At 63.7% G+C, this 56861-nt stretch carries 52 protein-coding genes and 1 pseudogene (1 of these 53 running past the window's edge); 27 read left to right on the top strand and 26 right to left on the bottom strand.

All coding sequences use genetic code 11. The features are described from left to right. Both D6850_RS17995 and D6850_RS18000 read left to right on the top strand, forming a co-directional pair. Positions 1–240, top strand: a 240-nt coding sequence (locus tag D6850_RS17995) for an ATP-binding protein (protein WP_166434015.1), incomplete at its 5' end; no start/stop codon positions are given. 168 nt (positions 241–408) lie between these two features. Continuing rightward, positions 409–1068 (top strand): annotated as a pseudogene (locus D6850_RS18000) (integrase core domain-containing protein); the annotation flags it as partial. 1556 nt (positions 1069–2624) lie between these two features. On the opposite strand, the gene D6850_RS18005 reads toward D6850_RS18000, so the two are convergent. Genes D6850_RS18005 through D6850_RS18040 form a run of 8 tightly spaced genes read right to left on the bottom strand, consistent with a single transcriptional unit; the run spans position 2625 to position 10423 of the window. After that, a complete protein-coding gene (locus D6850_RS18005) occupies positions 2625–3575 on the bottom strand; it encodes a glycosyltransferase family 2 protein (protein ID WP_121169011.1) in 951 nt (316 codons plus the stop codon). Beyond that, positions 3575–4606 carry a glycosyltransferase gene (locus D6850_RS18010; protein WP_121169012.1) on the bottom strand — a complete coding sequence of 344 codons (1032 nt, stop codon included), beginning with the start codon at positions 4604–4606 and terminating at the stop codon, positions 3575–3577. The genes D6850_RS18005 and D6850_RS18010 overlap by 1 nt, the downstream gene beginning before the upstream one ends. Further along, positions 4603–6099: an O-antigen translocase gene (locus D6850_RS18015; protein ID WP_166434124.1), complete on the bottom strand. Its 1497-nt coding sequence runs from the start codon at positions 6097–6099 to the stop codon at positions 4603–4605. Before D6850_RS18015 ends, D6850_RS18010 begins: the two co-directional genes overlap by 4 nt. A gap of 4 nt (positions 6100–6103) precedes the next feature. Further along, entirely contained in the window at positions 6104–6835 is a 732-nt protein-coding gene (locus tag D6850_RS18020) for a class I SAM-dependent methyltransferase (RefSeq protein ID WP_121169013.1), read from the bottom strand. A 28-nt stretch (positions 6836–6863) separates the two neighbouring features. Then, positions 6864–7934, bottom strand: coding sequence for a hypothetical protein (locus tag D6850_RS18025; protein ID WP_121169014.1), 1071 nt, complete (start codon positions 7932–7934; stop codon positions 6864–6866). 1 nt (position 7935) lies between these two features. Next, positions 7936–9030, bottom strand: coding sequence for a DegT/DnrJ/EryC1/StrS family aminotransferase (locus D6850_RS18030; RefSeq protein WP_121169015.1), 1095 nt, complete (start codon positions 9028–9030; stop codon positions 7936–7938). Further along, entirely contained in the window at positions 9027–9794 is a 768-nt protein-coding gene (locus tag D6850_RS18035; RefSeq protein ID WP_121169016.1) for a WxcM-like domain-containing protein, read from the bottom strand. The genes D6850_RS18030 and D6850_RS18035 overlap by 4 nt, the downstream gene beginning before the upstream one ends. Then, positions 9791–10423, bottom strand: a complete 633-nt coding sequence (locus tag D6850_RS18040; protein WP_245964254.1) for a GNAT family N-acetyltransferase — start codon at positions 10421–10423, stop codon at positions 9791–9793. The genes D6850_RS18035 and D6850_RS18040 overlap by 4 nt, the downstream gene beginning before the upstream one ends. A gap of 117 nt (positions 10424–10540) precedes the next feature. Between D6850_RS18040 and D6850_RS18045 the strand changes: the two genes are divergently transcribed. The 5 genes from D6850_RS18045 (at position 10541) to D6850_RS18065 (ending at position 15117) form a co-directional block, all read left to right on the top strand. Then, the gene (locus D6850_RS18045) at positions 10541–11494 is read left to right on the top strand and encodes a glycosyltransferase family 2 protein (protein WP_121169017.1); all 954 of its coding nucleotides are present in this window, start codon (positions 10541–10543) and stop codon (positions 11492–11494) included. Between the two features lie 130 nt (positions 11495–11624). Next, positions 11625–12758, top strand: coding sequence for a Coenzyme F420 hydrogenase/dehydrogenase, beta subunit C-terminal domain (locus D6850_RS18050; protein WP_245964255.1), 1134 nt, complete (start codon positions 11625–11627; stop codon positions 12756–12758). 118 nt (positions 12759–12876) lie between these two features. Beyond that, entirely contained in the window at positions 12877–14025 is a 1149-nt protein-coding gene (locus D6850_RS18055; protein WP_121169086.1) for a polysaccharide pyruvyl transferase family protein, read from the top strand. 106 nt (positions 14026–14131) lie between these two features. Then, positions 14132–14614, top strand: a complete 483-nt coding sequence (locus D6850_RS18060; protein ID WP_121169019.1) for a glycosyltransferase family protein — start codon at positions 14132–14134, stop codon at positions 14612–14614. Next, the gene (locus tag D6850_RS18065; protein WP_166434125.1) at positions 14611–15117 is read left to right on the top strand and encodes a glycosyltransferase; all 507 of its coding nucleotides are present in this window, start codon (positions 14611–14613) and stop codon (positions 15115–15117) included. The genes D6850_RS18060 and D6850_RS18065 overlap by 4 nt, the downstream gene beginning before the upstream one ends. A gap of 8 nt (positions 15118–15125) precedes the next feature. Here D6850_RS18065 and D6850_RS18070 read toward each other — a convergent pair whose 3' ends face one another. The 8 genes from D6850_RS18070 to D6850_RS18105 all read right to left on the bottom strand — a co-directional run bounded on the left by D6850_RS18070 (position 15126) and on the right by D6850_RS18105 (position 25254). After that, positions 15126–15776 carry a rhomboid family intramembrane serine protease gene (locus D6850_RS18070; protein WP_121169021.1) on the bottom strand — a complete coding sequence of 217 codons (651 nt, stop codon included), beginning with the start codon at positions 15774–15776 and terminating at the stop codon, positions 15126–15128. Positions 15777–15885: 109 nt separating this feature from the next. Continuing rightward, positions 15886–16839: a hypothetical protein gene (locus D6850_RS18075; RefSeq protein ID WP_121169022.1), complete on the bottom strand. Its 954-nt coding sequence runs from the start codon at positions 16837–16839 to the stop codon at positions 15886–15888. 288 nt (positions 16840–17127) lie between these two features. Continuing rightward, complete coding sequence (locus D6850_RS18080; protein WP_121169023.1) at positions 17128–17976, bottom strand: class I SAM-dependent methyltransferase; 849 nt, start codon at positions 17974–17976, stop codon at positions 17128–17130. A 121-nt stretch (positions 17977–18097) separates the two neighbouring features. Next, complete coding sequence (xrtD, locus tag D6850_RS18085) at positions 18098–19693, bottom strand: VPLPA-CTERM-specific exosortase XrtD (protein WP_121169024.1); 1596 nt, start codon at positions 19691–19693, stop codon at positions 18098–18100. Between the two features lie 164 nt (positions 19694–19857). Next, entirely contained in the window at positions 19858–21267 is a 1410-nt protein-coding gene (locus D6850_RS18090) for a hypothetical protein (RefSeq protein WP_147438930.1), read from the bottom strand. A gap of 10 nt (positions 21268–21277) precedes the next feature. Beyond that, complete coding sequence (locus D6850_RS18095) at positions 21278–21853, bottom strand: polysaccharide biosynthesis/export family protein (RefSeq protein ID WP_245964256.1); 576 nt, start codon at positions 21851–21853, stop codon at positions 21278–21280. Between the two features lie 150 nt (positions 21854–22003). Then, positions 22004–24451: a tetratricopeptide repeat protein gene (locus D6850_RS18100; RefSeq protein ID WP_121169027.1), complete on the bottom strand. Its 2448-nt coding sequence runs from the start codon at positions 24449–24451 to the stop codon at positions 22004–22006. Positions 24452–24573: 122 nt separating this feature from the next. Next, on the bottom strand, positions 24574–25254 hold the full coding sequence (locus D6850_RS18105) for a sugar transferase (RefSeq protein ID WP_121169028.1): 681 nt from the start codon (positions 25252–25254) through the stop codon (positions 24574–24576). 519 nt (positions 25255–25773) lie between these two features. Between D6850_RS18105 and D6850_RS18110 the strand changes: the two genes are divergently transcribed. The 4 genes from D6850_RS18110 to D6850_RS18125 are packed head-to-tail and all read left to right on the top strand — an operon-like array spanning position 25774 to position 29903. Further along, positions 25774–26631: an ExeA family protein gene (locus D6850_RS18110; protein WP_245964257.1), complete on the top strand. Its 858-nt coding sequence runs from the start codon at positions 25774–25776 to the stop codon at positions 26629–26631. After that, a complete protein-coding gene (locus D6850_RS18115) occupies positions 26628–28187 on the top strand; it encodes a GumC family protein (RefSeq protein ID WP_121169030.1) in 1560 nt (519 codons plus the stop codon). Before D6850_RS18110 ends, D6850_RS18115 begins: the two co-directional genes overlap by 4 nt. Positions 28188–28217: 30 nt before the next feature. After that, positions 28218–29030: a tyrosine-protein kinase family protein gene (locus tag D6850_RS18120; RefSeq protein ID WP_121169031.1), complete on the top strand. Its 813-nt coding sequence runs from the start codon at positions 28218–28220 to the stop codon at positions 29028–29030. A 12-nt stretch (positions 29031–29042) separates the two neighbouring features. Continuing rightward, entirely contained in the window at positions 29043–29903 is an 861-nt protein-coding gene (locus tag D6850_RS18125; protein WP_121169032.1) for a glycosyltransferase family 2 protein, read from the top strand. Between the two features lie 60 nt (positions 29904–29963). On the opposite strand, the gene D6850_RS18130 is transcribed toward D6850_RS18125, so the two are convergent. From D6850_RS18130 to D6850_RS18145, 4 genes are all read right to left on the bottom strand, one after another. Further along, complete coding sequence (locus D6850_RS18130; RefSeq protein ID WP_121169033.1) at positions 29964–30548, bottom strand: VPLPA-CTERM sorting domain-containing protein; 585 nt, start codon at positions 30546–30548, stop codon at positions 29964–29966. A gap of 310 nt (positions 30549–30858) precedes the next feature. Then, positions 30859–31572, bottom strand: coding sequence for a VPLPA-CTERM sorting domain-containing protein (locus D6850_RS18135; protein ID WP_121169034.1), 714 nt, complete (start codon positions 31570–31572; stop codon positions 30859–30861). A 280-nt stretch (positions 31573–31852) separates the two neighbouring features. Then, entirely contained in the window at positions 31853–32551 is a 699-nt protein-coding gene (locus D6850_RS18140) for a VPLPA-CTERM sorting domain-containing protein (protein WP_245964258.1), read from the bottom strand. Positions 32552–32787: 236 nt separating this feature from the next. Beyond that, positions 32788–34428, bottom strand: coding sequence for a hypothetical protein (locus D6850_RS18145; protein ID WP_147438931.1), 1641 nt, complete (start codon positions 34426–34428; stop codon positions 32788–32790). A gap of 384 nt (positions 34429–34812) precedes the next feature. Between D6850_RS18145 and D6850_RS18150 the strand changes: the two genes are divergently transcribed. After that, on the top strand, positions 34813–35481 hold the full coding sequence (locus D6850_RS18150; RefSeq protein ID WP_166434127.1) for a VPLPA-CTERM sorting domain-containing protein: 669 nt from the start codon (positions 34813–34815) through the stop codon (positions 35479–35481). Between the two features lie 221 nt (positions 35482–35702). On the opposite strand, the gene D6850_RS18155 is transcribed toward D6850_RS18150, so the two are convergent. Continuing rightward, on the bottom strand, positions 35703–36083 hold the full coding sequence (locus D6850_RS18155) for a hypothetical protein (RefSeq protein ID WP_121169037.1): 381 nt from the start codon (positions 36081–36083) through the stop codon (positions 35703–35705). Positions 36084–36494: 411 nt separating this feature from the next. On the opposite strand from D6850_RS18155, the gene D6850_RS19345 reads away from it, so the two are divergent. From D6850_RS19345 to D6850_RS18190, 8 genes are all read left to right on the top strand, one after another. After that, on the top strand, positions 36495–36689 hold the full coding sequence (locus tag D6850_RS19345; protein WP_147438932.1) for a hypothetical protein: 195 nt from the start codon (positions 36495–36497) through the stop codon (positions 36687–36689). A gap of 165 nt (positions 36690–36854) precedes the next feature. After that, entirely contained in the window at positions 36855–37400 is a 546-nt protein-coding gene (locus tag D6850_RS18160) for a hypothetical protein (RefSeq protein ID WP_121169038.1), read from the top strand. Between the two features lie 53 nt (positions 37401–37453). After that, the gene (locus tag D6850_RS18165; protein ID WP_121169039.1) at positions 37454–38128 is read left to right on the top strand and encodes a hypothetical protein; all 675 of its coding nucleotides are present in this window, start codon (positions 37454–37456) and stop codon (positions 38126–38128) included. 472 nt (positions 38129–38600) lie between these two features. Next, complete coding sequence (locus tag D6850_RS18170; RefSeq protein ID WP_121169040.1) at positions 38601–39176, top strand: hypothetical protein; 576 nt, start codon at positions 38601–38603, stop codon at positions 39174–39176. Positions 39177–39247: 71 nt separating this feature from the next. Beyond that, positions 39248–39736, top strand: a complete 489-nt coding sequence (locus tag D6850_RS18175; RefSeq protein WP_121169041.1) for a hypothetical protein — start codon at positions 39248–39250, stop codon at positions 39734–39736. A 546-nt stretch (positions 39737–40282) separates the two neighbouring features. Then, a complete protein-coding gene (locus D6850_RS18180) occupies positions 40283–40711 on the top strand; it encodes a helix-turn-helix domain-containing protein (protein ID WP_121169042.1) in 429 nt (142 codons plus the stop codon). Positions 40712–40816: 105 nt separating this feature from the next. Further along, positions 40817–42691, top strand: coding sequence for a site-specific integrase (locus tag D6850_RS18185; RefSeq protein ID WP_147438933.1), 1875 nt, complete (start codon positions 40817–40819; stop codon positions 42689–42691). A 47-nt stretch (positions 42692–42738) separates the two neighbouring features. Beyond that, positions 42739–44106, top strand: a complete 1368-nt coding sequence (locus D6850_RS18190) for a site-specific integrase (protein WP_166434128.1) — start codon at positions 42739–42741, stop codon at positions 44104–44106. A gap of 200 nt (positions 44107–44306) precedes the next feature. Here the strand turns inward: D6850_RS18190 and D6850_RS18200 are convergent, their stop codons facing one another. After that, positions 44307–44522: a hypothetical protein gene (locus tag D6850_RS18200; protein ID WP_121169046.1), complete on the bottom strand. Its 216-nt coding sequence runs from the start codon at positions 44520–44522 to the stop codon at positions 44307–44309. A 113-nt stretch (positions 44523–44635) separates the two neighbouring features. On the opposite strand from D6850_RS18200, the gene D6850_RS19590 reads away from it, so the two are divergent. Further along, positions 44636–44779: a hypothetical protein gene (locus D6850_RS19590; protein ID WP_166434129.1), complete on the top strand. Its 144-nt coding sequence runs from the start codon at positions 44636–44638 to the stop codon at positions 44777–44779. Positions 44780–45050: 271 nt separating this feature from the next. On the opposite strand, the gene scpB is transcribed toward D6850_RS19590, so the two are convergent. Next, complete coding sequence (gene scpB, locus D6850_RS18205; protein ID WP_121169088.1) at positions 45051–45668, bottom strand: SMC-Scp complex subunit ScpB; 618 nt, start codon at positions 45666–45668, stop codon at positions 45051–45053. Positions 45669–45670: 2 nt separating this feature from the next. After that, positions 45671–46558, bottom strand: a complete 888-nt coding sequence (locus D6850_RS18210; RefSeq protein WP_121169047.1) for a DUF1403 family protein — start codon at positions 46556–46558, stop codon at positions 45671–45673. A 156-nt stretch (positions 46559–46714) separates the two neighbouring features. On the opposite strand from D6850_RS18210, the gene D6850_RS18215 reads away from it, so the two are divergent. Continuing rightward, positions 46715–47839: a tyrosine-type recombinase/integrase gene (locus D6850_RS18215; RefSeq protein ID WP_121169048.1), complete on the top strand. Its 1125-nt coding sequence runs from the start codon at positions 46715–46717 to the stop codon at positions 47837–47839. 19 nt (positions 47840–47858) lie between these two features. On the opposite strand, the gene D6850_RS18220 is transcribed toward D6850_RS18215, so the two are convergent. Next, positions 47859–49976: a GumC family protein gene (locus D6850_RS18220; RefSeq protein ID WP_245964259.1), complete on the bottom strand. Its 2118-nt coding sequence runs from the start codon at positions 49974–49976 to the stop codon at positions 47859–47861. 189 nt (positions 49977–50165) lie between these two features. Here D6850_RS18220 and D6850_RS18225 point away from each other — a divergent pair, with 189 nt between their 5' ends. Then, the gene (locus tag D6850_RS18225) at positions 50166–50951 is read left to right on the top strand and encodes a metallophosphoesterase (protein ID WP_121169049.1); all 786 of its coding nucleotides are present in this window, start codon (positions 50166–50168) and stop codon (positions 50949–50951) included. Here the strand turns inward: D6850_RS18225 and D6850_RS18230 are convergent. Then, positions 50948–51943: a replication initiator protein A gene (locus D6850_RS18230; RefSeq protein ID WP_121169050.1), complete on the bottom strand. Its 996-nt coding sequence runs from the start codon at positions 51941–51943 to the stop codon at positions 50948–50950. The two genes, D6850_RS18225 and D6850_RS18230, sit on opposite strands and share 4 nt — an antisense overlap. A 440-nt stretch (positions 51944–52383) precedes the next feature. Here D6850_RS18230 and D6850_RS18235 point away from each other — a divergent pair, with 440 nt between their 5' ends. From D6850_RS18235 to D6850_RS18245, 4 genes are all read left to right on the top strand, one after another. Further along, on the top strand, positions 52384–53757 hold the full coding sequence (locus tag D6850_RS18235) for an AAA family ATPase (RefSeq protein ID WP_121169051.1): 1374 nt from the start codon (positions 52384–52386) through the stop codon (positions 53755–53757). A 19-nt stretch (positions 53758–53776) separates the two neighbouring features. Continuing rightward, entirely contained in the window at positions 53777–54814 is a 1038-nt protein-coding gene (locus D6850_RS18240) for a ParB/RepB/Spo0J family partition protein (protein ID WP_121169052.1), read from the top strand. 325 nt (positions 54815–55139) lie between these two features. Then, entirely contained in the window at positions 55140–55352 is a 213-nt protein-coding gene (locus D6850_RS19350; RefSeq protein ID WP_147438935.1) for a hypothetical protein, read from the top strand. Positions 55353–55481: 129 nt separating this feature from the next. Next, positions 55482–56861, top strand: partial view of a YjbH domain-containing protein gene (locus D6850_RS18245; RefSeq protein ID WP_121169053.1) — the 5' portion only. 684 nt of this gene lie beyond the right edge of the window; 1380 of the gene's 2064 nt are visible here — the first part of the coding sequence; it begins with the start codon at positions 55482–55484; its stop codon lies off the right edge, out of view.

Genomic DNA, 56861 nt, shown 5'->3' on the forward strand with positions numbered 1-56861 from the left:
ATCCTCGATGAACTGGGTTATCTGCCCTTCGCCCAGACCGGCGGACAGCTCCTGTTCCACCTGATCAGCAAACTCTACGAACGCACATCCATCATCGTCACAACCAACCTGGCCTTCGGCGAATGGCCCAGCGTCTTCGGCGATGCCAAAATGACAACCGCGTTGCTCGACCGGCTTACGCACCACTGCGAGATCGTCGAAACCGGAAACGAAAGCTGGCGCTTCAAGAACCGCGCATAGCGCCAACCCGAAACACCGCAGGCCCGCCGCCGCTGCGCTATGTGAGGGCTACGCAGCGCCGAGCCTGCTCAGCACAAGGGGGTCAATATTGGACGCCGATAGGGGGTCAAACTTCAATGCCGATCGCGCTGCGCCTTTCGCAGCGAGGTCCGAGGAAATGGACAGGTGTCAGCCGGGACGCGGGCGCCGATCCTGGTCGAGGCGCGGGCCAATGCGCGATGGTCTCTGGATTTCGTCCATGACCAGTTCGCAAATGGTCAGCGCTTCCGGGTCCTCAACATTGTCGACGACGTCACCCGGGAGTGCCTCGCTGCGATCCGTTCGCCATTGGCCTTGAACCGATGGCGGCTCAATGGCTCACCCTCGATCTCGGGCCGCCGGGTCGCGCGTGAACTGACGATCCTGATCGAGCGTCGCGGACGGCCCGGCATGATTGTCAGCGACAACGGCACGGAGCTAACTTCGAACGCCATCCTGAAGTGGTGTTCCGAGCACAAGGTAGAATGGCATTACATCGCGCAAGGCAAACCGATGCAGAACGGTTTCGTAGAAAGCTTCAATGGCCGCATGCGCGATGAACTGCTCAACGAGACCATTTTTCGCAACCTGGCTCACGCGCGAGCCGTGATCGCGGCCTGGGCCACCGACTACAACACCGAACGCCCGCATTCGGCTTTGGACTACCAGACCCCGGCTGCCTATGCACGGACCCTAACGACCGCAATCGCCCGTCCCGCTGCGCGAGATGAAAGCTCCGCGCGCCGGGCGATTGCTAAACCTGTGCCAATCGGCGTAAACACCAACCGGGCTCAAGTCGCGGCTGGATGAAAGTTCAGTGGCAGGTCAACGGCGTCATGACGCCTGGTAGAGGCTGCGGTCGCCAGAACGGATTATGCATAGATGATCAGAAGGACGGCATTTATTCCAATGGCGGATCGTTGTATCAGTCTCACTGATGCGGTTTGCTGGGGCAGAGCGGTGAAGTCGGAAAGGTAATGGCGTGGTAGCGGAACTGGCCGGAGAGGATGAGGGCCCGGTACGGCGCATGAGGCGGGGAGGTATCACTCAAAGCCAAGGCCACCTCTCTATCTGGATCTGGCTCTTCATCATTGGGCTGATCATCCCGCTTTTCGTATATGTCGGTCCCCTGCGTTTGTCCGTCTATCGGCTGGTGCTGCTCATCGCGTTCTTCCCGGCAGTATTCTTCTGGTTGAGCGGTCGGTCGGGGCGTATCCGGCTGCCGGATATCTGTGTGGTGGCTATCTGTCTCTGGTCATCGCTCTCATTCACCGTCGTGCACGGTATGGGCGAGATGTACCAGACGATCGGCATATTCTGGGTCGAGACGCTAGGAGCCTACCTTCTGGGACGTTGTTACATACGCACACCAGAAGCGCTTTATTCAATGGTCCGGTTGTTTTTCATTTTGGGGATCGTGATGGTTCCCTTTGCCATCTACCAGACCATAACTGCCGAGAATATCATTCTTACCTTTTTCTCAAAGATCGGGCCGACATATTGGGATAATCAAATGAGGCCGCGGTTAGGCCTCAATCGGGTTCAGGGGCCGTTCGCACATCAGATCCATTTTGGTGTATTCTTCCTGTGTCTGAGCGGGCTCATCTATTATGTTCTGGGCTACGGGCTACGCTGGGCGGCGCGTATGGGCCGGATGTTGTTGATCGCGCTCTTGGGGGCAACATCCATGTCCTCGGGGCCACTGGTGGCTCTGATGGCGCAGCTCAACATGATCATCTGGGACGGGATGATGACATCCTACAGACAGCGTTGGCACATACTTGCCGGGCTCTCGGCGGCGGGATTCGTTGTGGTAGACATGATCTCGAATCGCACGCCGTTTCACGTCGTGATCGAGTATCTCGCCTTCAGCAAGGATACGGCCTATAATCGTATCCGTATCTGGCAATTCGGCCTCGACAATATTTTCGCCCATCCCTTGTTCGGAAATGGGTTCAACGATTGGACGCGCCCCTACTGGATGTCCGACAGCATGGACATGTTCTGGATTGTCGGCGCAGTCCGGCATGGCATCCCGGTCTGGATTCTATGGCTGGTGCTCTTTTTCCTGATCTTCTTGCCAGTCGCCTATCGACGCGGCCTGAGCGACCGGGTGAGTTGGTATCGCACAGGATATCTCATCACGATGTTCGGCCTGTTCATGGCAGGCTGGACGGTGCACTACTGGGATGCTACTTATGTTCTGTTTATGTTTCTGCTGGCCAGTGGAGTATGGATTCTCGACTGGGATGAGACGACCGAACGTCAAGAAGGTGCGACGGATAACGCCTTCCAAGATGCACGATCTGTCGGGTATACTCGTTTCCCGTCATCGCGAACGGGCGAGAAAGCCGGCAAGGACAAGCTCAGTGCGTTGAGCGAAAGCGCTTCAATCGGTTCAGAAATAGGCGACCCCAGCTTTTTGCGACAAGGGGACGTGCTGCGAGAGATGCCCGGATCAGGGTTTCGCCTCGGCGCGGATATCCAAGCCGTCCCATTGTGATCCCCAAACGGGCCCAACGATCGGCCTGAACCGTCGCGGGTATACCGCTGCGCTTGAGCTTGTTGGAAATGATCAACTGGCTGTAGGGAGCCTTACGCGACAGCGTGGAGATACTATCCTTCTGAATATACGTGTTGACCAGCGGCTCATCGACGAAAGCAAAGCTTCCCAGTGTGGCAAGACGCGACGCGAAATCCCAATCAACGCTGTTATAAAGGCGCTCATCAAAGCCCTTGGCGCGCAGAAACGCATCTTTCCTACAGACGATCGTCTGGGTGCTGACAAAATTCGTCCGCGCCAGCGCAAGTCGCATATCGCCGGAAACCTCCTCGATCTCTGGCCCTGGTACGCATACGATGCGCCGCTTTCCTCGCACGTAATCGGGGTCGCGACCATACACGATCTTTATGCAGTAGACGCAGACACAGTCGTCCGGCGCTGCAGAAAGCTCCTGCATCTGCCGCGAGAGCTTGCCGTGGAGCCATTCGTCATCACTGTCTTGGAAGGCGATGACATCACCTCGCGCCGCGTAGCCGCCAGTGTTGAGAGCGCCCGCAAAACCCTTATTGTGGTCATGCAAAATCACCCGCAAGCGGGGGTCTTCGAAACGTGACAGGACCTCGGCTGTGTCATCGCTGGATGCATCGTCCACAATGATCAACTCAAGATCAGTGTAGTCCTGTGATAACACGCTCTTGATCGCGCGTGGCAATGTTGTGGCACGATTATAGGTCGGGATAACGACAGAAACAGAAGGGACATGGTTTTCTCTCAAATTTATCTCCAGACCTTGGTCACGCTTTTGACGTGTCATTACGTATATGCGCGAATAAAACGCTTGAGTTGTATCTTAATGTTATTTTTCGCATTTACATACGGGATATATAAGAAATCAAATGTATACGACACCCAGTAGACCAAGGCTGCCAAATTTTTGCTCGCCATGCTAATTTTCAGAGCCCTTGGGGCCATTAAAAATCTGGAGATATGGCTTGTTTGCGCCAGCTCGGTTGCAAACTTGAGTACTGGAAGTCTGCGACGACAGATGTCTTCGACTTCACTTTTATCTGGATACTCGAAATCGGAATATGCCTCGAGAATGTGTTCATCGTTTGAAATCGCCCAGTACCTGCCAGTATGGCCAATTCCATACAAAAGGGAAAGCCCAGTCATATTTTCATTTCCTTCAGAAACTCCACCCATTCTGTATTCTACAAGTGGCTCTTCAATGAAGTGAATCTCGCCGAGAAGCGTTGCACGGAATGCCATAATGCGATCTTCGGTCTTGGCCCCTCCCAAAGGGCCAAACTTGTCAAAAATTTCCTTATCGAGACCGACGGTCGCGCCCAAAGCGCAGGTTCTGTATTTCACAAGAGTAAGAGGTGTCGGCGACTCGATGATCCGTGGATTGGGACGCCGCATTCCAAATTTCACACGATCCTTGGTCACACGATAAGCAATGGAGTGGATCAGCTTGATGGAGCGGCTTGACTCAATCCAGACTTTCGCATGCTTTTCAGCACGTTTCGGTAACGAAACATCATCTCCAGCATTGATCAGAACATACCCACCCGTGGCAATCTCCATGACCCGGTCGATATGGGGCACCATGCCGAGATTCGGCTCGTTGCGGTTTAGGACCACCCTGTGCGGCCCGTCATAGGCTGCGGCCATTTCCTGCATGATCTCATATGTGCGATCCGGGGAACAATCATCCGACAGGATGATTTCCAGCGGCTCGTAGGTCTGCGCGAAGGCGCCTTCTATGGCTTCGCGGATGTACCGCTCCTGATTGTAGGCGATCACCGCGAAGGTTACGAGCGGGCGTCCTGTCGTCTCGGTCATGATCCCTCTTTCACCGGCCAGCCAACGAACTCATAGATCCGCGCCATCCTTGAGACAAGCCGCCCGTGCGGTCTGATCTTGGTGAGCAAGATATGTCCGCCGACAAAGGCGGTCACAAGCCCCAGTACCACCCCCGCCGCCGCCCCGGCCAGCGGCAGCGTGAGCGACAGCGCCAGCAACCCCAGCGCCAGCATGGCGTGGGCTCCCGCCAGTTGCAGCGACAGCCCTTCCCAACGGAATCCGTGCAGGCGGCGCACGAGAACGGTCACCACCGCGAAATGGATTACGTAGGCCAGCAGAAAGGCCACGCCTGCCACCTCGAGCCCCAGCACGGGTAGGCCGAACCAGATCATCGATAAAAACAACGCGTTGAACATCAACTGCCGGATCAGAAATATACCCGACCGCGCCGCCGCCACGAAGGCAAAGCCCAGCGCCCATGAGGCCAACTTGAACACATTGCCCACCATCTGCCATTGCAGTAGCATCGCAGCCTGATCAAATTCAGCGGAGTAAAGCAGCCAGATTAGCCAAGGCGCGCAACCGATCATCACCAGCAGAAGCGGCCCGCCAAGCGCCAACGCCAGTTGCATCTGATCGTTCATCAGCGCGTTCGCCGCGTCGCGGTCCCCGATCACCTCGGTCAGGCGCGGAAAATAATCGGCTCCCATCGCCTGTAGCAGGAAGCTCGCATAGATCATAGTCACGCTCCAGGCCGCCGCAAACTGTCCGGCCGCATCAAGACCCAGATCCTGCGTAATGCGCGCGCGCACCAGCAAAAGTGTGACGGTCGTGGCCAGTGCCCCCAGCATGAAGACCACCCCCAGCTTGACCATCGGCCGCCAGGCCTGCCAGATCTTGCGCGGCGTCATCGGCGAGGTGGAAGGGCGCGGCAAGCGGCTTGTGTAGCGCCAGGCGACAAGGGCGCTGGCCGCGGGCGGCAGCAGGACCAGCCAGATCAGCCCGGCCTGCCCGTAGATCCAGACCGCCACCAGCCCACCCGCGCTGCCCACGGCGGTGCTGTAGATCGTCACCCGCCCTAGGTCGGCGATCCGCCGCAGCCCCTGCAAGAGCGCCGTCTGCGACCCCGCCACCAGAAACAGGAAGACGGCCACGCCGACAAGGCCCACTTCCATGCTGTGATCGATACTGCCCAGCAGCCAGCGCGACAGCGCCTCGCGCGCCAGCCAGATCAGGCTCATGGCGGCGGCCCCCTGTAACAGCAGCGCGCCGAACAGCACCCGACGCACCCGCGACAGCACCGCCTCCTCGTCTTTGGCGCTAGAGATTTCACGTACGCCGCTCATCCCCAGCCCCAGTCCCGCACCCATGGACGCCATCTCGCGCAGGTTGTTAAAAACGCTGAGCAGGCCGATCCCCGCGGGCCCCAGCAAAATTGCCACCAGCTTGGCCCTAAGAACGGTGATTACGATCCGCACCGCCTGCGCGCTGCCGATGATCACCATGGATTTCAGGAGGTCGCGCGCGGACATCCGATCACATACCGACGGAGCGTGAGCTCACCACGGTCGGAACCATTCCAACAGCAGAGGGCTCCGAATGTATTATTTCAAACCCACACCGTTTCAGAATATCCTCCATCCCTTCCCGGGACGCATAATAGGCATACTTTCCCAGAGTATCGCCGGTGACGCCCTTCTCCCGCCATCTTGCTTCCCTCAAGGGGCAGCCGATTAGTACCACATTCCTTACCTTGCTATCTGCTATGCTCCGGAAAAGAGGTTCGATATCAGCCCGAAGATGGTAAAGAACACGGCTGATCAGAACAGTGTCAAAACAATCGAGGATTTCAAGACTTTTCATTATATCGACATTCATGAACTCACAATCCTCAACCGTAACTCCCATATCTCGCCAACTTTCTCTCAGCGACAGGGCTTCCTCGAATTGCAGTGACATCAACTCGATGCCACAAACTCGCTTGCCGTCCCGCGCCAAAGTAAGGCTTTGCGTACCATCCGCAGAACCAATCTCAAGAATATTTTTCCCAGGTACGATCTTAGAGATCCTGACATATCGTTCTGGAACAATGCCCTTCCTGATCTCTCCACGGTTTTCCCTGTAATAGCTCTGGAAGCCCGCATTGACGACCTCGTTTCCATTCGGATCGTAGAATACGACACCATCTTGATTATAGGTATCGCCCCTGTTTTTTAGAAGCACTTTCCTGGCGAAATCCTTCAGAAGCTTTCGATATTCCGGCATCATGCCTCTCCATATTAAAGGTTAAGATATTTCACCACCAAGAGAAATTTTTTTCCAAAAGCTTCCAATGAGCATTAGTTCTGTTCCAATCCACCCCTTTCAGAAGTGGATCAGATATGATCCTAGCCTCGCGCATGAAAAAATTGATGAATATAGCCACCTGATAGTCTTTCGGACGGGGTTCCACAATCGCCGCCGAGACCGCCTCTTGAAAGTCGCAACGCAGGTCACCGGAATAGAATTCATCTAAAATGAGAAGATCGCGGCGTTCAAAAATCTCGTTAAGCGCCAAGTTGTTCAGATCGTAAAGGCACGGCAGGCTCAACCCTGCATCGTCTAGATCTACGAGCCACACCTTCTCATCAAAGAGCAGATTTGCGACATTGAAATCCATATGGGACTTGATAAAATGATATCGTTCTGAAACGTCCCTGACGCAATCGTGATAGCTGGCATACTTTTTCTGTATATCAGGCGTTAAGTGGTTTTTTACCTCATCATAACAACGCATGATCAATTCAGGCTGCGGCGGTTCCTTGTGTTCTTTGATATACCTTGTGTATGCTCGGCATATCTTGTGTAACGCCTGCATCTTCCTGTCTTTTGGCAGCAGCCCGAGAGGGGGTGCCGTAACAAAACTTTCTTGACGAAACAGTCCCGCAGGGGTTTCAATAAGCCTTGCCTCCGGCTTCTCGAAGTATCTGTAGAGCGCTATATTCATCTGGGAATTGTGCGAATCCCACTCTTTTCGGGTCGTTGTGGTAAGTACTTTGCTGTTTTCAATATCGAAAAACTTTATATGCCCCGTTCTGGAAATATAAAGCGCAGAAGCCTGCGACATCTTTTTGCCGCCAGACACATACATGTATTGTGCGCCACTTACGTTCTTGATTATTGATTTTACTATTCTTTTAATCCCCTTGGATATTGAGGCGCTCTTCTGGAGATAAACTTCGGCAAAACTGTCGACATGGTCATTTTTGGAATTGACGAGAACCACAAACCTTTCATTGACTTTCCATATGCCATTTTTCATCAAAAACCGGTAAGGGCGCGTGCGAAATTTGATTTTCAGGCGCTTTTTTATGAATTGCAGATCCAAGTCAGCCCCCTGTCGACAGCGCCTGACATATAGATTTCATGTCCACCCCTTCCAGATGCGGTCCGATCGGCAGGCTCAGCACTTCATCCGCCAGTTGCCGCGCCAAAGGCAATGCTTCGGGCGCCAGCTTCAGCCCGGCATAGGCCGCCTGCATATGCGGCGGTATGGGGTAATGGATCAGCGTACCCACCCCTGCCTCGGTCAGCCGGGCCTGCAACGCATCGCGCGACGGGCTGCGCACCACGTAAAGATGCCAGGCCGGTTCCGCCCAGGCTGGCACATGCGGCAGGATCACTTCCGCATCCCCCAGCCCCGCCGCATAGGTTCGTGCTACTGCACGCCTCCGGTCGGTCCAAGCGTCTAGGTGAGCGAGTTTCACCCGCAGCACGGCGGCTTGGATGGGGTCAAGACGCGAATTCACCCCCTGCACTTCGTTGATGTATTTCACCCGACTGCCGTAATTGCGCAGCACCCGTACCCGGTCGGCCAGATCGGCGTGGCGGGTGGTCACCGCGCCGCCATCTCCCAGTGCGCCCAAGTTTTTGCCGGGATAGAAGCTCCAGCATACGATATCGCCATGCGCGCCGATGCGCCGGCCCCTGTAGCGCGCGCCATGGGCCTGTGCGGCATCTTCAACCACGGTCAGACCATGGGCGCTGGCGATCTCCAGGATCGGGTCCATGTCGGCCGGTTGGCCATAGAGATGCACGGGCAAGAGCGCACGGGTGCGCGACGTAATCGCGGCGGCAATGCGGGCGGGGTCGATATTGTGGGTGGCGGGATCGGGTTCCACGGGCACGGGTGTGGCCCCCACGGCCGAAACCGCCAGCCAGGTTGCAATATAGGTGTTCGAAGGCACGATCACCTCGTCCCCCGGTCCGATGTCGAGTGCGCGCAGCGCGAGAATCAGCGCATCCAGCCCATTGGCCAGCCCCACCGCGTGATCCGCGCCGCAATAGGCCGCCCATTCGGCCTCGAATGCTTCCACCTCTGGGCCGAGGATATACCAGCCGCTGTCCAGCACTCGCGCCACGGCGGCGTCGATGTCGGTCTTGAGTTCGCGATAGGCCGCGCCAAGGTCGAGAAAGGGGATCATGAATGCGCCTTATGTCGGGCAGAGGTAAAATCGTCATAGGTCCGCAGGTAATCGGCCGCGTCATAGCCATGCGAGGCAAAGACCAGCAGTACCGCATCGCGCGAATAGCGGTATTGCGTACCCCAGATCATCGGCGGCATGTAAACCCCCAGGTCAGGCCGGTCCAGCGTGACCTCGCAGCGCCGGTCGCCATCGTCAAGCAGCACCCGGCACGATCCATGAACGCAGATCAGGAACTGGTGACATTGCCGATGGGCATGTTCGCCGCGCAATTCGCTCGACGGCACATCAAACACCAGGAAATAGCGTGCGGGTGCGAAGGGCAGTTCCTTGGCCACCTCACCCACCGTCAGCCCGCCACGCGCGTCAACAACCCGGCGCATCAGGTACATTGCGCCGTCACCCACACCCAGATCAATCACCGCCGGTGCGGTCATGCCGGTGAAATCGGAATGATCCTTGTTGGTGATGGTCGGGCGCGATCCGGATTCGGGATCACTGCAATAGCCCACGACCTGCGCGGGATTGCCTTCGACAATCGCATTGGGCGGCACCGAGCGAAGCACCACCGCACCGGCGCGCACCAGCGCGCCCTGCCCGATTTCAACGCCCCCGCCGATGACCGCCGCCGCTTCGATGATGGCGCTGCCGCGCACCAATATGGGCCGGGTGACATCTTCGACGAACACCACCCTCGGGCCAAGGCGTACGCCCGCCTCAATGGTTACGTTCGCCGGGATGATGCAATCTTCGGCTCCCGTCATGCCGCCTGCCCCTGCAATATCCTCATGAACTCGTCCCTGTTCTTGCGGAAATCTTCACGGCTCAGCGTAAAGTATAGGTTCTCGGTGTCCTGCCCAGCCTCGCTCATACCGAAGCGGCGGTAGAAGGCGATGGCGCGGGCATTGGCGCGGCGCACGTCAAGGACCACGCGTTGCAGGCCCAGCCCCTCGAAACCCACGCAAAAGGACAAGAGCGCGCTTTCCAGCGCCGCTCTGGGCGGTTTGTCCGCATTCAGAATCCAGCTGCCCCATGTGAAACAATCGCCCTCTATGTCATAGAGCCGCACAACCCCACAAGGTCGCCCGTTATCGCGACGTTCGATGATATAATAATATTCTTCGCCAGCCGCTTCGCGTGCCTTGTAAGCATGGATCCATGCTCGCTGGTCTTCTATCGTTCCTGTCACTCGGGAAAGATGCTGATTGTAGGCGGGATCGGTGCGCAGCCCATAGATGAACGCGGCATCCTCCGGTGTCACCAGACGGAGCCCGAGACGCTGTCCGAAAAGTTCGGGTTTCACATCCATATCTCTACCCAACGCCCTGTCCATCAGGCGCGCACGGTAAGCTTGAAACCCGGCCAAGACAATCGCTGTTTCTGCCTGCTGCATTCAACGGGTTCACGCAGAGACGGCCCCGCGTGAACAAGCCGGTTGAGAGCAGGAACGGCTCGGTGATAAGAGCGGTTCAGCGTGAGAAGTATTTTATTGTCTGTCTCAGGATGCGTCATGTCATACGAAACTTCGACCCTCCCTGAGTTTTCCATCATCATCATCAGCTATAACACAAGAGACATGACGCTGGCCTGCCTGTCTTCCGTCTACGCGCAGACAAAAGGTGATTTCGAGATCGTGGTGCTGGACAACGCCTCAACCGACGGGTCGGCAGAGGCGATCCGGCAAGATTTTCCCGAGGTGACGCTGGTGGCTGAAAGCGTCAATCACGGGTTCGGCCCGGCCCATCATGTGGCCCTGCCTTACTGCCGGTCCCCGTGGCTATTGCTACTTAACCCCGATACCGTGGTGCTCGACGGGGCGCTGGACAGGCTCATGGCCTTCCGCGATCAACGCCCCGAGGCCGGCATCTGGGGCGGACGGACGCTCTATGCAGACGGGCGTTTGAATCCGTCCTCATGCTGGCATCGTCAAACGCCCTGGTCACTTTTCTGCCGCGCATCTGGCCTGGCTGTAATCTTTCGGAACTCCAGTTTCTTCAATGTGGAAGCTTATGGCGGCTGGCGTCGAGATGATGTGCGCGACGTCGATATCGTCACTGGCTGTTTATTCCTGATTTCTCGCGAGACTTGGGACCGATTGGGCGGTTTCGATCCTGTTTTTACAATGTATGGTGAGGAGGCCGACTTGTGCTTGCGTGCCCGCGATATTGGAGTGCGCCCGGCTATAACGCCGGAGGCAACGATCATCCATTATGGCGGTGCGTCGGAGAAAGCGCGCTCGGACAAGCTGGTGCGTATTTTGCGCGCCAAGGCCGAACTCATAAAGCGACACTTTTCTCCCTCCACGCTCAGGTTGGGTCTGTTTTTGCTCAAACTCTGGCCCTTGTCCCGTCATCTGGCGTTGTCCGTTATCATCTCTCTGCCCCGCATGGACCGTTTCCACGACACGGCTCTGGCATGGCGCAATGTCTGGAAGCGCAGGGCGGAATGGTGCGATGGTTTCTGATCGATCCGCAGAAGGAAGCGCGCCTGTCATGCACATTCCCCGGCCCGGCAAGCCCCTGCGTCGCATTGCACGGGGAGATCTCTGCGCTGGTTGCGGGGCCTGCGCCGGGGTCTTTCCCGACAAGCTGGCAATGGCCGCATCGCCTCCAGGATTTCTGCGCCCAAAAGAGATCGCGCCGCTAAATGCAGTCGAGGAGGAAAAATTCGCCCGCTTTTGCCCTGCACTCAGCCAGGTCGTCGAAGCCGGGGAACGCACCAATCATATCCTCTGGGGGCCTTATCTCGAAATGCATACCGGCTGGTCCACCGATCCCGAACTGCGTTTTGCCGGGGCGTCGGGCGGGGCGCTGTCGGGGCTGCTCGTCCACCTGCTCGAAAGCGGAGAGGTCGACGCCGTGGTGCAGATCGCCGCTGACCCCGAAAACCCGATCGCCAACCGCACGGTGGTTAGCCAGAGTCGCGCGGATATCCTTGCCGCAGCCGGATCGCGCTATGCGCCCTCGGCGCCGCTGGCGCGATTGCACGAATTCGTGGCGTCCGGGCGGCGTCATGCCTTTGTCGGCAAGCCCTGCGATGTGGTGGCGCTGCGGGTGCTGGCCGAGGAGCGACCCGAGATCGCCGCGGCCTTCCCGGTGATGCTTTCTTTCTTCTGCGCAGGAGTGCCCTCGGAGACCGGCGCGCGTGCGATACTGACCGCAATCGGAGCCAAGCCGGAAAAGGTCGCGCAGTTCCGCTATCGGGGTCAGGGATGGCCGGGCCGGGCAACCGCCACGCTTCAGGACGGCAGTGAGCGCTCGATGAGCTATCACGACAGTTGGGGCGGCATTCTCTCGAAACATGTCCAGCACCGTTGCAAGATCTGCGCCGACGGTGCCGGCAAGGCCGCCGACATCGTTTGCGCGGACGCCTGGGAAAGCGACGCCGCCGGCTATCCGGTCTTCGACGAGGCGGAGGGGGTCAGCCTGATCGTCAGCCGGACGGCGCTCGGCGCGCGGCTCCTGGAGGCCACCGTGGCCGCGGGGCGGATCAGGACCGCACCCTTCGACGTGGCGCAGCTTGCCGCGATCCAGCCGGGGCAGCGGGAGCGCCGGCGGGCCCTGCTGGCGCGCCTGGCGGCCCTGCGCCTCGCCGGGCGTCCCATACCGCGGTACCGGGGCCTGCAACTCTGGCGCGCCGCGCGGCAGAACCCCGTCTCCCGCAATCTCAGGAACTTCCTGGGCATGCTGCGCCGGGTGCTCCGGCAGCGGACCTCGGGGCGGGGGTAAGCGCGGCAAAGATCGTCACTCCGCTCTTACCGGCCTTGCGGGATTGTGCTAACCGGTTCAGGAACAATCTTTTCTCCGGTCTTTTCAGGATGTCTTTGTGCTCACGATCGCCTTGATCATGCATTCCGCCAGCAACGACAACATGGGCGTCGGGGCGCTGAGCGTGTCGGAAGTCGCGATCCTGCGGCGGATCGCCAAGGCGCGCGGCATCCCCATCCGCATCAAGGTCATCGACAGCATCTCCGAACGCCCCCCCTACGTCACCGGCGAGGATGTCTCGATCCGGACAACCCGCCCCCTGCGCAAGCCGCTGGATTTCTTCCGCGCCATACGCGACAGCGACATGGTGATCGATATCGGCGGCGGGGACAGTTTCGCCGATATCTATGGCCGGCGCCGCCTCACGCAGATGTTCCTGATGAAATATCTGACGCATCTGGCGCGCCGGCCGCTCGTGCTCGCCCCCCAGACGTTTGGCCCGTTCAGGCGCAGGCTCTCGACCTTCCTCGCCCGTCAGACCATCCGGCTCAGCGCCATCGCCACCACGAGAGACAGCCTGTCCACCGCCTGCCTGCGCGACATGGGCATCAAGGGAGAGATCATCGAGGCCTCCGACGTGGCGCTGCGCCTGCCTTACGAGCCGCCCCCCGCGCGGCCTGAGGGCGGGCCTGTCAGGATCGGCGTCAACGTTTCCGGCCTGCTGATGAGCGGCGGCTATACCCGCAACAACATGTTCGGGCTCAAGATGGATTATCCGCAACTGATGCGCGACATCCTGCAACGTTTCGAGGATCACCCCGAGCCATGCGAGATACATCTCGTGCCACATGTGATCTCATGGACGCACGACAGTCTCGAGGATGACTACGCCGCGAGCGTCAGGCTGAGCGAGGAATTCCCCTCCGTCACGGTCGCTCCGGCCTTCACCTCGCCCTCGGAGGCCAAGAGCTATATTGCGGGCATGGATTTCTTCGTGGGCGCAAGGATGCATGCCTGTGTCGCGGCCTTCTCCTCGGGGACGCCTGTGGTGCCGATGGCCTATAGCCGCAAATTCGCGGGGCTCTTCGGGGCCTTGGGCTATGACGAGACCGTGGACTGCACCACCCAGAGCGCCGAAGATATCCTGGCGCGCATCTTCGACGCCTTTGAGCGCCGCTCGGAGCTGGCGCAGGCGCAGAAGGCGGCGCTTGGGACCGGGCTGGAGAAACTGGCCCGATACGAGGCGGCGCTTGGCGATCTGATGGAGAAGCTGAACAACAAGAGTTGATGTCGGCGTCAAAAATTGCCATGAGTTTGGTTCTTGTCGGGCCGTTCCCGGCAGATTGTAATATATGTCGTTTATTGCGAGTATTGTCATCCGAGGAAGTACCGACATGCGGTCACCCCCGAAACTCATGGTCGTGGCGTCCGCCGGGGGACATTGGGTGCAGTTGATGCGGCTGCGCAAGGCCTGGGACGGGTTGGACGTCGTCTACATGACCACCGAGCCCGGCCTTTGCGACATCGTGAAAACCATGGCCCGGGACGAGGGCGCCCCGTCGCCGAAATTCATATCGGTCACGGATGCGAATCTGACTGAGAAGGCACGCCTCGCCCGTCAGCTTTTCGAAGTGCTTTTCGCCGTGCTCCGGCACCGCCCCGATGTGATCATCACCACGGGCGCCGCGCCCGGTTACTTCGCCCTCCGGTTCGGCAAGCTCATCAAGGCGCGAACCATCTGGGTCGACAGCATGGCCAACGCCGAGAAGCTGTCGAAATCCGGCAAGGAAGTGCGCAAGTATGCCGATCTGTGGCTCACGCAGTGGGAACATCTGGCCCAATCCGACGGGCCGCATTTCATGGGGAGAGTTCTGTGATCTTCCTGACGACCGGCACGCAACTCCCCTTTGACCGGCTGGTCAGGGCCGTGGATGCATGGGCGGAGGCCGCGCAGCCGGGCTGCGAGATTTTCGGACAGGTCCTGTCCCCGCCCGAGGCGCCGTACCGGCCGCGAAACTTCGAGACCAGGACGCGCCTGTCGCCGGCGGAATACGCCGAGATCTTCGAAAAAGCCCGCCTGATCGTTTCGCATGCCGGGATGGGAACGATCCTGACCGCCCTGACGCGGGGCAAACAGATCTGCATCATGCCGCGGCAGGTGAAATACGGGGAGCACAGGAGCGACCACCAGCTTGCAACGGTCGAAAGACTGGGAGCCCATCCAGGCCTTCACAAGGCGCGCGACGAACATGATCTGGCCGGTTGCCTCGACAGGGCCCTGGCGGAAGGCGAGTCCCTGCAGATCGCCACGATCGACCCCTTCGCCGCCGCCGACTTCTCCGACAGGTTGCGCGCGTTCATTCTTTCCACGGAGAAATGACGGCAGGTCTATACGTCGCGCACCCGTATCAGCCACCCCGCGGCCCAGCCGGCCAGGAAGCCCCCCAGGTGGGTCTCCCAGGCGAGGTTGCCGCCCATGGCCCAGTACATGACGATGTTGAGCCCGATGAGCAGGGCGATCACCCGCAGCACCGGCCCCATCCCCTCGCGCATCAGGCGGCGCGCGGTATATTCCCAGCTCGTGAGCACGCCCGCCAGACCGAAGAGCGCGCCGGACGCCCCCACCATCGGCTGCACGGCGTCGGAGAGCGCCGCAAAGCCGGCGGCCCCGCCCAGCAGCGAAAGCGCATAGATCACGGCGAAACGCCACTGCCCCACGCGTTCGATCACCAGCCGCCCCAGTGAGACCAGCGTGATCATGTTGACCAGAAGATGGGTGAAGCCCCCGTGCAGAAAACCGTAGCTGGCGAACATCACCACGGGCTGCGCCGCGTAGTTGGGCCGCCAGTTGTCCAGAAGCCCGCGCCAGAAGCCGCCATACTGATAGGCCAGCCCCCGCCAGCGCGGCGAGCCCCAAAGACCGAAATCGGCCCCCTGCAGCACGGCTTCGACAGTGACACAGATCGCGAGGATGGCGAGCAACACCCAATGACTGGCGAGAAACGCGCGACGCGCAGGCAAGGGGGGGCGGATTTCCATTCTTACTGGATGCGCGAGCGAGGCGGGAATCTCAAGCCAAAGGGGAGGTGGAATGGAAAAAGGCGGCCCCGAAAGGCCGCCTCGCCAGGATCACGGCGCTGACCTGTGGTCAGGCCACGACGTCACGGCGACGACGCCAGCCCATCAGACCCAGAAGCCCAAGCCCGCCGGCCATCAGGGGCAGAGCGGCGGGAAGCGGCACCGGGACGATCGACTTGCTCAGCGTGTAATCGGCGCTGAGCGTGCCGAGGCTGTTGACGGTCACCCCGAACGAGTCCGGGTCAAGCCCGGCCAGCAGGGCGTTGCAGGTTGCCTCGAACACGCCGTAACCACCACAGGGGTCGGTCCCGAGGAACAGATCGAAGGCCAGCCCGGTCAGCTGATCCGTGTTGTCGTTGATCAGGTCGAGCGCAAAGGATTCGATATCCCCCAGGATGCCGGGCCCGGTGATGCCCAGGGCGTACTCGGCCAGGATCACATCGCCCCCGGGCTGCAGCTCGCCGTCGTAATCGAACACGGAATTGAACGGCCCGACCCCGCCCGTGACGCTGACCGTCGCGTCGCCGGTCTCGAACTGGTTCTGCACCAGATCGCCAAAGCTGAGCGGCGCGCCAAGAAGCGGCGTGCCGTAATCGAACGCAAAGACGTCGCCCAGCGGCAGATCGGGGCTGCGCACCGAGCCCTCGAACACCGTGCCAAGCCCGAGGAGAGGAACATCGGGGCTGACATTGATGGTTTGCGACGGCAGCGTCATGGCGGGGGAGCAGAGGGAGCCAAAGCAGATTTCGTCGACTATCACGATCTCGGGCGTCGTGATCGTGACATCCGGCGTCACGTTGAGCGTGCCGAAGCTGAGGCTGGTGCTGAAGATATAGGGCCGCGCTCTCGGCGGCGGCGCGCGATATTCGGCGCGCAGATCGCCCCTGGCCTCGAAGCCGCTTCCACTATTGAGGGATAGAACGCCGCTGGATTCCAAAAGAGCGGTGGGCGGCAATGTGCTGGAGATCGCGGGGCTGGCGGCCAATACCAAGGCGCCGGTGGCGACAAAACGCATGATCGTCATCGTACTACGTATCCTTCCTACAGAACACCGAAACTGGTGGTAACGAAAACGTTACCTCAAAAATGCCGCAATTACAGCACATTTTCGCCATTTCGTGCAACTTCACAAGGCGTAGCCCGAATGCGACAGATCTCCCGCAACGATATATCCTTGGCGCGGGACTGTTTCTTCGAGAGGCCGTTCACTTAGCCAGGCAGTTTGGGCGGACTTTCAGCGTGCAAAGCCAAGCTCGCCAAGCACCGTCAGCAAGAGCGAGAAAGCCGCGAAAAGCCGTCTTGTGTAACAGTGTTATGGAACCATGTTGCTTCGCCGCAGCCAGATACTTCCTGCGTTACGCTCTGGTTTTTCGGGCATCAATTCACCAAGCTGCCTCTGCAATTCATCTCTCATTCGGGTAGCAACGTAGAAAGACGGAAAAAGGACCTCAAAAAAACCTGAAATTATCCAGCCGATCAATGCATTCTGCTCAGAATAATTACGATGCCCCCATTCCAATGGATAATTTTCTGGCAGAAAGATATCGTGCACATGAACAATGGCACCACAAGGAAGACGCGGGAACATGCGATTGAACTGAATATCCACATCCATACCCGGGAGCATTATATGGCTGGAGTCAACGAATAAAATATCGTTTCTGGAAAATTTGTTAATGATGTCAATATCGCCATAGTTTAGAACCCTGGGGATGAAGTTGGCGCCAGTTTCGGCTATCGATCGTCGCGGGACCGGGTCAATACAAGTTAACGTTCCGCTCTTATTCTTCTTCAAAGCTCTCGCTATTACATAGGAAGAGGCTCCGGAGCCAATCTCCAGAACGCGCTGTGGCTGATGCTTCCTAATCATATAATAAGCGACAACAACATCAACAGGGGGGAACATTCCCTCTTCTTCAAACGGAATCGCGCCGTCACCTATTTCTTCTTTCAGATCTCCGATATGGCAAGAAAATTCTGATAATATGTTCGAGAAGTTTTCGACCTTTGATTCGAATAACGCCTCTACCTCGGCATAATCTGGTAAGTTAGCCGGCACAGACGCGACGTGCTTATACTTTGTGAAGAACCCCGACTTTTGAAGCCCAGCACCCGTAAGAAATATCGATCTCTTTTGCGATACCCATTCCTTAAACTTCATCTTCACCACACCTCTAGAGAGTTATAAACCTACCGCCGACTGAAATCAGTTCTTGAGAAGCCGCTTTTGGGTTTCAACTAATTACGCTGTTTACAACAAGATCAATGATTGATGTTCTCACTCACCCCGGCACGAACCTCGGCAGCTTGGGCAGGCTTTCACGCATGAGCCGTTGCAGGCGCTCATCGGCGGCGCCCTCGGGCTCGTCCTGCAGGATCGGGGTGATGTAGCGCACGATAGCGCCGTCGGTGCGGTCGATCATCAGGCTGTCGTAGACCACGCTCATCTTGGCCTTGAAATCGTTGGTCATGCGCTTGCCGCGCTGTTCGAACCAGTAATAGACCAGCTGTTCCGACAGCCCTTGCTGGATTACCGCGCGGTTTACCTCGAACCTGCCGTAGCCGGTGCCCGACATGTCCACCGTCTTGGTCTCGAAACTGTAGATTTCCCAGCCCCCCGAGGGCAGGCAGACCTCCGGAGAGTGGATGCCGTCCCCTTCGGTCTGTTTCTCGTAGAACGCCATGAACAGTTCGACCGGGGCGGATTCAGACGGGTTGCGATAGGAGGCGGCGAGGTAATCGGTCGCCCCCAGAACCCGCTCGATATCCGGATCCAGCATCGAGAAGGTACCGGACCACTCGTCTATTTGTCGCGGATAGAGCGTGAAGGGATCGCGATCGAGCGGGGCCGGTTCGTTGCCCTGCTGCAGCATCCAGCCCACCGAAACCCCAAGGGTCAGGAGCGCGGCAACCGCCAGCCCGCGCGATGCGCGGATGCCGGTGATGCGGGAGAGGATAGCGCCGAAGCCGGTCGTGTCGAGATCGATGGCCTCCGACAGCGGCTTGGGATCGGATGTCAGCTGCTGGAGCGCCACCGCCATGATGAAGAGGATCGCGATACAGGCGCCGAAGATCACCCAGCCTTCAAAATAATGCAGGAAACCTTCCGCCTGTTCGATCCCGTAGCTGTTGACCAGCACGCCGATCATGCCGATGCGGAAGGAATTCATCAGCACGGTAAGCGGGGCCGCGGCGAGCAGGAGCACCGCCTTGTGCCACACCGGCCCGCGATAGAGGATCGCGAAGAGATAGGAAAAGCTCAGGATCGGAAAGAGATAGCGCAGCCCCGAACAGGCCTCGGCGACCTGCAGCTTGTAGACGCCGAGATCGATCACGTTGCCCTCGAGGTAGACCGGCACGCCCATCAGCGCCACGAACCAGACGCCGATCTCCGAAGAGATGGTCTGCAGGAAGATGGTCATCTTGAGATAGATGAATTGGGGCAGGGGCAGCATGAAGATCAGATGCACGACGCCAAGCTGGTGCAGCTTGCCCCGCTCCCATCCGAAGATCGTCAGCACCGCGCCGCCCACCCAGATGATGAAGGCATAGGTGACGATGTCGGGAATCCGCGTCAGGTTGCCGGCGACGGCCAGCAGAAGCCCGAAGGCGAGAATGACAAGGCCGGGACCCCGATCCCGGACCATCGGCGCGGGGGGTGGCAGACGGCGCATCTCGCGCAAAAAGAGATAGAGCGAAATGAGCGGGATGAGCGGCCCGTGGCTGTATTCGGCGGTGGACCAGGCCTGCGCCAGCGAAACGAACCCGATCCAGAAGATCGGGATCGAGCCCGCCAGAAGCAGCGTGAACCACAAGAGACCCGCCGGGTTCAAGGACCGGGCCCAAAACCCCGAACCAGCCTGATCCGTCGCCGACATGTCACCACACTCCGTTCAACCGTTTCACGGCGCCCGCGGGGCAGGCGCAACCTCCCGGACGACTTAACGGAAAACCCGTCCCGAAGCGATTCAAAACATGCCCCGGCGCCGGGTATGAAGCGCCCTGAACACTCTGTTTCGCCCTTGCATATAGTGCGCGCGCCTCACGGGCGCAGGACGAAGTCCCGCTCCAGCGTCAGGAACACCCGGTTCGACGTGGCGCTGCCGACCCCGTCCTCGTCGCGGACGCGATACTCGTACCCCGTGGAGAACTGCCAGTTCCTGGTGAGGTCGCGGTGATAGGCGGCGCGCAGGTCGGCGCGGGTGGTGTCGTTCACCGCCGGACCGCCGGCCCGGGCGAACTCCGCGAAATTCGCCGAGAACTCCAGGTCCGACAGCGAATTGATCTCGTAGGTGTAGCCCAGAGAGGCCTGCGTGATCCGCAATTCGTTCGAGCGCGAGCTGGTCTGCACCTGCCGCTCGAGCGAGGCGGTCAGGGTGCTGCGCTTCATCTGGTGGGTGAATTCGACGCTGCCCACCGGGCGGATCGTGTCCGAGACGTCGCTGGCCGCCCCGAGGCTGACCTCGATCGCGCCGCGCGGCAGGGGCAGGGCGCGGCTGACGAGCCAGGTGGCGGTGGTCCCGTTCACGCTTTCGCTCAGATCGAAGGTCGTGCCGAGCGTGCCGCGCGCAAGCTCCCGCGTGAAGGCGACGCTTCCGGTCAGGCCGGTATCCGTATCGCTCCGGCGCAGGCCCCCGATGGTCTCGTCGGTCTCGATCTTCTGGAACCCGATCAATACGTCGAGCGTGTCCACCTTCGACAGCGCCTGCGTGAGCCCCAGGTTGACGCTGCTGGTCCGCCGGTCGGTCCGCGGCCCGTCGGCGGCGCTGTAATCCTCGTAGCGCAGAACCAGCCGCGTCTGGGTCAGCGGGCTGAGCGTGAAACGGGTCGTGCCCGAAACGCTGAAGGTTTCCGTGTCATAAAGATCGGGATCGGTCGTGCCGGTAAAGCTGCGCTCCTGATAGCGCCCTTCCAGGATGAAGCCGATCGGATCGTTCAGCCCGGTTTCAAAGCCGAAACGGGCCGAGATCCGTTTCTCGTCCCCCCGGTCCCGGCTGAAATCCGTCTCGTCCGGCAGGTCGTCATCGAAGAAGCCGTCATCGAAGGGATCACGCGCAGCCACCGAGGAAAGGCTGTAGTCGGCCCCGAAGCTCAGGGCGCTGTTCACCCCCTGCCGCTCATAGCCGATGCGCGCGCGGCGGTCGTCGAACGTGTTGCTGCCTCCCGGCGGCTCATTGGCGCGCAGCACCCCGCTCAGGTCGAGGCTGAGCGCGTCATTCGCGCGCCGGTTCACATAGCCGAACGACAGGCGGCTGTCGAAGAGCGTCGCGCTTTCGCCGTTGTTCGGGTCGAGGTTGTAATTATCCGTCGCGCTGAGCGTGGAACTGATCCCGAAGGTCAGGACCGGCCCGCCCTCCTCGGGGCCGCCGTCCTGCTGCGCGCGAATCGGCGCCGTGCCCAGAAAGAGCACGGACAGGCATCCGGCGCCGATCAGACATTGTGCGCGTCTCAAGACCCCGGCCTTATTCGAAGAGGCGCCGCTCCGGCACAACGATCACGTCGCCCGGGGCGAGCACGGTCGTGCCGCTGATGCTGCCGCTTCCACCCATGGTGCGAAAGTTGAAGGGATAGACCGTCTCCCGTCCGCTCTTGGGGTCGACCCGGCGCAGCTGGATGCGCTTCTCGGCGGCGAATCGCGACAGCCCTCCCGCCTCGGCGAGGAATTGCAGAAGCGTCGTGCCGGGCAGGACTTCCTTGCGGCCCGGCTCATTGGCCTCGCCGAGAATATAGACATTCATCAGGTTCGGCTCGGCCTTGACGCGCCCCCGCCGCGGTCCCAACGCCGCCACGGAGACGAGCACGGTCGGCTCCACCGCGAAATTGCTGGCCATCTTCGAGGCCAGCGTGCTGGCCACGGCGTCGACCGAACGTCCGCCCGCCTTGACGCTGCCGGCCAGCGGAAAGCTGATCGAGCCGTCCGGCAGGACCAGGACACCGCGATTGAGATTGGAATCTTCCAGAACCTCGATCTGCAGGGTGTCGCCGGGTTGAATACGATAATTGCTCTGCGCTGCGGCCGCTCCGGCCAGCCCCGCCATGAGCAGAAGCGCTGTTAGAAATCTGATCATCTCGTGCCTCTGTTCCGTTTTTCCCGTCGAACTTACAGCATCTGCCGGGCCGGCAGAATACGCCAAAGAAACAAAGCGTAAGGCTGCGGCAGATTTGTAGCGCTTTGAAGGTGTTTTTCGTCAGTTTTCCGCGGCGTCATCCCCGACGGCCGATTCCAGCCGCTCGATCTCGGTCTCGGTCTCGTCCATGAACGCGGGTCGCGGCCCTTCGCCCACCGCCCCGACCACCTTCCGGAACTGCGCCAGGGCCTTGGCCGGCTCGTCTCTCGCGGCGTAGGTCCGCGCGAGGTGATACTGCACCGCGGGATCATTCGGCAGCCCCTCCGCCGCCGGCTCCAGCGCAGAAAGCGCCGAATCGAGGTCGCCCCGGCGGAAGGCGATCCAGCCATAGGTGTCCTGGAAGGCCGGCACGTCGCGGTCGCGCAGGCGGCGCGCGATTTCATACGCCCGGTCCAGGCTCTCGGCGTCGTCGCGGTTATCGGCCAGCAGGCTCGCGAGGTTGTTGGCGATGATGAGATTGTTGCTGTTGGCGGCGTAGAGCCTCTCGTAAATTTCGATCGCCCCGTCCACGTCGCCTTCGCGCTCGAGAACGCCGGCCAGCGCCCAGTTGAGCCGCAGATTGTCCGGCGACGCCGCAAGCCCGTCGCGCAGCGCCTGCCGGGCGGCCTCGGCCTTACCCTGGGCCGCGGTGATGTTGTAGAGCGCCAGCCAGAAACGCTCGTCCTGCGGGGCCTTGTCGGCAAGCTCGCGGAAGGCCGTCTCGGCGGCTTCGTGTTCGCCCGTCACCGCCTGGACCGAGGCCATCAGGAACTGCGCGTTGGCGTCATCGGGGTTGGCCTCGAGCGTTTCGCGGGCGTATTGCCGGGCGCCCTCCACATCCCCCTGCGCGAGACGGGTCCGCACGATCGTCGCCGCCGCGCCCATGCCGCGGGCGCCCTCCCCCGCGAGCTTGTCGAGAAAGCTCATGAACTCATCGTCCTGCTCCCGGGCCGCGAGCTGCCGCGCGGTCAGTTCGTTGGCGGCCCGCTCGGCGTCGGCGCCCTCCTGGTCGCGCAGGGCCTCGATCACCTGCGTGAGGCGGGGCCAGTCCTGCTCGCCCAGGTAGACCGCGCCCAGGGCGTTCAGGAGCCCGACATTGCCGGACGCCAGACGCAGCGCGTTGATCAGGACGGTTTCCGCCGTGCGCAGGTTGTCCTGGCTGATCAGGTAGCGGGCATAGCGCAGGGATTCCCCGGGCGCCTTGCCCGAGGCCTCGACCGCGCGACTCAGCATGTCGGCCATGAGATCGCGGTTGCCCGCGCGTTCATGGGCCTGCGCCATCAGCGTCATCGCATCGGCGTCATTGGGGCTTTCGCCAAGGACCGAGCGCAACGCGACGATCGCCTCGTCGGTGCGGTCGCTCTCGATCAGCCAGCGCGCGCGCATCTTGAGCGCCTCGGGCTGGCCCTCGTCCTCTTGCAGCGTCTCCTCGACGAGGGCGCGCGCGCCGACATTGTTGCCGGTCGTCTCCAGCATCCGGGCCAGCATGACCATGATGCTGCGGCGTTCGTCCGAGGGCTCCATCCCCTCGATCAGCGCCTCCAGTTCCGATATCGCGCCGTCCCGCTCGCCCAGGTCGAAGCGGAAGCCGGCGCGCAGCGCGATCAATCGCTCGGCCGCCGGCGGGTCGGCTTCGAGTATGCGGTTGAGCTCGTCAAGCGCCGTCCGGTTGTCCCGCGCCTCGGCGAGGAACCGGATATAGGTGACGATATCCTCGATCTCGCGCGGCTCCTCGTCGGCGCGCTCCTTCAGGAAGGACTGGGCCGCGTCGACATCGCCCTGGGAGATGTACCACCGAACGAGGGTGGCCGGCATGTTCGGATCGTCCGGGAACCGTTCGATCATCTCCTCGAGCTGGGCGCGGATCTCGGCCGTCTCGCCCAGCTGGTTGAGCACCCCGAGACGGATCATGTAGAGTTCCCGCGCCTCCGGATCCCGCGCCAGGGCGGCGTCTATGGCCGAGAGCGCGGCGGTCCAGTCCTGGTTGCGGATGAGATCGTCGATCACCACCCGGCGCGCGATCATCAGGTCGGGATCCTCCTCAACCAGCGCCTGCGCCTCGGTCACCGCCTCCCGCCGGGCCTGCGCGTCCCCCGTCCCGGTCAGGGCCTCGCGATAGGCGAGGGTGGCGTTCACCGCCCGCACCAGAGGATCCCCCGGGGCCAGCTCCGCCGCGGCCGACGCATGGCGGCGCGCCGACTCCCAGTCGTTGACCTCGAGCGAGAGCTTGGCCAGGGCGCGCTGGCCGGGCAGGCTGTCGGGGTATTGCTCGACCAGGCGCAGATACTGGCCGTAAGCCTCGCGGATATTGCCGCGCGCGGCTTCGGCCTCGGCATAGCGCAACCGCGCCTCGCGATGCGCGCCGTTCAGCTTGAAGACGTTGCGGAACTCGACGAGGGCGCGATCCACGTCTCCCTGCTCCAGCAGGCCCATGCCGGATTGGAAATGGTTTTCGGCGCGCTCCTCGGCGGTGTCGCAGAAGGACAAAAGGCCAGCAAGGGCCAGGGCCAGAAAGGTCGGTTTGATCATGTCGCTACTCTTGCATCCTTGCTCCGGGGCGGCAATCCGTGCGCCGGGCCGGCCTGATTGGCCTCTATCATGACAAGTTCCGCTGCAAGAGGGAAATCACTTCGCTTCTCGTGCGGCGCGTCTCAGTAGCCGGTCCCGCGCAACACCACGCCGACGGTCCGCAGCAGGATCGAGACATCCCGCGCCAGCGACAGGGAGGCGAGATATTCGCTGTCGAACCCGGCCCGTTCCGCGAAACTCGTCGCGTTGCGCTCGGAGATCTGCCAGGGGCCGGTGATGCCGGGGCGCAGCTCGTAATAGGCCTTGCCCGGATAGAGCGCCTCCTGGTCCACCATCATCGGCCGCGGCCCGACAAGCGACATGTCCCCCCTGAGCACGTTCCAGAGCTGCGGCAGTTCATCAAGCGAGGATTTCCGCAGGAAGCGGCCGATCCGCGTGGTGCGCGGATCCTGCTTGAGCTTCTGGGTTTCATCCCATTCGCGCCGCGCCGCGGGATTCTCGCGCAGATGGCGCTCCAGCAGCGCATCGGCCCCCGGCACCATGGTGCGCAGCTTGACCATGTGAAAGACGCGGCCGCCACGCCCGAGGCGCTTCTGACGATAGAAGGGGTGGGCGCCGTCGAGCGCCGCCAGGACAGCCATGCCCAGGATGAGAGGCAGCGAAATCGGCAGCGTCAGCAGAACGAGCGCGACGTCAAGGCAGCGTTTCGCCCCGTCTCGATAGCCGGCGCGATGGCCCTGACCGGATTGCGGCCTGATGGCTTTTCCCCTGGCAGCCGTTTCGGAATAATCCCGAAAGGTCATAATCTTCCCCCTGAACTCGCACAAAACACAGACAAGCACTCACCACCCGGAGTGATATGATAAACATCGTTGAAAGGGACGAGCAGACAATGCTCATCCCCCGTGTTCACGCCCCCCGGCACCAGTGAACACTCTCAGGCTGCCTCAAACAAGACATAATTTCGCCAAAATCTCAAGCCATGCGGCTGAAAAGATTGAAATCACTGGGTTTCGGCCCTTCCCCCCGGGCGGATCGAAAGATCTGTCCCGATCAGTTCGAAGCGATTGTGGCGGCATTCGAAACAGAGGAGCGCGCGCGAGGGGCATCGTTCGCAGGGCCTTGGATGATTCGACCCGGCCCGGCGGTTTGGGTCGCCCGATGCTCTCATCCGCGCCGCGAGGGAGAGGAATTTGTCTGTTGCGCGGATACGATGTAAAGGGCAGACGCCAGAGGTGGAAACCGATGCTTTACGATCTCTCGCTCAACGTTCCCGGGCCCCGCTCCGGCGCGGGATGCAGGATGTCTTCTGAAAGATGCGCATGAAACCGGAAAGCCTTTACGCAGATTTCTTCGGTCTGTCCGAACGCCCCTTCACCCTGCTGCCCGATCCCGCCTTCCTCTACTGGTCCAAGGCGCATCGCAGCGCCTACACGATCCTGGACTACGGGATCTTCTCCCGCGCGCCCATCACCGTGGTCACCGGCGAGATCGGCTCGGGCAAGACGACGCTGGTGCAGCATCTGCTCGGGAATACCGACGAGACGATCACCATCGGGCTGATCTCCAATGCGCAGGGCGGGCGCGGAGAGCTCCTGCAATGGGTTCTGAACGCGCTTTCGGTGGAGGTCTCCAACGATTCGACCTATGTGCAGAAATTCCAGATCCTGCAGGATTTCCTGATTGCCGAATATGCCGCCGACCGGCGCGTGGTGCTGATCTTCGACGAAGCGCAGAACCTGTCGGCGGAGGGCCTCGAAGAGCTGCGCATGCTCACCAACATCAACGCCAACAAGGACGAGCTGATCCAGCTGATCCTGGTGGGGCAGCCCGAGCTGCGCGACGTCATCCGCAGCCCGAACATGAAACAGCTCGCCCAGCGGGTCGCGGCGAGCTTCCACATCCCGGCGATGGATGCCGACACGGTGGCGCATTATATCCGCCACCGGCTGCAATCGGTTGGCGGAAATGGCGGCGAATTCACCGATACGGCCTGCCGGATGGTTCATGAACATACCGGCGGCGTGCCGCGGCTGGTCAACCAGTTCTGCGATATCGCGATGGTCTACGCCTGGAGCAGGGAACAGAAGATCGTGACCGAAGAGACCCTGCAAAGCGTGCTCGATGACGGCCTGTTCTTCGCCGCGACCATGAGCCCGGAAGAGGATGACGCCACATGAGCGAACTGAAGTATTATTTCTCCATCTTTTTAAGGCGTCTGCACTATTTCCTGATCATCTCGGTGATCATAGCGGCGGTTTCGGCGATCGCGGCCTTCACGCTGCCGCCGGCTTACGAATCGCAGACGAGGCTGCTCCTGGAAGGGCCGCAAATCCCCTCGGAGCTGGCCAGCTCGACGGTCACGGTGGGCCTCGCCGAGCAGCTCGAGATCATCGAGCAGCGGCTGATGACCCGGGCCAACATGCTGGACGTGGCGCGCAGCCAGGCCGTGTTCAAGGATATCCGGAAGATGACCGCCGACGAAATCGTCGACGCGATGCGCGCCCGCACGGTCATTCGCAAGGCGGGAGGCCGCAACCCGACCCCGATCATGACGATCAGCTTCGAGGCGCGCAGCCCCCGGATCGCCGCCGGGGTGCTCAACGAATACCTGACCCTGATCGAGCGCCAGAACGCCGAATTCCGCACGACGCGGGCCGGCAACACGCTGGAGTTCTTCCAGCAGGAGGTCGAGCGGCTGGGCCGGGATCTCGATGAGCAGAGCGCGCGCATCCTGGAGTTCAAGACCGAGAATTCCGGCGCCCTGCCGGAAAGCCTTCAATACCGGCTGGACCAGCAGGCCACGCTGCAGGAGCAGGTGCGCCAGATCGACCGGGACATCGCCACCCTGCGCAATCAACGCTCCCGGCTGATCGACATCTTCGAGGCCACCGGACAGCTGACCGAGGAGCAGAACGGCCCCCAATTGTCCCCCGAGGAGCAGCGGCTGCAGGATCTTCAGCTTCAGCTCGACGAGGCCCTGTCGATATATTCCGAAACCAATCCCCGGGTGAAGATGCTGAAGGCCCGCATCGCGCAGGCCGAGGAACGGCTCGCGAACGCCCCCGCAAAGGAGACCCCCGAGGCGGCTGAGGAAACCCCGCAGCGGCGCCCCGGCGCGACCACCCTCGACCTGCAGCTGAGCGAGATCGACACGCGCGTCTCGATGCTGCAGGAACAGCGCGGCAATACCGAAGAGCGGCTCAAGGCCCTGTCGGAGTCGCTGGCGAAAACCCCGGGCAATACCGTGGCCCTCGATGAACTGACGCGGGCCTACGCCAATATCGAGCAACAGTACAACACGGCCGTCGACCGCCTGGCCCAGGCGAGCACCGGCGAGCGGATCGAGTCGCTTTCGCGCGGTCAGAGGATCTCGATCATCGAGCCCCCCGCGACGCCCGACCAGCCCACGAAACCGAACCGGATCCTGATCGCGGGCGGCGGCATGGTCCTGGGCATCGCCGCCGGCATCGCCTTTGTCGTGCTGCTCGAACTGCTCAACCACACGGCCCGACGCCCCGAGGACATCATCAAGCGCATCGGCGTGCGCCCGCTGGCGACCATCCCCTACATGCGCAGCCGCTCCGAGATCCTCTGGAAGCGGCTGGCCAGGGTCACGATCTACCTGGCGATCCTCGTGGGGCTTCCCGCCGCGGTCTACGCGGTCCATCTTCATTATCTGCCACTCGACCTTCTCGCGGATCGGGTCATGAACAAGATCGGGGTCCGCTGGTGACCGCCGGACGACATATCAGGAGCGCTTGACATGGAACGCATTCAGGAAGCCCTGGCCAAGGCCCGCGCGCAGCGCCAGCAGGGCAGCGCGACGCGCACGCAACATGCCGCGCCGCCCCCGGCCAATCAATCGCTCGAAGAGGCATGGGCTTCCCTCGCCCCTTTCAGGCTCAACCGCGCCGAGCTCAGGCGGACCCGCGTGGTCGCCGCCGAGAGCGGCCGCGACGCCGCGCCCTACGACCTTTTGCGCACCAAGATCATCCACCAGAGCCAGGTCAACGAATGGAAACGGATCGCGATCGTCTCTCCCGATAGCGGGGCCGGGAAAACCACCACGCTGGCCAATCTCGCCTTCAGCTTCGAGCGGCAGCGCGACATGCGCGTGATCTGCCTCGATCTCGATCTGCGCCGCCCCGCATTGCAGAAGATCCTGGCGCAGAAACCCGATCACTCCATGGCCGAGATACTCGAGGGGCATGTGCGCTTTGCCGAGCACGGGCTGCGCCTGGGCGAGCGGGTGGGCTTCGGCCTCAACAACGGGCCCGCGCCCAACCCGTCTGAACTGCTCCTGAGCCACGCGGCGCGCGACGCGCTGGACGGGATCGAGCGGGAATATGCGCCCGATCTGACGTTCTTCGACCTCTCGCCGCTCAACGCCAGCGACGACAACATCGCCTTTCTGCAGAACGTCGACTGCGCGGTGATCATCGCCGAGGCGGAATCCACCTCCATGAGCCGGATCGACCAGGCCGAGCGCCAGGTGGCGGAGCTGACCAACGTGATGGGGATCGTGCTCAACAAGAGCCGCTACGCGAGCGAGGCCGAGGGGTATGATTATTATTGATACCCCGCGCTGATGCCGGACATCGCGATCATCATTCCGCATTACAACGACGTGGTGCGGCTGGAGCGCTGCCTTGCGGCGCTCACGGCGAATGATCTGGCCGGGTGCGAGGTTATCGTCGTCGATAACGGCTCGACCCGGCCGCTCGACGGGGTGCGGGCCGGCTTTCCCGATGTGCGCTTCGTCACCGAGCCCGAGAAAGGCGCCGCCGCCGCCCGCAATCGCGGCGTGCGCGAGACGACCGCGCCGCGGCTGATGTTCATCGACGCCGACTGCGTGGCCGCCCCCGACTGGGTGCGCGTGGGCCGCGCGGTCGCGGACCGGGCCGACCTTGTCGGGGGCCGGGTCGAGGTGTTCGACGAAACCCCGCCGCCGCGCAGCGGGGCCGAGGCGTTCGAGGCGGTCTTCGCCTTCGATTTCCGCCACTACATCGAGGTGCAGGGGTTTTCCGGCACCGGCAACCTGATCACCCGCCGCGACGTGTTCGAGGACGTGGGACCGTTTCGCGGCGGGGTGTCCGAGGATCGCGACTGGTCGTTCCGCGCCACCGCCAGGGGCTACCGGCTGATCTACGAGGACGGGCTGCGCGTCGGGCATCCCTCGCGGCGGGACTGGCCCGCGCTCAGGGGCAAGTGGCGGCGCATCACGCAGGAAATGTTCGGCCAGACCGGGGGCGGCGCGGGCGCGCGGCTGAAATGGGCGCTCAAGGGGCTGATGATGCCGGTGAGCATCCTTGCGCATCTGCCCCGGGTCCTGCGCAGCCCGGCGCTTTCAGGCCCGCGCGAGCGCTGGCGCGCCGCCCTCACGCTCATCCGCCTGCGGTTTACGCGCATGGTGTGGATGCTGCGGCAGGCGGTCGGGCGGGAAATCTGAGGCGTAACGGAAAAGGGCCGCGCTGAGGCGGCCCTTTTCGAAATTCGGATGCGTGATCGGTTACGCGGCTTTGCGCTTGCGGCGCAGCGCAGCCACGCCACCAAGCGCGGTCAGCAGCAGCAGACCACCGGCGGGCAGCGGGACAGCAGATACGCGAAGGTCAAAAACACCGTCATTTGCAACCGAGTCGTAGGATACAAGAAGCCATTGTGGAACACTCGTGAAAAGCACATTTTGATCGACAACGCCCAAGGTTCCCACTGGGTCAACAATCAGTGCCGTATCACCAGCATCAATAACATTGTCGTCAGACCAAACGGCTTCAAAGTTGGTAAACTCGCCCAAGAGATTGAGTGTGACTGTTGCATTCACCGGCTGCGGCAAGTCGTCTGCCGTGAACTCAAAACCGAAAAATGCGCCGCCTGCATCTGCGCCCGCGAAATCGTCGTTCTCAAACCTGTATATATTAGGGAGCGTTACGTTGAAGGGGCCATCGACATTTGCGCCCGACCCAGAAAGACCAACCCCAGTATTCATTTGGATCGTGGCAGCCTCTGCGGAATCACCAGCAAATACAAACATTGCTGCGCCAACCGCCAGTGCGCCCACGGCGCTCTTGCTCAAGATATTTCTCATAAAACTCATCTCAACTCTCCCCCTACAGGATACATATCGTTGCGTTAACCATACACCAATCGGGCCAGTCTGAAAACAGAAACTTCTGATTTTCGCCACATTTCAGCCTTAATCGGGATGAGTGGAAGCGGCTCAACTCAACCTTCGCGAGAGTCGCGCGCCATATTTTCCAGCATCCGCGCCAATCCCGGTCGTTCGCCAAAACTGTTTCGATGGCGGAAACAGGCAGCCGCGAATCGGCTCAGGCCTGGTGCAGAGAGGAGAAACGGCCGCAGACGCGCCCGTTTCCGTGCTTTTCGCGTGGTTCGCGGGGCCGGTCTCAGGCGGCGCGCTTGCGCCGACGCATGGCGACAAGACCGCCCAGGCCGCCCAGAAGCAAGAACCCGGCCGCCGGCAGCGGCACCGGGGCAAGCGCGAATTCGAACGCCTGGCTTCCGCTCGAGAACGAAGCGGTCCCGAACGTGGTGGCAGCCCCGTTATCGTCGTTGATGGTGATCCTGAGCAGAGCTGTGCATCCGAAGTTGGCGGGCGACCCACAATCACCACCGATTGCAGTCGCTACGTCGCTACCCGTGATGCTGACATCCGCGCCGTTGGCGATGGCGCTGAACGCCAGCGTGTTGTAGCTATCGACAGATCCCCAGAGAATATCGAGCGCGGACTGACCGCTTGAGAACGACAGCTTCACCGGGTTCGGCTGGGTATTCGGGCCGACCGCGAAATAAGAGTTTAAGTCCTCACGGGGAGTCTCGTCCCATGGCGAACGGTAGACCCCGGAATCACTCCCTGGCGGCGGCGTGACCACATAGGCGCCTGGCACTGATGTCCAGGACGCGCCACTTGGAAGAAACGCGCCATAGCCCGGCGCATAGACGTCGGAGGTGTTCGCCAGCGCGCCCGACCCATCCCCCGAGGCGGCAATCACGGTTATCGAAACGGTTGACGCCGCAGCCGGCAGCGGCGACAGCCCGACAACAGCGCCCGCGAAAAGCGCCGCCGTCGCCAGGCCGGTAACTTTGAATCCAAATTTCATGTCAAATCTCCCCAGAAACGACTCGTTCTTAATTCTACCCTTATACACCAGTTTTATCTTCCCGGAGATAAGGTTTTAAAAGACCGCTACAATTCGGTCTTGATCGGGTTGCATTTCTTTTCGTTTCGCAATCGTGGATTGCAAACTTTATGGTCGGTATCAATTTTCAATCCCGGCTTTGGCTATTACCGAACCGGATTCCCGAGACGAGTCGTCTTCGTGTTTCACATGGAAACGGCCGCACCCTGCGCCCGTTTCCATGTTGTTCGCGGAGCCGGTCTCAGGCGGCGCGCTTGCGCCGACGCAGGGCGACAAGGCCGCCCAGACCGCCCAGGAGCAGGAACCCGGCCGCCGGCAGCGGCACCGGCGTGGCCGAAACGAGGTTCTGACGCTTCGGGTTCGTTTCCGTGCTCTCGTAGAAGGTCAGGTTGAACTGCTTGCCGCCGGTATACCCTGCGGCCGCCGTCAGATACGCATTGGCCTGGGTGACGATGCCGGCCGCCGCGGACAGCACCTTGAAAGCACCATTTCCGGCATCTGTATCGGTATCGTAGAGCGCGTTCCATAGCGCCACCTGGAAGCCTGCGGCCTGAATGCCGTCAGTGTCGTCAAGCGTGCCGTAATTCGCGTCGAACACATCCGCCACGCGGCCAAGCTGCCCGGCGTCGAGGCCATGGCTGTTGCTGAAGGGCGAGGTCGTGATCTCGTATTCATACGCGGAACCGGTCCCGAGCGTGCTTTCGATATCAAGGCACCAGGCAAGGAATTCCGTCAGCGGGTCGGACGCATCCTCCCGCATCCTGAAGCCGTAGGCGCCCCCGGTGACGGTAACGTCCGGAGTCGTGCTCGTGGTGGTTACCTTAACGTTCTTGGGGTTACTCGCGGTCGTCCCCATATACGTCAGATCGATCGGGCTTGCCGAAGCGCCCGCCGCCGCGAACGACAGTGCGGCTGCAACCGCCAGGCTTGTGGTTTTCATTTTGTGAAACATGGAAATCAATTCCCCCCATTACCTTCTTTTTGACACAGAAAATTCGTTAACATGATATCGAAAAGCCTTCTTTTTTCAACACGAATACCCCTTGAGGGCTCATTTCAACCTCTGGCCGTCACGACTGTCGCGCACTCAACCGCTCTTGCGAAGCCGAAGCGCCAATCGTCGCCAAAGCCGAAACAATGCCCTGCGCCGTCACGCCCGCAGGCCCGCGAATCACCTCAGTCCGCGGCGCTGTCCGGTGCCCTCTGCAGACGGATGCGCGGGGCCTCGCCCTCGGGGCGCTCAACCACGTGGCGCACGGGCCGCGGGCCGTCCGCGGTCATCATCCGTCCGGCGGCGTCAAAGCGCATCCCGCCCGCTGCGCCCTGCCGCTCCCAGCCCAGCAGCATGCCGGACCCGTCGTAGCGGTAGACGTCGCGCCACTCGGCCCGCGGAAAGAGCGCCGGGTCGGCATAGACCCCCTCCGGCGCCCGGAAATCGCGGCTCTCGATGCGCAGCGCGCCATCGGGCCCGGCGCCGTAGCGGCGCGTCTCGTGCTGCGGCAGGAGAAACGAGATCAGCCCCGGCATGCTGTCATAGTCGCCGTTGCGGGCGAAAACGCCGATATCGACCCGGTTCGAACGGATGTCGGGGCGCCCCGGCGCCGGGCGCGGCAATTGCCAATCAAGCGTGATGCGCGCCCGCAGCCCGCGCCCGTCCAGCGGCTCGACCCTGGTGCGCGCGGGATCGCCCCGCAAAAGCCGCCAGGCAAAATCCGGCGCGCGCCCCATGGGATCGCGCGTGGCCTCGACCGAAACCACCATGCTGCGCCGCGCGACATGGCTGCGCCAGAGCCGGGCGACGGCCGCGGGCGTATCGAAGAGCCGCTCGTTCAGCCCCTCGCCGAAATAGTCCCGCCCCTCGGTGGCGGGCGTCTCCGACAGCACCGCGAGCCGCACCATCGGCGGCGTGGTCTCCGGGGTCAGCGCGTTGGCGAGCCCCACCATCCGCATCAGGTTGATCTGGTCGCCCGGCATGACCGACGGGTGCGCCAGCCCGGAAAGATAGCTCTCCCGGCTCAGCACCGGCGCGAGGCAGCGGCGAAAGATCATCTGCACGGTCGGCGCCAGGAGCTGGTTGTCGCGCAGGAACGTCTTGGTCTCGGGGCGCAGGGCCGCGAGGATCACGGAGAGCGCCTCCAGGTGCGGCTGGTCCGATCCGGAAGAGCCCTGCGAGACCAGGAAGAACGGCGTGTTGGCCGGGATGAGGTCGCCATGCTCCGGGTCGTGGTCGCGGTGTTCGGGATAGACGTGGATCTGCCCGGCCACGTAGTTCTGGTACAGGCTCACCGGCCCGTCCTCGCGGGTCAGCGCCATGCGCGGCAGAGAGCGCCAGAGCGGCCCGTGCTTCACGGCGGTGGAGGAATTGCCGATCAGCGGGGCGTCGAAGATCACCGGCCCGGCGAGCCCGTAATCGAGCCCCGCTTCGCGCATCTCGGCGTCATAGGCCACGTGGGTGAGCTGCGGATGCGCCTCGGCGGGCAGCCGGGAATGCCCGCGGTCGCGGTTCTCGTAGAGATCGCCGTGATTGCCCGCCGCGCGCCCCTCGAAGACCAGTCGCCAGAGCAGCCGATGCCCCGCCGTGCGCGCGCCCGGCCCAAGCACCGGCGCGCTGGTCCGGGGAATCCGCACCCGCGCCAGAAGCCGCCGCCCCGGCAGGAGGCGCGTCAGCGCAGAGCGATGCAGCAGGATCCCGCCATCCACCGCCTCGATCGGATCGCCCCCGGCCCGGCCCGCCTCCCGGGCAGCCGCCGCCCCGGGCCACAGCCCCAGCCCGGCCAGATATCCAAGCAGTTTGCGTCGGGTAAGCAAAGGGGACATCAACGCATTCCGCATCTCGTCTTTCGGTCGGCCTGTGTTCGCGATCTTAGGCGATCCCGGGCCGGTGTTCGACTTCCTGGTCTGCAAGTATCGCACAGTCTCCGGGCAATCCGTCGCCCGCACCATCCTGACAGCCGCATTATATAAGTCACGTAGCGGTTTGCTGGAAAGGGCATGTTTCATGGATCACCCATAGGATGCGGACATCAAGCGAGCCGTGAGGTCAGACCAGCCAAGATCAGATGTTTCGGCAGACGCCGACATTGCCCGCGCCCGGAAACACTTGACCGGCATGCAAGATCAGGTGAACCTGTCGTCGAACGGCAGGCACCTAGGAGTGGTTTTAATGTCGGTGTAAACGGGAATGAATTACCGGAGGACAGAATGATTTTCAGACTATATATTAAAGCGTTAGCAATTTTTTCGGCACTTTTGGCATTAGGCGCCCCGGCGGCGGCGGCCACCTTGGATCAGAGTTTTTCGATCAATAGCCAAATCATACCGCGCTCCAACTCCACCTATGCAACTGTCGACTTGCACACTCAGACCGTGGATCGTTTCGACACATCGCTGGGGACGCTTGAGTCCGTGACGCTTAGCTTTGATCTGACGTTCGATGGCGGCATCGCTCTTGGCTATTACAACGATACTTCACAGTCTGGCTATCCGAAATATACCGACGGCACGATCGTCTACCAACTCAGGGACACGATTGCAGATAATAGAGTGCGCGAAGCAGTACATGTCTCCGGATCCACCACTTCAGACAAACAACTTGTCGGCACACTAAGCTACGGAAATAACAGTTATTTTGAAAAAACGGCGTCGGTATCCGACAGGGAGCTCTGGATACTTCCCTATATCGACGCCTACAACGCGCCTGCTGACCGTCAGGTCTTTTTCCGGACTGTGGGGGATGGCCTGTTTGTAAGCGGCACGGCCACTCTTCGCTATGAATATACTCCGGTATCCGCTGTGCCGCTGCCTGCGTCCGGGTTCCTGCTTTTGGCCGGGTTGACGGGGCTAGTCTTTCAGCGTCGCCGTAAAGCTTGAGATACCAGCATCGCTCCAGCGGCGCGAATTCCTGTCTTACTTAATCGGCCAACGGCGGAATAAATCAGCTACGTGTCGGATCGCCAAACGGCATGGCGCGCGCTCTCACCAGATAGCTGACGCATGCCATGGCGCCTTGGCTTTCAGGGCCCGGAAACCGGTCGCGCCCCGCGCTGCTAACGCGTGCCTCTCGAACGGGGCCGGGGGCGATCATCAGCGCCTTACCGTGCCGCGCAAATCAGCCGGTCACCGACGACCAGGAAAGGCAGCTTGCGCGATCCGGTGAGAACCTCGCAGACGATCACGGCGCCGAGCAGGAAGCCGTCGAGCGGGGTCGGGCAGGGATGCGCGTCCGGGGTTCCAAGCGTATTCGGCAGACCCGCCGGAGCGTCGAAGACGACATTCGCCCCCCATCCGCCGCCCTGCGGCGCGACATGGAGGCCCCTGATCGTATCAAGGTTGAGATGCTCCGGCAGGCCGGTGCGCGGCCGGGGCGCCGGAATGCGCCCCGTGGCCTGAAGGGCTGCGATCACGAAATCGAGGAGGTTGGCCTCTCCGTCCGGGCTGTCCGCTGCGGGAAGGGGGGTGGTCGTCTGCGTCATGAGGGCGTCCTTTCGGTTGGTGGTGCGGCGCCGGGAACACCGGGGCCTGACCAGAACCTTGGTCGATGGGCGGCGCGGCCAAAGCGGTGAGGCGAAATTTGTTCTTCCCATTCGCGCGGGTGGCCGGAAGGGATCGCGCGCCCCATGCGCAATCCCTGTTCCGACAGTCGCTCGTGGGGATGTCGGCGCAGGATAGCCGTGCCGGAAACGGGGTGACGCGATGCAATACGCCGGCACCGCGCAACGAGGGGCGGCGGAGAGCCTTGCAGACGGAACCCGGGGCCGCCCGATCTGCGACGTTCCACTGAAAACCCCCCGGACTCCGCCCGACTACGGGCTCTTTCAGGGGATTCCAAGATTCCATGATTCGGGGGCGGATTCGCCGCGCGTTTTCAGATGGTTGCGAGAGCCATGTCGCAGGAATTCCGCCATTTGACGCAAAAACCCGGCCATTTGACGCAGGAATTCCGCGAGATGACGCAAAAGCTCCGTGGAATGACGCAGAAATTCCGCGGCCACGCCGCCCCGGGATTTTCCGTCGGCGGCGCGTCGCACCCACCTTTTTCGGGACCGGGGAACGGCGCGGCATTTCCCCGGTCAGGATGAAACCCGGCCCCGGCGGGAAATCACGATTCTGCGCCGATCGTTTTTCTGCAGCCGGCAATGAACCGATCTCCCTCAAGCGAGCGATGGCCGTCTTCGGTTCACCGCTCCGTCCACCCCCCCTGCGCCCGCAACGAGCGCGCGCACTTCCATGAAAGGTAGAAGACCGTGAAGAAAATCCTCCTCCATGACAGCAATACCGACCGCATCGATGAGGTTCTGCGCCAGGTGAACGGCCGCGCGACCGCACACACGATCACCAGCATGACCGAGGTCGCGAGAATTGCGATGGACGCCGAAGCGGAACTCCTGCGTCGCGGCGCGAGCAGAACGTCGCTCAAGGGCGCAGTGATCATCCATAGACCTGCCGGCCCCGGAAAGACCTACGCCAAGACCGGCCGACGGGTGATCACCACCTGCGTCACTCTCGAGCGCGGCGCGGCGCACTGGGGACTCGTCGAGGTGGAGCGCGATGAGATCCGGGCGGACAGCCCGGAGATCTGCTGCATTCGTCTTCCCGCCGCCGCCACGCAAAAGATTGCAAAAGCGGCCTTCAGCGGCCTGTCTTTCCAGGACCGGGACGGCCGGCCGATCGACGACCTGCTCGGACGGGCTCTCATGCTCGCCCGGCTTCCCTGTGCGAGTATGCACGAAAGGTTCGCGCTCCTGAAGGCGCTGACGGACGGGAGCGGCCATGACCCCGCGGCCATGTGAGCCCGCATCCCGGGGCGATGACATGCCTCACCCTGTGCGGCGGCCCTCCCGGCATGCGCCGGGAGGGCAAAGCGTTCTTCACCCCCCGCCGGCGCGGAGAAAAGCTGGAAGATGCGCTTTTTTCCGCGCCAGCGTTTTTCCGGGCCGATCAGAAAGATCCAATGTTCTGCGCAGGCGCCCGCCGGGCGCCGCATCGCCACCGACAGGCGATGTCCACCCTCTCGAAAAAAGGAGACATCATGTCCGACTTTCTCAACGGCTCCTGCGGCCTCGCGCCTTCCGAAATCATCAGTCTGGCTGACCGGCTCGGCAAGATCATCGCCACGTTCGGCGCTTCGGACCCGGAGTCCATGAATGATTTCTGCATGTATCTGGGCGAAGCGCTGACCGGCAATTATGCCCGTCGGGGCCTGCTGCGCGATCATCTGTCCTACGAGCAGCGCGTGTCCCGTGTCCTGCACGAAGCCATCGACACGCTCGGTGCCGCCTTCTGGCGGGGTTGCGCGGACCTTGGGCCGTATGAAGGCCCCGCTCCCGAAAAGGCGCATCTGCGGGTTGGCGTCATCGCGCTGCTCAAGACTTTCGAGGCCAGGCGCCGGCGCCTGGACGTTTCGGGCTCGGAAATCCTCGACCTGCTGGCCTGGGTTCAGATGATCCTGGCCACCCCTCACCTGTTCGAGCAAAGGCCGGAGATGGCAGACCTTTTGTTGTCGCGCGAACGGGCCTGAGCGTTCACGTCCCCGAATCTCCCATCGACCTGGCTCTGGCGGGCTGACCGCCAGGGCCCCGGCACAGCACGTCGCCAAAGGATCCAACCCGGCAGAATGGGCATGGCCTATACCCCGCACTCGGCGGCGAAGACGCGGCGCCGTAATGAGCCGGGAATTATCGAAAGCCATGCCTTTCCCGGCCCGACCGTAGACCCGCCTTGCGCATGAGGGTTCGCGGCGATCGTAGAGCGCCCGGATCTTCTGCTCGGGGACACCCTGCCCATCCTCACTGGCGCGGGCACGGGCGGCAGCGGTGCTCTCGCGCCTGGGGTGCGGGACTACACAAAATATCGCCTCAAAGTCAGGGTTCGGGGGGCCTTTCGGCCCGGCGCGTCTTGTCGTGGACGCGCCGGACGAAACGCCCCCCGAAGGAATGCGGGGAAGCGGGCAGGAGGGTGCGCCAAGACCTCAACAAAAAAGGAGAGCGCCAATGCTCGACACCCCCGAATTTTCTGTCTCACCTTCGTGCGCCGACTGGCGGGACGACGTGTCATACGGTGACATCGTCCTGTTCCGGTTTCCCGGAGCCGGGCGGCCCGCGGCCGCCCGCCCGGCGGTCCGGCCGTGCCTCGTGCTCGATGTCGAGACGCTCAATACCCGGCGTTGCGCTGTTCTCGTTCCGGCTTTTCCGGCGCACCATGCGGGCGCGTCGGGACGCGCCCTGGTTCTGCGGGGCCGCGCCGAATACGGCCCGGCGGGACTGGAGCGCCCGATGCGGTTTCCGATCCGGTCGCGGCTGATCGTGCCGCTCGAACATGACGGCTTCGCCCCCTCGAAAGCGACCGGGACGCCACTTGTCGGCCGGCTCTGTGGCGATGCGGTCGAGCGCATGAATGTCGAGCGCGCCCGCATTCACGCGCTGCGCGACATTCGCGCCGAGCGGGCTTGCGCGCACGCTCCGCAGCGGCGCGGGGCCCGGCGCGGCCGCGATTTCACGGTCGAGCGCCGCGGACGGCGTCGGCCGATCCCGGCGGCGCCGCACTCCGCCATCCGCAGCGGCGGCTGACGCCACCTCACCTTTCGCCCCCCGGCGCCCGTGACGGCGCCGGGCGCTCCACGCTATCAAGGATCTCTCTCATGACACAGACCACCGAAACCCGCGGCCCCCGGATCTCCGCCCTCGCTCTCTTCCGCCAGATCGCGCCCACCTGCGCGCAGGAAATATCGCATCAGTTGCAGCGCGCCGGCCTCAAGAATTCCCACGACCTCATCACCGCGCTGACACGCGGCCTGGCAAGTTTTGCGCGGCAGCAGGATGTCTGTCTTGCTGCGGATTTCCCGAAGACCTGGCCCGAAGCGTTGCAAATGCTCCGCGCGACCCGCAGCGAGGCTGACTGGGAGAGGTTTCTGCCGCAGACCGTCACTGCGTCACAGGCCGGCGCCCGAACGCTTGCCGTCGGCGCATCGCAGATGATCCGGGTTCTCGAAACCCTGCGTGACGCAGCCGGGATGAGTCCGCGCGTGGCCGTGGCTCTCGGCGCGTGGATCGTGACCGCGGTCGTCATTGCGCATTCGGGGCCGCTTGACGCCGATCTCAGCCTCGAAGAACTCGCCGAACATCTCTGAGCGGGCCTTCCCCTCGGCGGCGGCGTCGCTGAGGGGAAGCCAAAAATACTTTTTGTTCAGTATCTTGGACAAAAAGTGATGACGGCGCTTTCTGCCCGGGGACCGATCAACCGATATGTTACCTGCGACGGCAGAGCATCGGTGTTTCGGTGCCGGGCCCGGTCATCCGGCATTCCGCGAAAGGAGGGGAATGACTGCCGGATTCTATCGCGCGTGAACGAGGCAGCGCGCTGCCGGGGGCTGATCACCCCCTCACGAGGCGACCGACCGGGAACTGGCTGGCAGACCCCGATTCGACCCGTTTGCAGGAGGTCGGTCATGACCGGCTTCCGTTCGCCGTCCCGTCCACCGGCGGGGCAAATTCATGTGGGGGCGGTGGCGCCCACATCCACCATTCACAGCCTGAAACAGGAACACGCATTGCCCTGACCTCGACACCTTGCTCATCCCGTGGTGGGCCGGTCCTCCTCTGCCCCGTTTGGAATCACCGATCATTTTCCCTTGGTCCTCTTTGTCCCTGACACGGAAAAAAGAGGATACCGGCAAATGAACGAGCCCCCCACAGATGAAACACAGCTGCCCGCATTGATCGACCGCGAGCGCCTGATCCGGCGCTGGCAGCATGGCAGCGACAGCTTCTTCTGGCGCCACGAGGCGAGCGGCGCGCTGCGGGCTCTCAGCGACGGCATCAAGGTGCGCTACAGGCTGAGCGATATCTTCGCGTTCGAGGGCGGACAGCCGCCCGACGATCTGATCGGGGAATACGCCTCCGATCTGCTGACCGAGGTCCAGGCCGCCCGGCTTTGCGCGGTCAGGCCGTCATACATCCTGGCGGCCGCGCGATCCGGGGATCTCCCCGTGCGCCGGATCGGGCGCGCCTTCCGCTTTGTCCCGGCCGAACTCGAAGCCTGGCGGGCAAGGCGGTTCGTGAACCGCGAAACCCTGAAAAAGCGCGGCAAGGCAGGCGATGAATGAAACGGGAGGCGAGATTTATGGCCCAAGCTTCGCCCCCCGTTCCGTTCATCTTCAGCGAATGAACGGCCCGGTGGCCGAATGAACATCAACAGAAAGGAATGAACGATGACAATGCACGACTCCCCCCGCCTCAAGACCCTGAACGACGTCCGTCTCCTGCTGCCGACTGTCTATTCCGAAGCGTCCGCGCGGACGCTCGATGCGGCGCTGCGAAAAGCCGAGAAGCTGACCGGCCGGAAACTGTCGCAGCTGCCGGCCGACGAGAACGCCTGGTATTCGGAGTTCCGGAAAATCGTCTGGGCCGGCGCGTTCCGCGGTGCCACCCCGGGCGATCAACAGACTGCCTTCGAGATCTGGGGCAAGAAGATCGCGGCCACGATCCGGCGCACGCAGGCGCATCTGGCGCAGCCGATCGTCGTCGCGGACGAAAGCACGGCCTGGGACCAGATCGTGGATTACGCCGCCGGCGTGGAAAACACCGTCGATGGCGAGGGCATCCGGATACTGCCGAACATGTTCTCGCTGTCGATGATAACGCTGCGCTCGCAATGCCGGTCCCTGCACCCGGGCGCGTTGACCACCGACACCGCGTTCGCGGCGCTTGCGAAATGCCGGGCGGACAAAGTTACGTCCTTGCGCAATGCGATCCGGGCGTTCAACCGGCTCATCCGAGAGCAGAACCGCCATGGCGCGATCGCCCATCTGCTGCCCAATGCACCGATCGGCCCCCTGCCGCTCTTGCGCGACGCAGCGCTGGACTGGAGCCGGTTTACGGACGATTTCCTCGCCTCCCGCGACCGGGCGATTGCAAGAGCCGTTCAGCCGGATCGCAAGGCGCGGCGCGACCGGTTCGACGGTCGTCTTGGAAAGAGCAAGCTCGGGAGCGCCGGCGCGCGGAAAGGCCGCTGGAGAAAGATCCGAAACCCCGACGCCGCGCGCAAGGCGCATCTGAACGCTCTCAGCTGGCTGATCCGGCATGCTTTCCCCGACCGCGAAGTGGCCTACGCGTTCGAGCGCATCGAGGATCTGTTCACGCCTGCGATCGCCACCCGCGCGGTCGATGCCTACATCGCGCGGGCGCGGGCCTCGGAGACGCTGATCGATCCCAACGAGACGGCGTCGGCCGCCACCATCCTCTCGAGGCTCCAGGTCCTGGCCGAGCGCAATGGCTGGGATGAAGATATCGTCTTCGAACTGGAAGATGCCCGGTTCGACCGGGTCGACAGCTACCAGACCCGCGAGATGTCGCAGGAACGCGCGCAGTTCGTCAAGCTGGTGCAGCGCGACCCTTCCGTCGCCCGCGCCATCGTCTCCGGCCCCCGGCGGCTGGCTGGCGAAGCACAACTGGTCTTCGACGATTGGGACGGCTTCAGGACGCGCGAGCGTGAAGAGGCCCTGCACCTTTCCATGGGCGCCTGCCTGCTCGCGCTGCAACTCGCCCGCGCGGTGCGCAGCAAGAACCTCAACGGCTTGCTCATCGATGGTCCCGACGCCGAGCTCGTGCGCCCGCTTCGCGATGCAAAGCCCTGGCTCGACATCCATCGCGGGCGCGTCAAGAACCGCCGGCCGATCGAAGGGGAAATCCCCGAGCGCCACTGGAAAGTCATCGTCGCCTGGCTCGATCAGGGTCTGCCGAAATGGTGCGCGAAACACGGCATCGATTTCAACGATAACGAGTTGCTGCTTCCCGGCCCGGCCGGCGTTCTGTCGCGCCAGATGTACAACCGGATCTGGAACCGCTGCGTGGATCGTCTCGGCGTGCCGGGCCTGCAGCCGCACATGATGCGCCACGTCGCGGCGACAATCTGGCTGGCCGCGAATCCCGGCGACTACGCGACAGTCGCGGCGTTCCTCTGCGACAAGATCTCGACGGTCGAGAAATTCTACGCGCGCGGGGAAGGAGCGGCCGCGGCCAGGCTTTTCGCCGAAGCGCTCGAGGCGCTCGACCCCACGCTCCGGTCTTTCCTGAAAAGAGGATGATCATGAACAAGAACCGCACAAGAAGACCAGAAGACCTCGCCCGGCGCATGCCCCATGTTCCCGCGGCCGTCGTCGCGCGGATGCAGGACCATCTGCGCCAGGGCGCGCCACTCCAGCGCGGCATGCCCGCCGTGCTGGAGGATTTCCACGCGCGCCTGGAGGCGGCCGGTCTGGCGCCCGAGCAGGCAGGCCCGGAGATCTTCCGGGCCGTGGGCGCCTCCCGTTCGCGTTTCCGCTGCCTCGTTGCGGCGCTCCGGCAATTCGCGCCGGAGACGCCGCTGGCGGCGTCCATCCCTGTCAAGCAGGAGTGGGATCACTGGCTCAACGAAAGATACAACAAGAAGGCTCCGGCGAAGCGCGTATCGCGGCACGTCGGGCTGCCGCCCGAGGCATGGCCGGAGTCCTGGCAGTCGGCGCTCGCCTGTCTCGATCGCAGCGTGCGCCCATACGGAACCCGCCTGCGCAAGCTCGCTCCGCGCACCCGGGCAGGCGTGATCAGCGCGGTCGGTCTGCTTGCCCGGTCGCGCGAATGGGCTGCGGATCGCGGGGTCGAGATACCCGCTCTCCCCTCCGGGGACCTGTTCGCGGGATTCCTGCACTATCTCGAAGAGGAACGCGCTGTCAGTTTTGGGACCGCGCGCGACTATCTCGAGAGCGCGCGGATGTTTTTTCTGCGCGCCGGGCTGTTCGACGAGGCGAGCTACGAAGCCCTCGCAGACCTGATCGCCGCCCTTGCCGAGGAAGCGGCGGAGAGCGATCCCGGGAAATGGGCCCGGCTCAGAGAGTTTCGCACGGCCTTTTCGCTCGCGGATCCCCTCAAGCTCGCACTGGCCTGCTCAGCAGAGGCGAAGACCCTCGCCGGCAACTCGGTCAAGGCGGCGAAGCTCCGGCAGAAGGCAATGATCTACGCGCTGCTGGTCAATACCGGCGACCGGCAGGGGGATCTGCGGTTTTATCGCATCGACATCGATCTTGTCCGCGACGCGGCTGGCGACTGGCGCCACGGCATCCGGCAGGGCAAGACGGGCAAGGCCAAGGAGGTCGATGCGCTCTGGCCCGGCGCCTCCGCGCTGATCGACAGCCACATTCTCGGGGATCGGCCGGAGTGGCGGCTACCCGGTCGGCTCGCCGAAATCGAGGGGATGAACCTGCTGACGCTGTCCGATCACGTCGTCGGCAAGGGTTACATCAATCGACGCCTGGCGGCGGATTTCGACATCCATGGCCACCTGGTGCGTACGCTCATCGCCGATCTCATTCGCCGCACCCGTCCCGAGGCGCTCTGGGCGCTGCAAGCGATGCTCGGCCATACCGACCGGCATACCCAAAAGGTCTATCGCTCGGAGTTCGACGAGAGCAAAGCCGTCCAGGAATTCGACGCGCTTGTCGGCCAGCTCAGCGCGCCGCAATCGTGAGGCCGGGCCATGCCTCTTCGCCAAAACCCGGCCACCTTCGCGAACGGCGCCGCCGCGCGACCCGGACGCGATCACGCTCTACAAGAACGCCGGCGGCGCGCATTTCGACCTGCTCGTCGCCGGGGAAGTGTTTGGCGGGCGAGACTGGATGAAGCTGGCCTCCGCCCGCCGGACCTTTTCGGAATAGAAGGTGCGCAACGTCAGCTGGTATTCGCTTCCGAGCCGCCGGACATCACGGTCCGGTTGGCATCGCGCGACATCACTTCCCGGTCCTTCAGAAGAGCAAGACGGCTCACCAGAACCATGATAATCGGGGCGGCCCGGATGATTGACGTGCTCGTTCTCTCAGGTGACCCTTCGAAAACCTCGATCCTGCCCGCATAGCCTTCCGTTGAGCCGTCTAAAGAGCCGTCCATTTTGCCGTCCCATCCTGCCTAATCTCGACAGCAGGACTCGCACAAAGGCGCTTTTACGTCTGAAGCTGGAGTTCTCCGCTACGGTTGTCTGGCTGGGAGAGGAGCGGAATCACATGAAGGCATCGAAGTTTTCAGACGCGCTGCTACGGTCAGGTGGTGCACACGATCAACTTTCCAATCCGGAACAATGGACGCAGGCCAGTCGTCTCATCAAGTTCAGCCTGATCCTTCAGAGCCGGGAAAATATCGCGATCTGAGCCAGAGAGTGAATTATCCTCGCCTTCTTCGGGTGCTGCGCCGCGCTTTCGTGCCGAACTCTTGATCATGTCTTTAACCTCATACCTGAACGTCTTACTTCTCGTCGCGGGCCAATTGCCCGGAGATCGTGACAGAATTCTGACGACTTCGGGCGGGGGCCGGCTGAAACCAGGAAACAGTCTATTTCTTTAGACAAGTGCGTTCAGAGGTGCGAGCGGATCATTCGCAAGCGCCTCGGCGATCCCCCTGACAGGAGCGGTGGCGCCGTCTTTACACCGCGCCGGAAAGGCTACCGTTCCCTGGCCTGACGCCCGCGTCCTCCAGCCCCTCGCGATCCGGCAGGTCGCGCAGGCTTTCGAGGCCGAAAGCGAGCAGGAACCGCTCGGTCGTCACGAAGGTATAGGGCGCGCCGCGGCGGGGGGCGCGGGGGCCGGTGGCGATGAGGCCGCGGGCGTGCAGACGGCCGATCAGGTCGCGCCCGATCTCGCGCCCGAAGATCTCCTTCAGCCCGTCGCGGGTGATCGGCTGGCGATAGGCGATGGCGGCGAGCACCGCGATGTCGTATTCGCGAAGATCGAGCGCCTGGTCGCCGACATCCGCGGCCGCCCGGATCGCCGGCGCGTGGGCCGCGCGGGTGCGCAGCATCCAGCCGCCCGCCACCCGCGCCACCTCGAAGGCGCGCCCTTCGAGATCGGCGGCGAGGTCCTCGACCAGCAGGTCGACCGACGCCCCCTGCCCCACCACGCGGGCCAGGTCCTCGCGCGGCACGGGCGCGGCGCTGGCGAACAGCACCGCCTCGACCCTGTGCATCCATTCCCGCCAGCGCAACTCGGGCGGCAGGTCGGCCAGTTCGCGGTCCAGCTCGGGCTCGGCTCGGGTCTTCGCCACGCTCACACCCCGTAGAGCCGGAACGTGTCGCGCCCGGTCAGCTCGCGCACCGCGCCGAGGTCCACCAGCCGGTCGCAGAGCCGGCGCGCCGCCCGGTCCGGCAGGAGCAGCGCCGCGGGCGCCGCCGCGTCGCGGGTCAGGAATATCTCGACCGCCGCCGCGGCGCCTTTCGCGCGCAGCTTCGGCGCCACCGCGTTCAGGCGCGCCGCCCTCCGCGCCAGATCCGCGGCAAGGCGCAGGGCCTCGGCCGCCGCGAGCGTCGCCGCGCGATGGCAGGCGACCCTGAGATCATCGCCCCGCTTGCGCAGATCGGCGCGCTTCAGACCGTTGACGAGCAGCGGCGCCGGACGGGCCCAGCCCAGGGCCTGCGCCAGCGCCGCATCGGCGAGGATGAGACCGGCCGCCTCGGCGCGCGGGCGCTCCGCCAGAACCGTCTCGAGCACCGAAGAGGCGCGCGCGACGGGCGCCTCCGCGCGCCCCGCGTCGAGCCAGATCGCGATCCGCCGCTCGTCCTCGCCGGGCAGGGCCCGGGCCAGGGCCCCGGGCGACGCCGGCCGCGCCACCGCGCGCCGCCAGGACAGGTAGATCTCGCCGGCCGGGCCGGGCAGGTCCCCGAGCCTCAGCAGGTGCGCCGCGTCGCGCAATTCCCCCGCCCGTTCGGGGCGCCCCGCGAAGGCCGCGCACGCCGCGGCGGCGCGCAGCGCCAGGCGGTCCCGCAGCAGCGCCCCGGGCGTCGTTTCCGCCGAGAGCGCCAGATGCAGATGCGCAAGGGCGGCCCCCGAGAGGAACGCCGCGTCTTCAGGGGTTTCGGCCCGTCTCAAGGCGACCCAGCCCGGCATCCGGGATAGTGTCTCGAGGCTCGGCTCGTGGAGGATGGGCTCGGGTTTCATGTTCAGAGCCTATCTTGCCGCGGCGCTTATGGCCACAAGATATCGCACAAACCGCCCCATCCTGCCGCACAGTGTCGTGTCCAATAAGTTTGCATTATCGGACATAAATGGATAGGCTGGCAAACAGGCGCAGAATTCGGGAATTTCCGGGGAAAGATGGCCACAGGGGACGAGAAATCGACGTCATCGCGCTCTGGCGCGTTCCATGATGCTCAGCGTCGTCGTTCTGGCGACAAGAACGACGCAGACGAGAGAGAGCAGGCGCAAGGCGATGCCATCGCCTTGCCCGCGCATGTCGCAGGGTCCGGCACGCTCGACCGGCTGGTCGACACGGCGCGGGATTATGCCCGGGCTGCGGCGTCCGAGAACACGTTGAAGGCCTACGCCAAGGACTGGGCCCACTTTGCGCGCTGGTGCCGGCTGAAAGGCGCGGACCCCCTGCCCCCGTCGCCCGAGATGATTGGTCTCTACCTTGCAGATCTGGCAACGCCCACAGGCAAGAGCCCTGCCCTTCTGGTCTCGACCATCGAGCGACGTCTCTCGGGCCTTGCCTGGCACTATGCGCAACGGGGCTTCACCCTGGATCGCAGGAACCGCCATATCGCCACGGTTATGGCGGGCATCAAACGCAGGCATGCGCGCCCACCGGTTCAGAAGGAAGCGATCCTGCGCGATGACATCCTGGCGATGATCGCCACCCTGCCCCATGACCTGCGCGGGCTGCGGGATCGGGCGATCCTGCTTCTGGGTTACGCCGGCGGGCTGCGCCGCTCCGAGATCGTCAGCCTCGACGTTCACAAGGACGACACACCGGATTCGGGCGGCTGGGTCGATATCCTCGACGGCGGCGCCCTGCTCACGCTCAACGCCAAGACCGGCTGGCGCGAGGTCGAGATCGGGCGTGGGTCAAGCGATCAAACCTGCCCCGTCCATGCGCTGGAGCAATGGCTGCATTTCGCCCGGATCGATTTCGGACCCGTCTTCACGCGCACCTCGCGCGACGGGAAGCGGGCGCTGGACGCCCGCCTTTCCGACAAACACGTCGCGCGGCTGATCAAGCGATGCGTGCTCGACGCCGGCATCCGCCCGGAGCTGTCGCAGAAGGACCGCCTCGCGCTGTTTTCGGGCCACTCCTTGCGCGCCGGGCTCGCCAGCGCGGCGGAAGTCGACGAGCGCCATGTCCAGAAGCAGCTCGGCCACGCCTCCGCCGAGATGACCCGCCGCTACCAGCGTCGCCGCGATAGGTTCCGCGTCAACCTGACCAAGGCGGCGGGGCTATAGGCCCGCCCCGCGGCCGCGCTCAGTTGTCGTAATAGGAGTTGTACGCCCCGTAGCTGTCGCCATAGCCGTAGCGCTTCATGCCCCGCGCGCTGATCTGGCCGAGCACCAGCCCCGAGACCCGCACGTTGACCCCTTCGAGCGAGCGCAGCCCCTCGCGGACCTGGCGCTGCGAGGTGCTGTCCCATTTGACCGTGTAGAGGATCGCATCGACCAGCTGGCCGATCACCCGCGCGTCGGGCACCGCCAGCACCGGGGGCGTGTCGATGATGATGTAGTCATACCGCTCGCGCAGCCCCTTGAGGAAGTCGCTGAACCGGTCGGACGAGAACACGTCGGCGGCGTTGGCCTTGGTGCGCTCGGCCACCAGCAAATCGGCGCCCAGGGTGGGTTCGTGGACCACCGCGCTGTCAAAGGGCGCGTCGCCGCTCAGCACCGACATCATCCCCTTGCGGTCGGTGATGTCGAAATACTCCGCGAAGATGCGCCGCCGCATGTCGCCCTCGATCAGGAGCACGTTCTTGCCCATGCCCGACAGGTTCTGCGCCAGCGCGAGCGATTGCGTCGTCTTGCCCTCGCCCGGCACCGAGGAGGTCGACATGATGATCTGCGGCGGATGGTCGAGATCGGACAACAGCACCGAGGTGCGCAGGTTGCGGATCGCCTCGGCGGCGGCCGAGGTCGGTTTCTCGGAGAGGTATTTCAGCACGTTCCGGCGCCGGCGCGCCGGAATCGCGGGGATCTGTCCCAGCACCGGGTAGCCGGTGCGCGCCTCGAGATCCTCGGCGAGACGGAAGGTGTTCTGCGCGAATTCGCGCGCCAGCACCAGCGCCGCGCCGGCCAGCGCCCCGAGGATCAGCGACAGCGCCAGGATCACCATCTTGCGCGGCTCGGACGGAGAGAGCGGGATCACCGCCTGGCTCAGCACCCGGCTGTCGGCCTGCTGGATGCCCTGCTGGATCGAGGTCTCCTTGAGCCGGTTGAGGAAGGATTCGTAGATCAGCCGGCTGGCCTCGGCCTCGCGCTCGAACTGCTGGAGCGTGACGAGATCGGCGGATTGCTCCGCGATCTGCTTCTCCTGGGTGGTGATCGACCCTTCCAGCGCCGCAATCTGGTTTTCGGCGCGGGTCACGTCCAGCTCCGCGCGCTCAAGCACCTGCCGGAAGCGCGCATCGAAAGCGGTGCGGTCGCCCTCCTCCATCATCCGCAACAGGCGGGTGAGCGTGGCGTCGCGCGCGACCTCGGCCATGGTTTCGGGATCGCCCGTCGCCTGCGCCGCCTCGAGCTCGGCGACCCGGGCGGCGGCGGCCGCGCGGCTGTCCTGCGTCGCGCGCAGCCGGTCGCGGCTCTCCTTCAGCTGCCGGTTCAGCGCCGCCAGCGCCTCGGGGCTGATGAGATCGGTGCCCGCGTTGAACTCCTTGACCGCGGCCTGCGCGTCCTCGAGATCCGCCTGCAATTCGCCGACGCGGGCGCTCAGCCACTGGGTCGCCTTCTCGGTGGCGGCGAACTTCACCTCGATCTGGTCGAGAATGTAGAGATCGGCCAGCGTGTTGGCGAGCGCGGCGGCCATCTCGGGATCCTCGCTCTCGGCGGTGATGCGGAAGACGTAGCTCTGGCGCACGTTCGACACCGATATCCTGTTGCGCACCTCGTCGATCACCGAATCGAGGATCTCGCGCTCGCGCGGAGCCGACGCCTCGCCCCGGCCAAGCACGGCCCCGATCAGACCGCCCAGCGAAAACCCCTCGTCGGGGCGCAGCCGGTAGTTGAACTCGGGGTCGTTCACCAGATCGAGCTGCTTCACCAGCTTCTCGATCAGGCCGCGGGCGCGGATCACCTCGACCTCTGTGTTGATGGTGGCCTGGTCGCCGGAGAGCCCGCTCATCACGCTCTCCATGTCGAGCACCTGCTCCTTGCGGCTTTCCAGCATCACCACCGAATGGGCCCGGTAGATCGGCGTCGCCATGACGAAGGCGTAATAGCCGCCCAGCACGAACGCGATCCCCGCCGCCAGCGCGATCCAGAGCTTGCCGCGCCAGAGCGTGCGGAGCAGCTCGCCGAGATTGATCTCGCCCTCGCCGGCCTCGGAGGGCGGGCGGGTGGCGTCGCTGGCCGGCGTGATGTCTTTCATGAACTGCATTCGCCCCCGGCGCGAAAAAAACCTGGGGTGATGTCACACAACGCGCGGCCAAAGGCAATGAGCGAGGGCCGCGCGGGCGGGTTTTCCCGCCGGTCCGAGCCCCGCGTGCGGGCCGCGCGGCCCCCCGGCCCTTGCTTCCCGGCCTTGGCGACTCATATAACGACGCATCACCTTTTCCTGCCGCTCCGGATGCCCGTCTTGCCAGTGCGCCCCTTCCTGCCGTTCCGCAAATCCGCCGCGCCCGACGCCGGGAGCGCCGGGCGCAGCCTCGCGCCCACGCAGCCGCTCTATGCGATCGGCGACATCCACGGCAGCAGCGCGCTGGTCGAGCCGCTGCTGGCGCGGATCGACGCGGATATCGTCGAGGCCGGGCATGCCGATCCGCACCTGGTCTTTCTCGGCGATTACGTCGATCGCGGCGACGGTTCGGCCTCCGTGCTCGAACATCTGCGCGCCCTGCAGGCCGACCTGCCCGGCTCGGTCACCTGTTTGATGGGCAACCATGAGCGCATGATGCTCGACTTTCTCGACGACCCGGCCGGGCGCGGCGCGCGCTGGCTGGCCAATGGCGGGCTGCAGACGCTGGCGAGCTTCGGGGTCGGCGGCATCGGCGCGCGGCCCTCGCTCGAGGACATGAGCGACGCCGCCGAGGCGCTGCACGCCGCCCTGCCCGCGGGGCTCGAGGCCTGGCTGCGCGCCCTGCCCCTCTGGTGGCAGAGCGGCAACGTGGTCTGCGTCCATGCCGCGATGAACCCTGAAAAACCGCCCGAGGCGCAGGACAACCGCGCCCTGCTCTGGGGGCACCGCCGGTTCTTCGAGATCCCGCGCGAGGACGGGCTCTGGGTGGTGCATGGTCACACCATCACCCGCGAGCCCACAGTCGCGGGCGGGCGCATCGCGGTCGACACCGGGGCCTATCATTCCGGGCGGCTGACGGCGGCGGCGATCACCGAGGGCGGCTGCCGCTTTCTCTAGCCGCCCGCCCGCTTCTTCACGAACCCGAGGAAGGCCGCGCCGGGCGCGCGCAGCCGCGGCTGCCCCGAACGCACCCACCAGGCGCGCCACTCGGCCTCGAGCGCGTGCACGTCCGCGCCGGGCATCAGCGCGCGCGCCTCTTCCAGCGCCTCCGCACCGATCCGCGGCCCCTGCCCCGGCTCGATCACCTGGTCGCGCCGCGCAAAGCGGATCAGGTCGCCCGGCTCCTCGTGGAGCGTGTAATCCGGCAGATGCTGGTTCTGAATCATGTCGCGCAGCATCTTGCGGAACACCCGGCGCGGCGAGGCGGAACCCGATTTCTTGAGCAGCGTGTCCACCGACGCGCGCCATTCCGCCTGCCGCCCGCAATGCTTGCGCGCGAGTTCATAGATTCGCCGCTCGAGCGGCTTGCGCAAGGAAAAGTAGTCGCGGCTCAGCGTCAGCACCGATTTCGCGCAGACCGCGCGAAAGAGCCACTCGCTCAGCGTCACGGTCACGCTGATCATCCGCCCCCCGCGCGAGCGGCGCAGGATCTGCCAGCCCTCGATCAGCCCGAAACCGGTGGTGACCTCCTGCCCGCCGGTCTCCACGTTGGTGGTGATGCGCGTGCCCGCCAGCCGCTCGAAGGCCTCGCGCAGCCGGCGATAGGCGTCTCCGCTGGTCTCGCGCCCGGTGGCCAGCAGCAGGTCATGCGCGGTGAGCGTGAGCGTGCGCGCCACCGCGCGCCCGGCGTTGAGCGCCGCCATCAACTGGCTGATGCAGAAGATCAGGATGTCCTTGTCGTGGATGGTGGCCAGCCCGCGCACGCTCGGCGTGACGGTGATGCGCGTGCCGTTATGCTCGTAGTCGAGGATGCGCCGGTCGGGCCGGGTGGAGAGGCTGAAGACCGGATGCTCCATGCTCGCCAGGTCGTCCTTGGGGATCGCCCCCCAGATGTCGCAGACAAACAGGTCGCCCATGCCCTGCGCTCGCGCCACTGCCTGCCCGCTCATACTGCCCGCCCATCTGCCTGCCGCCTCCTTCGTTCCGTGTGCCCGGACTTCATCGGAGGGAATCGTGGTTTCAGTGACGCCACCCTAGAAGTTATCCACAGGCCCTGTCCAGCGCCGGGGCGCCCGCGCATCGGGGGATCGGAGTCGGGTTGTCGGGGGATCAGAGTCGCCCTGTCGGGGGTTCGGAATCGCCCGGACATCGAAAATCCGCCCGAAACCCATACGCCACAAGGGCTTGGCGGAACCGCGATATCCCCGTAACACTAGGATAACAGGATATAACACGGCCGTTTTTTTTGAGCGCCCGCCGCAAACGCCCCGCAGAAGCGGCGAATGCAGTGCAATTGCTGAGAAAAAGCCAGGTCCATGCCGGTTTTCCTTCCATGTGCGGTGTTTTTCGCTACACTGTCTGAAAGAGCGCACATATCCCGGAATATCCCATGACCGAGGCCCTGCCCCCCTATTTCAACATCGACCCCGACCAGGCGCTCGCCGAACTCGGCGCGCCCGCCGGCACGGAACGTTTCGGCGAGATCGCCGCCGCCTGCACCCGGGGGCGCGACGACCTCGTGACCCGCGGCCAGGGCGAGGCGGGGCGCAAGGCGCTGCGCCCGTTCTCGACCTGGGAGATCACCAAGTATCTCATCCCCGTCGCCCAGGCCCATTTCCGCCGCGTGCTCAAGGCCAACCCGGACCTGCCGCAGGGGCGCAGCGAAACGCCCGGCGGGGCCAAGTGGTTCACCCTCGACGAGGTGCTGGCCCTGCGCGCGCATTTCGGCCGCGAGGGATCGAAGGCCAAGGAGTACCGCCCCTACCGCCCCGCCGGCCTGCCCGCCAAGATCGTCTCGGTCGCCAATTTCAAGGGCGGCGTGGGCAAGACCAGCACGGCGGCGCATCTCGCCATGTCCGCGGCGCTCGACGGCTACCGGGTGCTGGTGGTCGATCTCGATTCCCAAGGCTCGATGACCTCGATCTTCGGCGGCCGCGTCGAGGATGAATGGGGCACCGTCTTTCCGCTGCTGGCGCGCCACTACGCGATGCAGGCGCAGGCCGACAACCAGGCGCGCGCCGCCCGCGGCGAGGCTCCGCAGCCGCTCGACGACACGCTGGGCGAGGCGCTGGGGATCACCGCGCAGGATCTCATCCAGCCGACCCACTGGCCCAATATCGACCTGATCGGCGCGCAGCTGAACCTCTACTGGGCCGAATTTCAGGTGCCCGTCTGGCGCATGGCCGCGCGCGGCTGGAAGCTCTGGGACGCGCTCACCGACCGGCTGGCGGCGGACGGGGTGCTGGACGCCTATGACATCGTCTTCGTCGACACGCCCCCGGCGCTTGGCTATCTCACCATCAACGGGCTGGCGGCGGCCGACATCCTGCTGGTGCCGCTCGGCGCTTCCTTCCTAGAATTCGACTCTACGGGGCGCTTTTTTGACATGCTGCACGCGACATTTTCCTCGATCGAGGAGGGCGAGAACATGGCCGCCCGCGCGCTGGGGCGCGAGGGGCTGGCGTTTGAATGGGACGCGGTGCGCGCGGTGGTCACGCGCTATGACGGCGCGCAGCAGGCCGAGCTCGCCGCGCTGATGCAGGCCTATCTCGGCCCCGTGCTCAGCCCCCACCGGCAGGACTTCACCGCCCTGATCGGCCAGGCCGGCGAAAGCGTGAGCGGCATCTACGAGGCCGATTACCGCGATTTCAACCGCGAAACCTACGTGCGCGGCCGCCAGACGTTCGACGCGACCTACGCCGCCTTCAAGCGGCTTCTGATCGGCGCCTGGCGGCGCGACGAGACGCGGCGCGAAGCCGCCTGAACGCCCCGAGGAGAGCCCGATGGCCAAGCGCAAGAGACTGACGCCGCCCACCCCCGAAGAGGTGGCTTCGGGTGCAACCGGGTCGAAAAAGGGGCTTGCCCCCGGCGCCGTGACGGGCGTGGGCCCCGCCCTGTCGCCCGGTCCCGCGCAACGCGCCCCGATCGCCGACATGGCTGGCGCCGCCGCCGCCAGCGCGGCGCTCGAAGAGGTCGCCGCCGAGCTCGAAGCCGCGCGCAGCGAGGGGCGGCTGGTGCGGGCGCTGCCGGTCGGGATCGTCGATGCGGGGCACCTGATGCGCGACCGCATCACCCACGCCGTCGACGAGGGCGAGATGCAGAGCCTGATCGACAGCCTCAAGGCGCGCGGCCAGCAGACCCCGATCGAGGTGGCCGAAACCGCGCCGGGACAGTACGGGCTGATCTCAGGCTGGCGGCGGCTGGTGGCGCTGCGTTATCTCTACCAAGAGACGGGCGATCCGCGCTTCGCCAACGTCCAGGCCCTGGTCCGCCATCCCGAGAGCGCGGCGGAGGCCTATGTCGCGATGGTCGAGGAAAACGAGATCCGCGCCGGGCTGAGCTATTTCGAGCGCGCGCAGATCGTCACCAAGACCGTCGGTGAAAGGGTCTACGACACCGAGAAAGAGGCCCTGAAGGGCCTTTTCGGCTCTGCCAGCCGCGCCAAGCGCTCAAAGATCAAGAGCTTCATCCCCGTCACCCGCATCCTCGGCCCGCACCTCGAATTCCCCACCGCCATCGGCGAACGCCTGGGCCTGCGCCTCTCGGCGCGCCTCGAGGCGGAAGACGGCTTTGCCGAGCGGCTGATCGCCGAACTGGAAGAGGTGGCGCCACAGACGGAAGCGGCGGAACTGGCCCTGCTCGACCGGGCCGTGGCGGCGCGCGAGACGCGCGAGGCGGGCCGCAAGGAAACCGCCCGCCCGCGCGGCGAGGAGATCGCCCCGGACCTCTGGCTCAGCCGCGACGCGAAGGGTCTGCGCCTCAGCGGCAAGGGTCTGACCGACGCGGTCGAGGCCCGCTTGCGCGCCGTTCTCGGCGCCTGAGGATGTTTCGCGCGCGAAACATTTGCCTCAGGTTTGCCTCTGCCTTCAAGCTCCGTAATGCTCCCGATACCAGTCCACGGGGCGCTGGACGCCGGCGCGAAAGTCGGTCCGGGGCGATGGCCGGTCAGATGATGCAGCAGGTCCGCATCGGCCTAGGTCGCGGGCACGTCATCTTTTCCAGCGCGCCGATGAAGTCCAATAGCCGCAGGTTGTCGGAATTGCCGATATTGACCACGTGCTAGGGGGCCGCCGATGACAGGCTGTCGCCCGGCGCGATGGTCTCCGCGCTGTCCGGGTGTTTCGCGCGCGAAACATTTCATGCCGTATGCGTCTGGTGCGCGGAGGTGGACGAATCGCGCCCGCCTTTGGCCACGGCGAAATGCTGTCGGGCACCCGGTTTTGCGCGAAGATCCGCTGGGTTTCGCGCCTTCTGCGGGGATGGCTTTGCGGCTCGCCGGAAAACCGTGACGATCCTGCACCGCATCCGAATAAAACCAATCGGCCGGATACTGAATCGACCTATGGTTTCACCTGTTGAGTGTTTAAGGTCCACCAAAAGCAAGAAGAGACGTGAGGATACGAGGTGATCGGCAAGCATCCTGTGGTTATTGCCGCGACGGCCACTTTGGTCGCTGCCGCCCCCGTTTTGGGTGTTGCAGAAGACCTGATGACGGCCCGCACCAACAGCTACGGCACGCCCGGCGGGCTGATCGACATGCCCACCGCCGAAATGGCCCCCGAGGGGCAGCTTTCGACGACCGTGTCGGCCTACGGGCTGGGCCGCAACAACCAGACCACGCGCACCACGCTCACCTTCCAGGTGCTGCCCCGGCTCAGCGCGTCCTTCCGCTATTCCGGCATCGGCGGGCTGGTTTCGACACCGGGCCGGCCGGCCTTCACCACGCTTTACGACCGCAGCTTCGACCTGCGCTACCGCGTCCTCGACGAGACCCGCTGGCGGCCCGCAGTGGCGGTCGGCCTGCGGGATTTCATCGGCACCGGCATCTACAGCGGCGAATACATCGTCGCCACCAAGTCGCTGGGCGATCGGCTGCGCTTTTCCGGCGGCGTCGGCTGGGGGCGGCTTGGCAGTTATGCGAGCTTCGGCAGCACCGGCTCGCGCCCCAACGTGACGCTGGGCCAGGGCGGCATCCCGACCTATGACCGCTGGTTCCGCGGCGACGTGGCGGCCTTTGGCGGCGTCTCCTTCCAGGCGACCGAGCGGCTGAGCTTCGCGGCGGAATATTCCTCGGACGCCTATGACCGCGAGGTCAGGGACGGCAACATCACGCGGCGCAGCCCGTGGAACTTCGCCGCGAGCTACAAGCTGAGCGAGGCGGTCCGGCTCAGCGCCTATTCGCTCTACGGGGACGAGGTCGGGGTGAACTTCACCATCTCGCTCAACGCGCGCAAGCCGGCGGTCAAGGGCGGGATCGAGGGCGCGCCGCTGCCCGTCGCGCCGCGCGCGCCGGGCGCCGCCGCCGATCTAGGCTGGACCGCGGACCAGACGCGCGCCGCGGGCTCCATCGCCTCGGCCAGGAAGCTGCTGGCGCGCGACGGCATCGTGCTGCACGCCGTCTCGCTCGAGCCGCGCCGTGTGCATGTGCAGATCCGCAACACCCGCTACGGCATGCGCGCCCAGGCGCTCGGGCGCACCGCCCGCGCGCTGAGCCGCACCCTGCCCGCCTCGGTCGAAACGTTCACCATCACGCAGGTGGTGGACGGCGTGCCCACCAGCGCAACCACGTTCTCGCGCTCCGATCTCGAGCGGCTGGAAAACGCCCCCGCGGCCGAGATCCTCGCCGCAGCCCAGTTCACCGACGGCGCCGTCGCCGGGCCGGAACCGACCCTGCTGCCCGATGCCTATCCGCGCTTCGACTACGGCCTCGGCCCCTACCTGCGCTTCTCGGTCTTCGATCCGGAAAACCCGATCCGCTACAATGCCGGCATCCGCGCCAAGGCCGAATACCACTTCGCGCCCGGCTGGACGCTGGCTGGCTCGCTGTCGCAGAAACTGGTCGGCAACCTCGATTCGGTGTCCCTGCCC

Source organism: Roseovarius spongiae, assembly GCF_003651245.1.
Classification (GTDB): domain Bacteria; phylum Pseudomonadota; class Alphaproteobacteria; order Rhodobacterales; family Rhodobacteraceae; genus Roseovarius; species Roseovarius spongiae.

What these genes read in the sequence shown, in the direction of transcription:
- D6850_RS18005 (WP_121169011.1), bottom strand. Translation starts at nt 3,575, where the DNA reads ATGACACGTCAAAAGCGTGACCAAGGTCTGGAGATAAATTTGAGAGAA.
- D6850_RS18010 (WP_121169012.1), bottom strand. Translation starts at nt 4,606, where the DNA reads ATGACCGAGACGACAGGACGCCCGCTCGTAACCTTCGCGGTGATCGCC.
- D6850_RS18015 (WP_166434124.1), bottom strand. Translation starts at nt 6,099, where the DNA reads ATGTCCGCGCGCGACCTCCTGAAATCCATGGTGATCATCGGCAGCGCG.
- D6850_RS18020 (WP_121169013.1), bottom strand. Translation starts at nt 6,835, where the DNA reads ATGATGCCGGAATATCGAAAGCTTCTGAAGGATTTCGCCAGGAAAGTG.
- D6850_RS18030 (WP_121169015.1), bottom strand. Translation starts at nt 9,030, where the DNA reads ATGATCCCCTTTCTCGACCTTGGCGCGGCCTATCGCGAACTCAAGACC.
- D6850_RS18035 (WP_121169016.1), bottom strand. Translation starts at nt 9,794, where the DNA reads ATGACGGGAGCCGAAGATTGCATCATCCCGGCGAACGTAACCATTGAG.
- D6850_RS18040 (WP_245964254.1), bottom strand. Translation starts at nt 10,423, where the DNA reads ATGCAGCAGGCAGAAACAGCGATTGTCTTGGCCGGGTTTCAAGCTTAC.
- D6850_RS18045 (WP_121169017.1), top strand. Translation starts at nt 10,541, where the DNA reads ATGTCATACGAAACTTCGACCCTCCCTGAGTTTTCCATCATCATCATC.
- D6850_RS18050 (WP_245964255.1), top strand. Translation starts at nt 11,625, where the DNA reads ATGGCCGCATCGCCTCCAGGATTTCTGCGCCCAAAAGAGATCGCGCCG.
- D6850_RS18055 (WP_121169086.1), top strand. Translation starts at nt 12,877, where the DNA reads ATGCATTCCGCCAGCAACGACAACATGGGCGTCGGGGCGCTGAGCGTG.
- D6850_RS18060 (WP_121169019.1), top strand. Translation starts at nt 14,132, where the DNA reads ATGCGGTCACCCCCGAAACTCATGGTCGTGGCGTCCGCCGGGGGACAT.
- D6850_RS18070 (WP_121169021.1), bottom strand. Translation starts at nt 15,776, where the DNA reads ATGGAAATCCGCCCCCCCTTGCCTGCGCGTCGCGCGTTTCTCGCCAGT.
- D6850_RS18075 (WP_121169022.1), bottom strand. Translation starts at nt 16,839, where the DNA reads ATGACGATCATGCGTTTTGTCGCCACCGGCGCCTTGGTATTGGCCGCC.
- D6850_RS18080 (WP_121169023.1), bottom strand. Translation starts at nt 17,976, where the DNA reads ATGAAGTTTAAGGAATGGGTATCGCAAAAGAGATCGATATTTCTTACG.
- xrtD (WP_121169024.1), bottom strand. Translation starts at nt 19,693, where the DNA reads ATGTCGGCGACGGATCAGGCTGGTTCGGGGTTTTGGGCCCGGTCCTTG.
- D6850_RS18095 (WP_245964256.1), bottom strand. Translation starts at nt 21,853, where the DNA reads ATGGCGGGGCTGGCCGGAGCGGCCGCAGCGCAGAGCAATTATCGTATT.
- D6850_RS18100 (WP_121169027.1), bottom strand. Translation starts at nt 24,451, where the DNA reads ATGATCAAACCGACCTTTCTGGCCCTGGCCCTTGCTGGCCTTTTGTCC.
- D6850_RS18105 (WP_121169028.1), bottom strand. Translation starts at nt 25,254, where the DNA reads ATGACCTTTCGGGATTATTCCGAAACGGCTGCCAGGGGAAAAGCCATC.
- D6850_RS18110 (WP_245964257.1), top strand. Translation starts at nt 25,774, where the DNA reads ATGAAACCGGAAAGCCTTTACGCAGATTTCTTCGGTCTGTCCGAACGC.
- D6850_RS18115 (WP_121169030.1), top strand. Translation starts at nt 26,628, where the DNA reads ATGAGCGAACTGAAGTATTATTTCTCCATCTTTTTAAGGCGTCTGCAC.
- D6850_RS18120 (WP_121169031.1), top strand. Translation starts at nt 28,218, where the DNA reads ATGGAACGCATTCAGGAAGCCCTGGCCAAGGCCCGCGCGCAGCGCCAG.
- D6850_RS18125 (WP_121169032.1), top strand. Translation starts at nt 29,043, where the DNA reads ATGCCGGACATCGCGATCATCATTCCGCATTACAACGACGTGGTGCGG.
- D6850_RS18130 (WP_121169033.1), bottom strand. Translation starts at nt 30,548, where the DNA reads ATGAGTTTTATGAGAAATATCTTGAGCAAGAGCGCCGTGGGCGCACTG.
- D6850_RS18135 (WP_121169034.1), bottom strand. Translation starts at nt 31,572, where the DNA reads ATGAAATTTGGATTCAAAGTTACCGGCCTGGCGACGGCGGCGCTTTTC.
- D6850_RS18140 (WP_245964258.1), bottom strand. Translation starts at nt 32,551, where the DNA reads ATGAAAACCACAAGCCTGGCGGTTGCAGCCGCACTGTCGTTCGCGGCG.
- D6850_RS18145 (WP_147438931.1), bottom strand. Translation starts at nt 34,428, where the DNA reads ATGTCCCCTTTGCTTACCCGACGCAAACTGCTTGGATATCTGGCCGGG.
- D6850_RS18150 (WP_166434127.1), top strand. Translation starts at nt 34,813, where the DNA reads ATGATTTTCAGACTATATATTAAAGCGTTAGCAATTTTTTCGGCACTT.
- D6850_RS18155 (WP_121169037.1), bottom strand. Translation starts at nt 36,083, where the DNA reads ATGACGCAGACGACCACCCCCCTTCCCGCAGCGGACAGCCCGGACGGA.
- D6850_RS19345 (WP_147438932.1), top strand. Translation starts at nt 36,495, where the DNA reads ATGTCGCAGGAATTCCGCCATTTGACGCAAAAACCCGGCCATTTGACG.
- D6850_RS18165 (WP_121169039.1), top strand. Translation starts at nt 37,454, where the DNA reads ATGCGCCGGGAGGGCAAAGCGTTCTTCACCCCCCGCCGGCGCGGAGAA.
- D6850_RS18170 (WP_121169040.1), top strand. Translation starts at nt 38,601, where the DNA reads ATGCTCGACACCCCCGAATTTTCTGTCTCACCTTCGTGCGCCGACTGG.
- D6850_RS18175 (WP_121169041.1), top strand. Translation starts at nt 39,248, where the DNA reads ATGACACAGACCACCGAAACCCGCGGCCCCCGGATCTCCGCCCTCGCT.
- D6850_RS18180 (WP_121169042.1), top strand. Translation starts at nt 40,283, where the DNA reads ATGAACGAGCCCCCCACAGATGAAACACAGCTGCCCGCATTGATCGAC.
- D6850_RS18185 (WP_147438933.1), top strand. Translation starts at nt 40,817, where the DNA reads ATGACAATGCACGACTCCCCCCGCCTCAAGACCCTGAACGACGTCCGT.
- D6850_RS18190 (WP_166434128.1), top strand. Translation starts at nt 42,739, where the DNA reads ATGCCCCATGTTCCCGCGGCCGTCGTCGCGCGGATGCAGGACCATCTG.
- D6850_RS18200 (WP_121169046.1), bottom strand. Translation starts at nt 44,522, where the DNA reads ATGGACGGCTCTTTAGACGGCTCAACGGAAGGCTATGCGGGCAGGATC.
- D6850_RS19590 (WP_166434129.1), top strand. Translation starts at nt 44,636, where the DNA reads ATGAAGGCATCGAAGTTTTCAGACGCGCTGCTACGGTCAGGTGGTGCA.
- D6850_RS18210 (WP_121169047.1), bottom strand. Translation starts at nt 46,558, where the DNA reads ATGAAACCCGAGCCCATCCTCCACGAGCCGAGCCTCGAGACACTATCC.
- D6850_RS18215 (WP_121169048.1), top strand. Translation starts at nt 46,715, where the DNA reads ATGGCCACAGGGGACGAGAAATCGACGTCATCGCGCTCTGGCGCGTTC.
- D6850_RS18220 (WP_245964259.1), bottom strand. Translation starts at nt 49,976, where the DNA reads ATGCAGTTCATGAAAGACATCACGCCGGCCAGCGACGCCACCCGCCCG.
- D6850_RS18225 (WP_121169049.1), top strand. Translation starts at nt 50,166, where the DNA reads ATGCCCGTCTTGCCAGTGCGCCCCTTCCTGCCGTTCCGCAAATCCGCC.
- D6850_RS18230 (WP_121169050.1), bottom strand. Translation starts at nt 51,943, where the DNA reads ATGAGCGGGCAGGCAGTGGCGCGAGCGCAGGGCATGGGCGACCTGTTT.
- D6850_RS18235 (WP_121169051.1), top strand. Translation starts at nt 52,384, where the DNA reads ATGACCGAGGCCCTGCCCCCCTATTTCAACATCGACCCCGACCAGGCG.
- D6850_RS18240 (WP_121169052.1), top strand. Translation starts at nt 53,777, where the DNA reads ATGGCCAAGCGCAAGAGACTGACGCCGCCCACCCCCGAAGAGGTGGCT.
- D6850_RS19350 (WP_147438935.1), top strand. Translation starts at nt 55,140, where the DNA reads ATGCGTCTGGTGCGCGGAGGTGGACGAATCGCGCCCGCCTTTGGCCAC.